We start from the raw sequence: 57671 nt of genomic DNA, 5'->3' as shown, positions 1-57671 counted from the left end.
GCGTCGTCGACCGTGGTCCGCTCGTCATCCACCACAGCTACAGGCGTCGAAACAGTTTCGAGGTCGATATCCTCCTTCGCAGCAGCCGACGAGGGTGCGAACTTCTCGTAGTAGAAGCCGGTGGGTTCGATGCCTATCTCGGCGAAATGCGTTCGGACGGCCTCGACCATGGGCGGCGGTCCGCACAGGTACACCGCCACGTCCCCGCCGTTGAGGTGCGCGTCGGTCATCAGTGCAGTGACGTACCCTTTGTTGACGGCGGTGGTCGCGGGGTCCGATACGCAGTGATCCCACGTGAACGAGCTGAGGGTTCCAGCTAATTTCTCGAGTTCGTCCAGCTGGACGACATCGTCGTCGGTACTTGCCCCGTATACGAGATGCACTGGACGAGTGCTCGATTCGGACGCCATGGTGCGCAAGATCGACAGGATGGGCGCCAATCCGGTGCCGCCGGCCAACAGCAGCGCAGGTCGCTGAGCCTCGCGCAGAAAGAAACTGCCGTGTGGGCCGGTGAAGGAGATCTTGTCGCCCACGGCCGCGGTGTCGCTCAGGTAGGTCGACATCAGGCCGCCCGGGGTGAGCTTGACCAGGAATTCCAGTTCGTCCGAGCCGGAGAGGCAGCTGAAGGAGTAGGACCGCGTTTCCTCGGAGCCGGGGACGGTGATGTTGACATATTGGCCGGGGAGGAAGGCGAGCGTGCCACCTGCAGGTGCCTCGACAGCGAGCCTGACCGTCGTGGGAGAAAGTTTCTCCACGGCGGCCACGACCGTCTCATGCGTCGCCGCTTGGGTTTTCGCTACAGCAGAGGTACTGGCGATCTGCAACACCAGATCCGAGGTGGGCTTCATGCTGCAAGGCAGACAGTAGCCCTCGTCCGATTCCGACTGCGAGAGCGCGTCGTCGAGGTAGGTACCGCCGTCGTACTCACCCGATTCGCACAGCGCCTTGCACGTTCCACATGCACCGTCCCTGCAGTCGAGGGGAATGTTGATCCGCGACCGGTAGGCGGCGTCGGCGACGGTCTGGTCGTCCTCGCAGGTGATGAAGCGGGTGACGCCGTCCTCGAAGGACAGTGCGACGGAATGGCTCACGATGGAACTCCTCGGGATTACGGCAGGTCGGTCAGAAGTGATAGATGTCGACGACGTGGTGGATGTAATCGTTCTTGAGCACCACGGTCTTTCGCCTGATGAGCGGCGAGTCGCCGGAGAAGTCGATCGTGTAGAACGAGGTTCCGTAATATGGATCGATAGTTTTGTAGCGGAAATACATGGTGTGCCAATTGAATCGGACGTCGACGATATCTCCGCGACGCTCGATGACCTCGACGTTGCTGATGTTGTGACTGGTTCGCGGCTCGGGTATGGACGTCGCACTCGAACGTTCGGTCCTGATACGGAACACCCGATCTTCCAGCCCGCCCTTGTTCTCGTAATAGATCAACGAGATGTCGGTTTGCGGGTTTTCCGTGAGCAAGTCGTTGTCGTCCCAGCAGGGCATCCAGTACTCGACGTCGTCCGCGTAGCACGTGAGCCATTTCTCGAACTCACGATCGTCGAGGTACCGCGCTTCGCGGTAGAGGAACTGCTCGATGGATGACTGGGTGATCAGGCGCGGCGGGGCGGTCTGCTGGCTAACGGTGTTGTCGACGGTGGCAGTCATGTCAGACCTCCTGTGCTGCGGCGGGTGCGGAGTCGGCTGCGCGCTGCTTGTCGAGGGCAGCGAGCAGTGTCTTGCGCCAGTAGCCGTGTTGGACTGGAAACAGGCCCTCGTCTTCGTTCTTGACACCCGCCGAAATGACACCGGGCATATCGAGCGCCTCGGCCACCGGATCCGGTCCGGTGAGCCAGTGCTCCGCGCCGCGGCTCATGTCGTTCCACGGCGCATTGGTCGCCTGGAACGTCAGCTGGCACGAGCGGAACTCTTCCAGGTCGTCGGGTGTCGCCATGCCGGAGGCGTTGAAGAAGTCCTCGTACTGCCGGATCCGATGTGCGCGAGCCTCTTTGCTCTCGCCCTTGGGCGCGATGCAGTAGATGGTGACCTCGGTCTTGTTCGGCGCGATCGGCCGGAAGTGTCGGATCTGTGTGCTGAACTGATCCATCAGGTAGACGTTCGGGTACAGGCACAGGTTGCGTGAGCCCTTCACCATGAATTCACCCTTGGCGTCGCCGAACTTCTCCTTCAGCGCGTCCATCTGGTCCCAGAGCGGGCGGTCCTGGGGGTTGGCCGCCCAGGTCCACAGGCAGAGATGGCCGTTGGGGTAGGACCAGTAGCCGCCGCCGGACCTGCCCCAGCCGCCGGCGTCGAGCGCCTTGGTCGTGTTCTTGGATTCGCCGTTGTTGCGGCGCGAGGTGGTCGCGGCGTAGTTCCAGTGCACAGCGCTGACGTGATATCCGTCGGCCCCGTTCTCGGCCTGCACCTTCCAGTTTCCGTCGAAGGTGTACGACGAGGATCCTCGCAGAACTTCCAGGCCCTCGGGAGACTGGTCGACGAGCATGTCGATGACCTTCGTCGTGTCACCGAGATGCTCGGCGAGGGTCGAGACGTCGTCGTTCAGACTCGCGAAGAGGAACCCGCGATAGCTCTCGAAGCGGGGAACCTTGGTGAGGTTGTGCGATCCGTCGACGTCGAACGTGTCCGGATAGCCGGCACCGTCGGGATCCTTGACCTTGAGCAGCGTGCCGTCGTTTCGAAACGTCCAGCCGTGGAAGGGGCAGGTGAGCGTGGTGCGGTTGTCGGTCTTGCGGCGGCACAGCATCGCACCGCGGTGCGCGCAGGCATTGATGAGGCAGTGCAGCTCGCCGTCCTTGTCCCGGGTGATGACAACGGGCTGTCGACCCATGTGCACCGTGAAGTAGTCCCCGTTGTTCGGGAGCTGACTTTCATGGGCGAGGTATATCCAGTTGCCTTCGAAGATGTGCTTCATCTCGAGCTCGAAGACATCCTCGTCGGTGAAGATGCTCCGATTGGCGCGGTAGATGCCGGCCGCGACGTCGTCGATCACCGCTTTGTCGATCGTGTTCTGCACGTGGTCCAGCAGTTCGGTCATATCGGTTCCTCCAGGCAGGTCGACTTCGATAACAGCGACAGTGTCAGGAAGTGGTCACGGTCACACCAGGGCTTTGCCTAGGCTCGACCTGGGCTAAGATTCATGCCTGCGACTTATCAATTGCCTGGCAATAGGTCTTTGTCATCGATGGATTCGGCACCTAGTGTGGTCGTCATCACCTTCGATGCGCGGAAAGGATCGGCAATGGAACTGCGACATTTGCACCAGTTCGTGGCCGTCGCCGAGACGTGCCACTTCGGGCAGGCGGCCAAGCGCCTTCATCTTGCGCAGCCGGCGCTGTCGCAGTCGGTGCGGCAGCTGGAGGCCGAACTGGGAGTCACCCTGCTCACCCGAACCACGCGGCAGGTCAGCCTCACGCCGGCCGGCGAATTCTTCTATCGGGAGACCGTCCGCAATCTCGAGAATCTCGAACGCAGCACCCGTGGTGTTCGACGCATCGCCGACGGTCGCTACGGGCTGGTACGCATCGGCTTCACCGGCACGGCGGCCTTCGATCAGCTTCCGCCGATCGCACGCGCGATCAAGCAGAGACTGCCCGGAATTGCCTTGGAGATCCACGGGGACTTACTCACCCCTGCGCAGGTGGAGGGATTGCGTTCCGAACAGCTCGACGTGGCTGTGTTGCGGCCGCCCGTGGCCGGCGACGATCTGGTTGTTCGCACCATCACCACCGAGTCGCTGTTGCTGGCCGTGCCGGTCGATCATCGTTACGCAACCGAACCGGCGTTGGACATGAACGATCTCATGTACGAGGACTTCGTGATGTATGCGGACACGCATTCCGTGATGAACGATGCGGTGATGCGCAGTTGTCGCGCAGCGGGCTTCAGTCCTCGTCGCGAGCACGAGGCACCGGACACTTCGGTGCTGCTGGCGCTCGTTGCGGCCGGCCTGGGCGTGGCGCTGGTGCCCGAATCGGTTCGTGCCCTGCAGTTGACCGGTGTCGTCTTTCGTGAAATTTCCGGTGCCAGCACGATCGACCTTGCGTTGGCGTGGCACCGCGACCGGCCGTCTGCCCTGGTCGATGCTCTCGTGGCGGCGCTCGAGGACGCCGGTGTGCTGCCGCGGCTCGAGGCACCGTCTTCATTCTCCGATCCGAAAGCAGTTCTATGAAAATCGTGTCGGTCGAGGCGATTCCGTACTCGATTCCGTATCTCAAGCCGTTGAAATTCGCGAGCGGCGAAGTCGATGCAGCCGAGCATGTGCTCGTGCGAGTGCACACCGACGACGGGGTCGTCGGTGTCGCCGACGCTCCGCCGCGTCCGTTCACCTACGGGGAGACGCAGCGTGGGGTGGTCGCGGCGATCGAGACGCTGTTCGCGCCGGCCGTCATCGGCCTTCCACTCACGTCCCGTGAGATGGCCAATGCGAAACTTGCTCGTACAGTTGGCAATCCGGTCGCCAAGTCCGCGGTGGACATGGCGATCTGGGATGCCCTCGGGCAGAGTCTGGACTTACCTGTCACCGAACTTCTCGGCGGCTACACCGACCGTATGCGGGTGAGCCACATGCTCGGATTCGATTCGCCCGCGGCAATGGTCGACGAAGCGACCAGAATGCGCGAGACGTACGGGATTGAGGTATTCAAGGTCAAGGTCGGGCGACGACCCGTCGATCTGGATACCGCCGTCGTCCGTGCTCTCAGAGAAGGACTCGGCGACACCGTCGAACTTTACGTCGACGGCAATCGTGGATGGACCGCCGCCGAATCCGCGCGTGCCATGAAAGAGATGTCCGATCTGGGGCTCACTCTCGCCGAGGAACTGTGCCCGGCCGACGACGTGCTCGGTCGACGATGGCTGGTACAGCAACTCGATGTCCCTTTCGTCGCCGACGAATCTGCGACCACCCCCGCGGAGGTAACTCGCGAAATCCTCGGTGGGTCCGCAACGGCGGTGAGCATCAAGACCGCACGCACCGGGTTCACCCGCTCGCTCCGCACTCACCATCTGTGCGAGGGACTCGGAGTCGATGTGGTGATGGGAAACCAGATCGACGGCCAGCTCGGCACGGCCTGCACCGTCGCCTTCGGTGCTGCCTTCGACCTCACCTCACGCCGCGCCGGGGAACTCTCGAACTTCCTCGACATGAGCGACGACCTTCTGACTGAGAGCCTTGTCATCCGCGACGGCGAACTGCATGTGCTTCCCGGCTCCGGCCTCGGCGTCCGTATCGACCCCGACAAACTCGCGAAATACCGAACCGACCACTGATCTTCAGCCCCGAAGAACACAACTTTCACCCAAGGAGTTCTCCATGAGCATCGACCACGCCCACTCGACAGACTCGGCTACCGAAGTGGCCACCGCCGCCGCGTCGGGTGCGAACGCCACCGAGCGTTTCACTTCCGACAAGCAGGCAGCCGCGAACACCCCGCCCGAGCGCGTCAGTCTGCTTGCCCGTCAGGTCATTTCGGCAGTCCACGACACCATCCGTGAGCACAAGGTCACCTACGACGAATACAACGCACTCAAAGCCTGGCTGATCAACGTCGGTCAGACCGGCGAGTGGCCGCTGTTTCTCGACGTCTGGGTAGAGCACGTCGTCGAAGAGGTTGCCGGCGAAACCCGCGAAGGCAGCAAGGGCACCATCGAGGGCCCGTACTACGTCCCGAATGCACCCGAGCTCGGATCTGCAGCAATTCTGCCCACCCGCGACGGAGAACAAGGCACTCCGCTGCTGTTCCAGGGTCAGGTCACCGGCATCGACGGCACCCCGTTGCCGCACGCGGTCATCGAGATCTGGCATGCCGATTCGGACGGTTTCTATTCGCAGTTCGCCCCCGGCATTCCCGAGTGGAACCTGCGCGGCACGGTCACCGCGGACGATCTGGGCCAGTTCTGGATTCACACGATGAAGCCCGCGCCGTACCAGATCCCGACCGACGGTGCGTGCGGCAATCTGATCTCCGCGGCCGGCTGGCACCCGTGGCGCCCGGCGCACCTGCACCTCAAGGTTGCGGCTGCCGGACATCAGCAGATCACCACGCAGCTCTACTTTCCCGGCGACGCGCACAACGACGACGACGTGGCCAACGCCGTCAAACCCGAACTGATCCTCGATCCTCGTGAGGTCGACGGCGGCCAAGAAGTGACGTACAACTTCGTACTCGACAAGGGCTGAGCCACATGCTTTTTGCAGTGAAGATGGACGTCGCGCTGCCGCAGGACCTCGATGCGGACGTGCGAACCGACACTCTCGCCCGGGAGAAGGCGTACTCGCAGCAGCTGCAGCGCGACGGGGAGTGGGTCAGTATCTGGCGCATCGTCGGCCAGTACTCCAACCTCAGCATCTTCGACGTACGCGACAACGAACGGCTGCATGAAATCCTGTGGAATCTGCCGCTGTTTCCGTACATGAGCATCGACGTGAGTCCGCTGGCCCAGCACCCGTCGGACATTTCTACGGTGTGAAACGACCCCGTAAGACCTAGTTTTGGCGAGGCGTTCGCCGGGCTGGTGCCCGAATGCACCGATGATCCGTCCGTCCGTCGAACGGACGGACGGACGGACGGATCGAGGGCACCAACCTGGTCGAGCCAGGCGCATTTCAGGTCGCGGGCTCACGGACGGTGCGACGGAGCCGCTCGGCCGTGCGCAGGAAACCTACCGATTCGGTGAAAGTCCGTGTGCGAATGCAAGGCCGGGCTGTGGTGCGTCGAGGCGATGGATGTTCGGCGGCGAAGTGGCCACTGCGACAGCAACTATTCGGTCAACGAAACTCGACGGCACCCTGCGGAGTCTTCTCTCTACCCGAGCCTCGACGTCAACGGTCGGTGCTGTCGCCGGACGTCGGTGCGTCTCCGACGCAGCGCATTTCAGACGACTGTCCGAGCTCGGACTCGGAACGAGTCCGAGCTACACGATGCAGTTGATATTCATCGACGTGCCGTTCCATCAGCCGGCACTGCTCGCGCCGTGAAACAGCGTTCAGTTGGTCGCGGCAGGCTTGGTTGGTGTCGGGGCTTCGGGCGATGCGCAGGCGCCGACAGATCCGATCAGAACACATGCCATTGCCACCGAGGAAAATTGTTTGGGCCACGCTGTGAACACAACGCACTCCTTACTTCGATCACCAAGCAATCCGGTGTAACTGGTCCTGACCGGACGGTACCCGTCTCGGGGGCAGCCTGTGGTCAGATTCAGCAACTGAGGCCTGATTCGATGGTCTGCGGTTTACCGGTTACCTCGCAGGCCCGCCGGACCACGCTGTGTTGCTTAATACGACAATGGTGCCGTAGCGGGGCCGACCTGTAATGCTGGATCGAGTTCCGACCGCTCACCGTTGACCCCTCTTACCGCACACGCGTCGACGGCTTCTTGAAAGCCTCAAGCAGTGAACGGTGTTGAGCAAAGGGTGGACGGCGAGGATGTCAGCACGAAACGCAGGGCCCGGCACGTTTCCGTGCGCCATGCAAAGTCCCAGTACCCGAAGCGTTCGCTCGGCCTTTGCGAGCCCACCAAGAAACGTCAGGTCGTATGTTCATCGGGTAACCGATGTGAGATTCGAATCGACTAGTTCTGGATCGGCGATGCGGGTGCCCTGTTTCATGAGGGATATGCGCTGACCGTGATTACCGACGCGACGATCGAGGATGTCCTCGCCAGATTTACCGAGGCGACGTCGGTGACGGGCCGCTGAGAACGGCTCTGTCCATGGGCCAGACGATCGTGACCATCGACGCGAATATGGCGGCGTCGTATTTCTATCCGTCCCGTGACGGCGCGCTGGTGACATCGTTTGAGCGGATGTTTCGCTTACGACCGCTGTGGTGACGAACCCGACGCCGTCCTGGATCTGATGCCCCGTATTCGATCTGGGCCCTAGCCTCGAAGACAATCTCGCTAGCGAGTCGAAGCATGTCCCGGCGTCGTACGCGCTGCGCGAGGCACCTACGGAAGTGACGCTGACCCGATCAGTGCTTGCGCATTTGCGATACCTGATCTGCCAGCTCGGACGTCACGCTTCATTATTGACCTGAGACGGAGAAAATGTGACCGACTATCGCGAGTACCTCTGGGTCGAAGACTTCGGGTTCTTCACCTCCGACGGCTACTGTTTGGCGCTCATCGCAGAGAGCACGCCCGAAGAAATTCTGTCTAGCCTCCAGTCATCCGCCGACCAACTTACGATCGTCGGCGCCCAGGAAGCGATATACGAAAGCTGCAGGCTAACAGCGCGACACGACGTCGATGGCGTGAACACCCAACTGCTGACAGTCGCCGAGATGCCGGGCGGGTGGACGATGCTGCTCCAGGCTCCAGGTTTCTTCGGCGTCTCGGCGGCTATGTCCGAGATCGTCACGACCCACGACGTGGTGTGCCACGGGGCGGACAGATTCGAGTGGTGGTCGCGGGGTGTCAAGAGAATCACGTTCGAGCCACTGTTGCCGCAGTCGGACCTCGTCGGAGTACTCGCCGACCGCCAGGCACCTGATGCACGCGCCCAGATCATCGCCCTCATAGGTGAGGTGGGCGGAATCGATCTCGACGAGACGCAAGGAAGAGAATTCCACCACGTAGCGGGATCGTTCGCACTCGCGGAACGACTCACCGGTATCCGAATCACACGCGAGAAACTCGAGACAACGCAGTTCACCGTCGCAGTCGCTACGCCAGCCCGACTGCATTGGTGAACATTCGATGACGCGCTTCAGACGAAGCGCTGGTCGAGCGTCATCGATGCGACCCGTCGTGGCCTGCGAAGCATGCGATTTGCAGGGTTGACATCAGCCATCGCCCTGCCGACTGAATTACTCGACTTTAGCGTCTGGATCGCTGGTGCGGACGCGCCTGGCTGACCGCTGCCAGGGCTCGATCGATACTTACGAGTGATTGATCCGGCATGCCAGACTCGCGCTATAGAACTGTCCGCATCTTCGACTCAGCTACGGCGGTCGAGGCGGACGTCTGTGGCCTCCGAAGTCACCAGGGAACGAGTAGTGACACTGAGCGACACGGAGCCCTGTTTTCGAACGGAAAAAGACGGCTCCGGATTGCTCCGGAACCGTCTTTGAACTGCTCTGTGTCGGGCTGACAGGATTTGAACCTGCGACCACTTGACCCCCAGATAGATCGGCCATACTTCGATGGTCCCACCCGGACGCACCGCACAGACCTTGACCAGGCGTTTCTGTCCGAACCGGTTCATGCTGGTCCACCCCCAGTTGCACCGAGTAGTGACACGCTCGAACACCGACTGATCCTTGCAAATCCACCTACGTGCTCCGATCACCACGAACGTCCATCGCCGCGACAAAGCGACTGAACAAATCGCCCCGCGACGGCCTGACACCCAGACAGCAGGGACACCCTCGCGGAAGAGTAACCCTCTTACAAGGAGGTATTCGGCTTGAAGCCCGGACAAAAAACCTGGCGGACCCGTCTGACTCGTCAAGTAACGGATTTTCAGTCCCTGAAAGCGGTTTCACCTGAACGTATCTGGACGCGGCATTCGTTTATTAGCAACGCTTTTCGTGCATCAGGGTCCAGGTCGGTCCATCACCGATCGTCCGACTTGTGACACTCTCGTGACACCAAACTGCCGCCGATTCTCCGACACCGGATTGTCCTGATCGGCGTCGGACAGCCACGGTGTCAGGGGACGGATAGTGTCCTGGCGATCGACGCTCTGTGCGGACTCGTGACAACGAGCCTTATTAGTCGCGAACCCATATCGCCCTTGATTTAGTCGAAAGGTGAAACGGCGAACCCCACCGCATTGGTCCAACGGCTTGCTGGACAAATGCCCTTCCGGGCGAGGCGTTAGCCATCCGGCGATGATGCTGACCGAAGCGAACAGTTGCCGAGTTGCCAACGACAGACACGATCCCGCCGACGACATCGCACGGAAAACGGCAGTTACCGCACCGTCAAGAAAAGTTGACAAGTAAAGAAATGCGGGACTGAGGCCACCGCAACTTCCACACCTCGATGGGCCTGAAGGGTCCGTCTTACCGATCGCGGCATCGACGTCACTGAAAATGACACCCGTGCATTCGATCGTGCACGGCGAAGACGCGACAGTCTCCCAGCGATCGCATTTACACGCGCGGTGTCGTCCTTGATGCATATCTGGCGATGTCGTGCCTACACCAGAAGCATTACTTCATGACTGGACATACCGATGGCTCTCCGATCTCCGGGCGCGCTTTACGCGATCTATGCGCCACCGTGCGAGTACGGCACACCCCCAGGTAGCGGTCAGGGCATTCCGCCCCGCGTCGAGGGACTTCCGACCCTGTACGCGCTCGAACAAACCGGCCATGCTCGAGGTGAACCTGAACACGACAGTCAACGGACGGGAATACATCATGAATGCATCGAGCCGGGTCGTCGTCGGAGTCGACGGATCTGCCACATCGCTCGACGCGGTGCGTTGGGCAACACGCGAGGCTGTTCGACGCCACGCCCCGCTCGAGTTGGTCACGTCGTCACTGTTCGCGCCGGGAACCTACGGCGACGCGATCAGCCTCCGGATCGGCGCGTTCGCAGATCCGGACGTCGAGGCCAAGCGGGTACTGACCGCCGCGGTCGACGTTGCGCACAAGACTGCGGCAGGCAATTCGCTGATCCTCGATACTCGTCTCGAACATGGCTCGGCTGCACGCAATCTGACGCACTTCGACGTCGCGCCTGCCTTGATCGTCGTCGGCTCACGGGGCCTCGGTGAGTTCACCGGCGGATTGGTCGGGTCGGTCAGTACCGCCGTCGTGTCGCACGCCAAATGTCCTGTTGCAGTGATCAAGTCGAACACCGTCAGCGACGGGCCGGTGGTCGTGGGTGTGGATTGCACGTCCAACAGCCAGCCCGCCATCGGATTCGCGTTGCACGAGGCGTCGATGCGAGGTGTCGACCTCGTTGCCGTACACGCGTGGAGCGACCTCGAGCTCGGGAGCGTGTTGACCCGCGACGAAGAAGGTCCGTGGGCCGATTCCGAACTGGCAGAGAAGACATCGCTGGCCGAGAGCCTGGCCGGATGGACGGAGGACTACCCGGACGTGACCGTTCGCCGAGTAGTGGTTCAGGACAGACCCGTTCGCGAACTGGTCCGCGCCTCCGAGAGCGCGCAGCTGATCGTGGTCGGTAGCCGCGGCCGGGGCGGCTTCGCGTCGATGCTTCTCGGGTCCACCTCACGGGCAGTGCTGCATTCGGTCGATGTTCCCGTCGTCGTCGTACCTACGAACCGATGACCGCGTCCGCCACCGAGACAACCTACAGCCCTGATGATCTCGACGCAGATCTGCGGTATTGGGCAGCGGCGAACTATCTGACGGTCGCCCAGATCTACCTGCAGGACAACGTCTTGCTACGGCAACCGCTGACGGTGGAACACATCAAGCCACGGCTGCTCGGGCACTGGGGCACCAGCCCCGGACTGTCGATGATCTACACGCTGCTCAATCGCCTGATCTGCCGAACCGGTTCGGATTGGCTGTACGTCACCGGTCCGGGCCACGGCGGTCCGGCGTTGGTCGCGAACACCTATCTCGAAGGCACCTACAGCGAGATCTATCCGGATATCTCGCTCGACAGCGACGGTGCGCGACGTCTGTGTCGCCAATTCTCCACTCCCGGTGGCATTCCGAGCCATGTGAGCGTCCAGACGCCCGGCAGCATCCACGAGGGTGGCGAGCTGGGCTATGCCCTGATCCACGCCGCCGGTGCAGCGTTCGACAACCCCGATCTGATCGTCGCCTGTGTCGTCGGCGACGGTGAGGCCGAAACCGGTCCGCTGTCGGGTTCGTGGAAGATCCCGGCGTTCCTGAATCCGGTCCGTGACGGCGCAGTGCTGCCCATTGTGCATCTCAACGACGGAAAGATCTCCGGACCGACGGTTCTCGGACGCAGCACCGATCAATCGATCGCGGACTACCTGGGCGGTCAAGGGTGGGCACCGCTGTTTGTCGAAGGTGACGATCCACGAGAGGTGTTCCCGGCTCTCGAAAGTGCCCTGACCCGAGCCCACGAGACGATCGAGAGAATCCAGCACGCCGCCCGCAACGGCGAGCCACAGCACGACATCGAATGGCCCGCCATCGTTCTCCGGACTCCCAAGGGCTGGACCGGACCGCACGAGGTGGACGGCAAGCTCATCGAGGGCACCCACTGGGCGCACCAGGTGCCGCTGTCGGGAGTCCGCGAGAACCCAGCACATCTGGATCTGCTCGAGAAGTGGCTGCTCTCCTACGATCCCCGATCGCTGTTCGACGACAACGGCACCCCGGTGGCTGCCGTTCGCGAGCTCGCACCGTCGGGCACCGAACGTCTCGGTGCCACTCCGTACGCAAACGGCGGAAAGCTGTTGCAGCCTTTGGTCATTCGAGACCTCGAGAACTACGCGATCACCGTCGAGTCCCCGGGGCACACGTCGCACGAGACGACCACCGTGCTCGGGGAGATGATGCGCGATATCTACATCGACAACGCACGGCCCAACGGCGGCGGAAACTTTCGCCTGTTCTGCCCCGACGAGACCGCGAGCAACCGTCTGCAGGCCGTGTTCGAGGCCACCGACAGATGCTGGCAGCTGCCGACAACCGAGTTTGACGACAACCTCGGTCCCGACGGCCGCGTGATGGAGGTGCTCAGCGAGCATCTGTGCGAGGGCTGGCTCGAGGCGTACCTGCTGTCGGGCCGACACGGCCTGTTCGCCAGCTACGAGGCTTTCGCGATGGTGAGCGTGTCGATGCTGATCCAGCACACCAAGTGGCTGCAGCATGCGGCCACTCTGGCCTGGCGAGCACCCGTCGCGTCACTCAACGTGTTGCTCACCAGTACGTGCTGGCGCAACGACCACAACGGGTTCAGCCATCAGGGGCCCGGGCTGATCGACGCGGTGATTCCACTGGCACCCGATGTGGTGCGTGTGTGGCTGCCGCCGGACTCCAATACTCTTCTCGCCGTTGCCGACCACTGCTTTCGCAGCCGCGGACACGTCAACGTGCTGGTGGTCGACAAGCAAAGCCATCCCCAGTATCTGACGCTTCCCGAGGCACGCGTGCATGCAGCAGCGGGTGCCTCCCGCTGGGACTGGGCCGGCACCGAAGTGGCCGACACAGAGGAGGATCCCGAGATAGTTCTGGCGTGCGCCGGCGACGTACCGACCGAGGAAACCCTCGCTGCCGCAGAATTGTTGCGTACGTGGACTCCCGAACTCAGGTTTCGCGTGGTCAACGTCATCGATCTGATGGCGCTGCTCCCCATCGTCGATCATCCGCACGGATTCACCGACGAGCAGTTCGTGGATCTGTTCACCGCCTCGGTGGACGTAGTCTTCGCGTTTCACGGCTATCCCCGTGCGGTGCACCAGCTGGTGCACGGCCGACCCGACGCCCAACGGTTCCACGTTCGCGGATTCATCGAACAAGGCACCACAACAACACCGTTCGACATGGTGGTGCTCAACAAGATCAGTCGCTACCACCTCACCCTCGCAGCACTCGACCGAGCGCACACTGCGCCGGCCGGTGCCGAACAACTGCGGCAGCACTGCCAAGACCAACTGACCCGGCACGACGCATACATCCGAGAACATTTCGAGGATCTACCCGAGATTCGGCAGTGGCGGTGGTCGTGACGCTTGTGAGCGCAGACACTGCGGAACGCCACGCCATGTCCGTCGACGAGGTGCTGGTCTCTGTCTCTTCCGACCTCGATCGCGGTCTGAGCACCGACGAGGTGGCCCTACGCACCACCCGGTTCGGGCTCAACGTGCTCCCGACCCGAGCAGGCCCCGGATGGCCCCGCCGTTTGCTCGGTCAGTTCCACAATCCGTTGATCTACGTTCTGATCATCGCCGGCACGATCACAGCAATACTGGCCGAATACGTCGACTCCGCAGTCATTTTCGCTGTTGTGGTACTTAATGCAGCCATCGGGTTCATTCAGGAGTCCAAGGCTGGGTCAGCGCTGGAATCCCTCCGGTCTATGGCGCAGACTCCGGCGCGGGTGGTCCGCGACGGAAATGTGCACTCCATGTCCTCCGAGAACGTGGTGCCGGGCGACCTGGTGCGTTTGGAAGCCGGAGACAAGGTCCCTGCCGATCTCAGGTTGATACATACGATCGGCTTGGAGATCGACGAGTCCACCCTGACCGGAGAATCCGAACCGTCCACCAAAGGTACCGCCGCAGTGCCGCTGTCGACCCTCCTCGCCGATCGGTGCAACATGGGCTATTCCGGCACGTTGGTAACGGCAGGAACGGGGACCGGCATCACCGTCGCCACCGGGTCCGACACCGAACTCGGGGGTATTCACCGTCTTGTCGGAGCAGCTCAGCCACTGACCACACCGCTGACTGCCGAACTCGCGGAGTTCGGCAGGATCTTGACGTTCGCTATTCTCGGGCTGGCCGCTGTCACCTTCGGAGTCGGGCTGCTCCGAGGCCAGGACACCGGCGAAACGTTCGTCGCCGCAGTCGCACTCGCCGTCGGCGCAATTCCAGAGGGACTGCCTGCAGCGGTGACGATCACTCTGGCCATCGGGGTCTCCAGGATGGCACGGCGTGGTGCTGTCATCCGGCAGCTGCCCGCTGTCGAGACCCTGGGCAGCACCACGGTCATCTGTTCCGACAAGACCGGCACGCTGACCCAGAATCAGATGACGGTGCGCGCTGTGTGGACAATAGACGGCGAATTCGCGCTCACCGGTTCGGGTTACGAGCCGGTCGGTGACCTGGCAGATAACGATGGCAATGTCGTCTCTGCAGGCCCCGATGGCGCCCTCCGATGGTCGCTGCTCGCGGGTGCCGTGTGCAACGACGCGTCACTGCGACAGATAGAAAGTAAGTGGACGATTGTCGGAGATCCAACGGAAGCCGCGATGGTCGTGGCTGCGATCAAAGCCGATATCGACACCCAGGGTTTCCTCGATGGGCATCCGCGGTCGGGGAGCATTCCGTTCAGCTCTGACCGGCAATTTATGGCCACGCTTCATCGTTCCTGCAACGACGAGCAAGAATTTGCACTCGTCAAGGGTGCCGTGGAACGCGTTCTCGCTATGAGTAAGTCGATGATGGATTCCGAAGGCACGCTGCGTCCGATCGATCGTCGTTGGATATCCGAAGCAGCCGACGAACTCGCAGGACGCGGACTTCGCGTGTTGGCCACTGCGCGCACCACTGCCGGAACCGCAGTGGATTTCACGGTGGACGGCCTGCCGGGGACGCTCGTGTTCACGGGCCTCGAAGCCATGATGGACCCGCCACGTGAGGCCGCGACGTCCGCTGTAAAGGCCTGTCGCTCCGCCGGGATCTCCGTCAAGATGATCACCGGTGACCACGCCGTGACTGCGACCGTGATTGCCCAGCAGGTCGGTTTGCTGGATCGAGGTGACGGCGACGGATCTGTGCTGACAGGATCCGATCTGTCGTCATTGAGCGCGGGCGATTATCCGGCCGCAGTCGATCGTGCGGTCGTCTTTGCCAGGGCCAGCCCCGAACAGAAGCTTCACCTCGTCGAGTCACTGCAATCGCGCGGCCATGTTGTAGCAATGACGGGTGACGGCGTCAACGATGCGCCTGCTCTTCGCCAGGCGAACATCGGGGTCGCGATGGGCCGCAGCGGGACCGAGGTGGCCAAGGATGCGGCCGATGTCGTGCTCACCGAGGACGACTTCTCGACCATCGAAGCAGCGGTGGAAGAAGGCCGTGGTGTGTTCGACAACCTGACCAAGTTCATCGCGTGGACGCTGCCCACCAATCTTGCCGAGGGCCTCATCATCTTGGTCGCGATAGTTTTCGGCACCGCTCTGCCGATCCTGCCTACTCAAATTCTGTGGATCAACATGACCACGGCCGTCGCATTGGGCCTGATGTTGGCGTTCGAGCCCAAGGAGCCCGGGACCATGTCCAGGTTGCCGCGCCGATCCGACGAGCCGATGCTGACGAGGGCTCTGATGGTGCGGATTGGGTTGGTGTCGACCGTCCTCGTGGTCGGTGCCTGGGCGATGTTCGAGTGGGAGCAGGGACGCGGGGCAACCCTTGAGCAGGCACGCACTGTCGCGATCAACATGTTCGTCGCTGCCGAGATCGCCTACCTGTTCAGCTGTCGATCACTGACTCGATCTGCCTGGCATATCGGGCTGTTCACCAACCGGTGGATTGTCGTTGGGGTGCTCACCCAAATCGCCGGCCAGATCGCACTCACGTATGTACCGGCGATGAACGACTTGTTCGATACCGCCCCGATCGGGGTCGACTCCTGGATACGTATCGCAGCGGTGTCGGTCGTACTGTCACTGGTCGTCGCGATCGACAAACGCTTTCGGAGCCGAACCAGCCGCACAACAACGACGACAGAGGACGGACAATCATGAAGAAGCAATCGTTGGAAGCCCACGCCAGAGAACAACTCGAGGCCGCAGGACGGGCCTCGAGCGGACGTTCGGCGATCACCGTCTACGGTGGCCACGAGCACGCACTGCGGCAGACCGTCATCGCACTTCTCGCTGGGCGTTCTCTGGCCGAGCACAACAACCCGGGTGAGGCCACCGTCCAGGTACTCCGGGGGCGCGTGACGCTTACTGCCGATGGCAACGCCTGGGAAGGTCGCGACGGTGATCTGCTCGTCGTGCCACGGTCAGCACACGGTCTCGATGCGATCGAAGACTCCGTCGTGGTGCTGACCGTGGTCAAAACACTGAAATGACAATGGTCACCCGCGAGCGATGATCAACGGACAGTCGACGCGATGAGCCAGCGATCGGACGGTGGATCCGAGCAGTCTGTCGCTGAAACCGTTGCGGCCGGTCGAACCGACGACGACGGCTTGGGCGCGCGGTGACACCTCGAGAATCTTCTCGACCACATTGCCGCGCAAAACTTTTCGCTGAACCACTAAGTCCGGATACTGTTCGGTCCAGCCGGACAGGCTCTCTGCCAACACGGTTCGGCCGTTCGACACGATCGCGTCGGATCTGTCGGTCTCGGACGCGTCGGGCGACAAGACCATTTCGTCCGTCGACACGTGGACTGCAACCAATTCTGTTCCCCGGAGCGAGGCTTCGTCGAATGCCAACCGAACGGCCTTCTGATTGTGCGGCGACCCGTCGATTCCGAGGACAACAGGGCCTCGTGGCGAATACAACTCGACGCTTCCCGGCACGATGACCACAGGGCAGTGTGCTTGAACGGCCACGGCGGTGCTCACCGAGCCGAGCAGTTCGGCGAAATATTCGCCGTTGCCGCGCGAGCCGACCACCATCATCGAGGCATTCGAGCTCTGATCGAGCATGGCCTGAATCGTCGGTCCCACAATCGATTCGCTCATGATGGCGAGCGCGTCCGGGTTCTTCACCGAACGTCGAGCAACCAGCGAAGCCCAGGCCAGGATCGACTCTGCGGCTGCATGCTCCTCGGAGCCGATGTGAGACGGCAGCGCGACGAAGCTGGTGTACAGGACTTTGACTTGGTATGCGGACACCAGCTTCACCGGTACCCCACGCAGCTCGGCCGCACGCGCGGCCCAACCGACTGCGTCGAGCGACGAGCCGGAGCCGTCGACACCGACGACGATCGGGGACTGCCTCGAGGTACTCATGCGTGCGGGACGACGAGGACGGGGCAATGGGCATGCCGCAGTAAGGCGGTCAGCGTTCGTCCCGGCACTCGGTCTCGTTCGTGACCGACCACCATCAGCTGGGCTGTCTCGGACATAGCGACCAGTTCCGATTCCGAGTCGGCCTCGGCGTACACCGACGCCACGCGAATGTCCGGGTAGTCGTCCCCGAAGGGTTCGAGCCGAACGTCCATTGCCGATTCGGGATGAAGCCCGTCGGCAGGGCCACTGAGAGCAGCCGTGAGAATGGATGCGACAGATTGGATATGCACCGCCAGCACGCTGGCCTCTCGCATCGATGCCTCGCGGAATGCCTGATTCACAACGACATCGGTCGCCGATACCTCGATATCACCCAGCGCCGCGACTACCGGGCCGTGCCCTCGAGCGTCGAAGTGACGGACGATCGCCACGGGATGGGGCGATGCTTCCACCACGGCACCGACCATCGATCCGAGTACCCAGGCAGCCACCGCATTGCCGGTGGTGGTCCCCAGTACCAGCAATGACGCAGATCCGGCTTCGGTCGACATCACCGATTCGGGCCGGCCCTGCAGAACGACCGATTCCACTGCAACCGTCGAATCGGCCGCCGCGGCCACATCCACTGCGCGACTCAACGCCGATTGGGCGTAGTCAGCGTCGATATCCGGCGCTCCGTATACGGTTTCGGGCATTGCGTGTCTGTCGATCACGTGGACCAAGCGAAGTGACGTGCCCCGCCCGCGTGCCTCCTGTACGGCGAACCGGACCGCATCGAGTGCGGTCTCCGATCCGTCGATACCGACCGTGACCGGTCCGGTGGAATGTGAAGTGTTCATCAGGTGCCTCTCGATGGTGCGCGTCTACAACGAGAACGCTACGAGCGCAGGCACATCTGGCACAGCAGTCCGAGGTCATCGGAACTAGTGACCAAGGTCGTCCGCCGTCAGGGCAGCGGCACCGACCAGATCAGCTCCGTGCCAACTGCGTCGGCTGCGGACGGCCTGAGAATCACCGCGCCACCGCAATCGACCGCCCGGGCCTCGAGGTTGGCCAATCCACTACGAGTGACGTCCTCTGCCAGCCCGATTCCGTCGTCGGAGACCTCGATGCGGAGATCATCGCCAACAGCCAGGGTCACATTGACTGTGTCGGCCCGGGCGTGATGGACGACGTTGCTCACCGCTTCACGAATGACGGCGACGGCGTGGTCGGCGAGGGAACTGTCGATGACCGACAGCGGCCCGAACATGCGAACCACGGCGCGAATGGGAACGTTTTCGGTGAGTTCGAGTACGGCACCGTTGACGCGCTGCCGTAGACGCGTGGTCGAATGAGTTGCGCTCTGCAGATCGAAAATTGTCGTGCGGATGTCTTGGACGGTGTCCTGCAGGTCGTCGATGGTGCGAGCCAGACGCTGACGAATATCGTGGAGCTCGGTCTTCTGCAACGTGCTCTGCAGCGACAACCCGGCCGCGAAGATCCGTTGGATGACGTGATCGTGGAGGTCCCGGGCAATCCGGTCGCGATCCGCGAGGACGTCCAGCTCATGCATTCGCCGTGTGGTGTCGGCCATCTGCATGACGAGCGCGGCCTGGTCGGCGAAGCTGGAAATGAGATCTAGTTGAGAGTCGTTGAACACCGGTGCGCCCTTGCGGCGCAACGTCACCAAGACGCCTCGCACGCCGTCCGCTACCCGTAGTGGCGAGATCAGCGCCGGGCCGAACGTGTCCGCAACGTGCTCGTTGGGCCCGTAGTCCAAGTTTTCCTTACGGGTAGCGGTCCGAAGACGATATGCCGCACCGGAACTCGATCCCTCGATCGGGATAAGCGAACCCACCAGAGCGTCTGAGTCGTGCCCCTCGGCGACCGAGATGTTCAACCGGGAAACGACATCGGCGTGCTGGTCCGCATCGGCGGGAACAGCGATGAACGCAGTGTCGGCCCTGGTGAGATGCAGGGCTCGTCTCGACACCATGTGCAGGACTTCGTCGATGTCGCTGCCGGCCAGCAGTTCGGTGCCGATGTCCCGCATCGCTTCCATCCACGATTGACGGATCCGCGACTCCTCGTACAGGTGTGCGTTCTCGATCGCGATTCCGGCCGCCGAGGCGAGAGCTCGCGTCACCACCTCGTCGTCCTCGGTGAACTGGGCTCCGTCCTTCTTCTCGGTGAGGTACAGGTTCCCGAACACCTCGTCGCGCACCCGAATAGGAACGCCGAGAAACGATTTCATCGGCGGGTGGTTGGGCGGAAAGCCCACCGCTTCCGGATGTGCCGAGAGGTCGTCGAGTCTCAGAACATGGGGTTGATCGATCAGCAGACCCAGCACACCTCGGCCGGTAGGTAGGTGGCCGATGGCTTCGCGAACGTCCTCGTCCATACCGTGATGGATGAACGCTTTCAGATCGTGTCCGTCGCCTCGGACACCGAGTGCACCGTACCGGGCACCGACTAGGTTGACTGCCGACTCGACGATCGACCGCAACGTCACTTCCAGGTCGAGGCCGGAGGTGATGACGAACATCGCGTCGAGCAGACCGTCCGCCTGCACGCGCGCATCCGCGATACGTCCGATTCGGTCCTGCACCTCGGCCAGCAGTTCGCCGAGTCGGAGCTGAGGCAGTCCGGAGGCGTGGTCGCCGTTCCGATCATCCATCCGACGCCGTTTTCTGTTGCGTATCGGCCAACCTCGACGCATACACCGCGGCCTGCGTGCGGCGCTCCATCCCGAGCTTGGCGAGCAGCCGGGAGACGTAGTTCTTCACTGTCTTCTCCGCCAGAAACATTCGAGAGGCGATCTGTCGATTCGTCAGCCCCTCCCCCAGGAGGTCGAGCAGTGTCCGTTCCTGCCCGGTGAGATGATCGATCGGTCCGGGAGCGGCCGTACCCGCCCGCAGCTTGTCCATCAGCGCTGCCGCCGCGCGATTGTCCAGCAGAGACCTACCCGAGCCGACGTCCTTGATCGCGCGGGTCAGCTCCATACCGGTGATGTCTTTGACGACGTATCCGCTCGCGCCGGCGAGGATCGCGTCGAGCATGGCTTGATCCTCGGTGAACGAGGTCAGCATCATGCATTTGAGATCGGGGAGTCGGTCGAGTAATTCACGGCAGAGCTCGATGCCGTTGCCGTCGGGCAGTCGAACATCGAGAACGGCGACGTCCGGCCGCAACGCGGGAATACGAGCAAGTGCCTGTGCGCAACTTCCGGCTTCACCGATCACAGAAAGATCGGGATCGGAATCGATGAGATCGATCAGACCTCGACGCACGATCTCGTGATCGTCGACCAAGAACACTGTGACCACGTCCAACCCCTCACCCGCGTCCTCTTGGGCGCAACTCCCCCAACACTACGGACCCGCGGGCGAGGGAGCTTCACCTTTGGTCATCGAAACTGGAGCCGAAAGTCCCTGACGTCGGTGTAGTTGTCCTGGCGCGCGGACACCGGGCCGAAGTGTTTGATGGATCTCTGACACCACCACGAAGGGAAACACCAAATGGGCATACCCCACACCGTCGTCGGAGTCGACGGTTCAGCCGCGTCTCTGGACGCTGTCCGGTGGGCCGTGCTCGATGCCGAACTGCACGGCTCCGACCTCACGATCGTCTCGGCCGTCCCGACAGTTCTCACGGGCCTCGATGCCCTGCCCGAACGGACATCCGCGCATCTGAGGTTCGAAACGAACCGCATTCTGGACGAGGCGATGTCGATAGCTCAGCCGAGGGGGTCGGCCGTGTCCACCATCGCCGTCGACGTACTTCTGTCGGACCGGCCCGCCGCTGCCACCTTGCTCGAGCTGTCCGAGACGTCTCGGATGGTTGTGATCGGGACGCGCGGACTCGGTGCAGCACAGCGCAGTTCGCTGGGTTCGGTCAGCGTTGCACTGAGTACGCATTCGCACTGTCCGGTCACGGTCGTACATGCGTGGCCGACGGGTGGCTACACACAGTCCGAAGCGGTCGTCGTCGGCGTCGATGGAACCTCGGCCGCCATGGCCGCGGTGGAGTGGGCATTCGAGGAGGCCGAAGTACGAAGCGCGCCGGTCACAGCAGTACACGCATGGGCCGATTCCGATCTGTCGATAGGGATGTCGGTTCCCGGCCTCGAATGGGCGGTGCACCGCCCCGAAGCCGACGACGTCTTGGCAAGGGCCGTCGATGATTGCGCGCGTCGGCATCCGACGGTGGCACTGCGTCATGTGGCGGTCAGAGACCGCCCGGTCCACGCACTGCTGGACCACGCGCAAAGCGCCCAGTTACTGGTGCTGGGAAGTCACGGTCGCGGAGGATTCACCGGAATGATGCTCGGCTCCACCAGCCGCTCGGTGATGGCACGCGCATCGTGTCCGGTCACCATCGTGCCAAGTGCCGCCCGCAACAGAACGTTGACTTAATCGGACAACAGCGTGAGGGCTTCTACAATTGCTGCGGACTGGAAGACATCGTCGGTTGCAACATCATGGCGGCAACGGGACTCGACCCTCGGTTTCAAACGCTCATGGTTGGCGACTCCTTGATTCAGCACCCACAATCACCACCTCTTACAGTGCCCATGGTCGACGACGGCACGGACTTCGTGCTGCTGGGCGGGGACCAGATACGAGAGACCGGGCACTATGGTCGTTCCACGTTCGCGCCCCTCCCGGTGGGAGAACTCGACTGATCGAGCGCGGAAAAGATTCGCATGCAGCAACACTGAAGGGTCGCCTGTTCTTCGGACGCTACTTGGGCGAGCCCATCGGATTCGTCATGGCCAGAATGATGCTGCGCAAGCATTGCTGCGAATGCTACTGCGGCGCAGAGCGTCTAGCTTTTCCGCAGCACTCCACCCAGGCTCCGTAGGTCCTCGAGGATCGCAGGTACCCGAGTCATCAGGGAGACGTGCCCCTCTCCCTCGATCAGATGGGCCTGCGCTCCCGCTACGTTCGCGGCGAGCCACCTAGCGTGCGCGAACGGAACCATCGTGTCCAGGCTGCCCTGCCAAATCGACACCGGGGTAGTGATGGCACGCAGGTCGAAACCCCAAGGGCGCGTGTGGGTCAGGTCGTCGTCGCGCCAGCCCACGATCCCTTGACGGCCGGCCGCATTCACCGACGCAGCGAGATACTCCGTCAATTCGTCGGTCAGCGCAGCGCGGTCGACCGGTGGAGCCAAGGCTCCCAATCCGGCCGCCACCTGATCCGGCGTGACACTGAAGAAACCTCTGCGGACATCGAGAAACGACTCCAGTGCCGACGCACCGGTGAAGACGGCCGTGTACTCATCGACGTTCTCTTCGGCCATTCCATCGCGTATGTCACCGTCGTACTCAGCGGTCGGCGCTATCCCGACGCAGCAGGCAGCGGCCAGGCATCGTCCTGGCAGCATCGCAGCGCATGCCAGTGCTCGCGGTCCCCCACCCGACCAGCCGATTGTCAGGAACTCATCGATCCCGAGGTGGTCGAGCACCGCCGCGGTGTCGGCGGCGTCGTCGGCAACCTGGGCAGTGGTTGCACCGTTCGGGCGCGGAGACGACGTTCCGTACCCGGGCCGTGAGTAGGACACGACCCGGAGTCCCTGCTCCACCGCAGCGCGTTCGAGGGTCGAGAACGGCACCGCACCCTGCGGTGTGCCGAGGTGGTAGACGAGCGGAAAGGCGTCCGCGGGGCCGGTGTCGAGCACTTCGAGGTTGCGGCCGTCTGATGTCTGGACGAGGACGGTCATCGGCGTTTTTCCCTGGCTCATACTGCACGCCGTCCGGCCGCGATGTCCTCGGTTCGACGGTCGAGAACCGTTGTGCCCGAGATCCCGTCGAGCACGTTCTGCGCATCGTCGAGCGCACCGATGGATGCCAAGTGCCCGGTCGCCCAGGCGAAGGTGCTGCAGGCCTGCACTTTCGGGCCCATCGACTCGGCCGCGAAGGCGGCGGGGTCCAGTTCGTCGACATAGACGTTGCCCAGCGGCTCCGCCTGCGCGGTGCCGAAGTGGTCGACGACAGCGGGCACGTCAGTGAGAATCAGCAGACGATCGGCACCGCAGTCGAGGGCGATCAGCGTCGCGGTCAGGTCCTTGTCGATGACCGCATCCACTCCACGCAACTGGCCACTCGCTGCCTCGACGACAGGGGCACCGCCACCGCCGCCACAGAGTACGACGGAGCCGGCCTGGACCAAGCGCGTGATCGATTCCTGCTCGATCACGCGAATCGGGCTGGGCGACGGTACTGTTCGACGCCACCCTGTGCCGTCGGGAGCGATGGACCAACCGTGCTCGTCCACGGCGGCGCGGGCTTCGGACTCCGTGTAGACGGCTCCGACGAACGTGGTCGGATCTGAAAAGGCCACGTCGTCCGGATCCACGAGTACCTGCGTGGTCAGGTTGACGATCGGTTTGACGATGCCCGCGTTGCGCAAGGCCTGCGACAGCCAGTAACCGATCATGCCCTGGCTCTGAGCTCCGACTGCATCCAACGGGTAAGGGCGTACCAATGCCGCGTGCAAGCTGCTCTCCCGGGCGAGTGGCCCCACCTGAGGTCCGTTGCCGAGGCAGATGACGACTTCGTGTTCGCGAACGATGGGTGCGAGAGCGATTGCCGCCGAACGAACATGCGCGAGTTGTTCGGCGGTGTCGGAGCGCTCGTCGGAACGAAGCAACGCGTTTCCGCCGACAGCAATGACGACGCGCATGTCAGCTACTCACTGCCGTGACGAGAACTACGCGAGTGATGTGCATCAGGTCCATGGTCAACAGGTCTCCTCGTAGCCGGGTGCGGCAGTCTGTCGAATCTGCGCACGCCACCAGCGTGCGTGTTGCGACTGCCCCAGAGCCACGGTCGGATGCCCCCGCACCGCTGCCGAAGGTCCTTTTCTACGAATTCGAGTGGAGGGCGTTCGGAGTCCATGCGGTGCCACCGTCCGAGTCCCACCGTTGGGCGGCGACGACCGGATCGGTGAACGGAGCGACGTCCGTCAGCGTCAGACCGAGTAGTTGCTGTACGGATTCCGTATTCCCGTACTCCCCCGCGCACCGCAGAACGACCTGTGCGGCAGGCTCACTCAGCTTCTTGGGTATCACCAGCAGCGCCAACCTGATTCCATCGAGGCTCCGCACACCGAGAGTGTGGGCCGGCTGCGAGCGGTACCCGTCCAACCGGACGCTTCTAGAACCGACCATGACGCGCCTGGGCGCGTGCTGCCACTCGTCCAACCTGTACAGCACCCGGTCGATCGGACCGAGGAGCCGAGTCAGAGCGGCAACGAGTTCCGGAAGTTCGTACTCGAGATCATCGCTGTACGAACGCCATCCACCGTCCACCTCGCCGGCCGAGGGTGTCCCGGGACCGGGCACGGTCAGGATCAGACGACGGTCGGGATCCGACGGCAACGCACGGTCCCCGTTCGCGAGTGGGCCGATCGTGGTGGTCGGGCTGTGCATCATGGTGATCCGATCGTGTCGATGGACAGGCAACATGCTCTGCCCATTCGAAGGTTATCGACGCTGCAGGTCGCAGGACAGGGTAGGAGGTACTCGAAAGAGAGGCCACGTGGCGCGTCGCGAATGTCGTTCCGGGAAAACAGGAAGTCGATCACCTTCGGCCGTGCCTGTGGGTCGTAAGTCCCTATTCGGCGGCGGTCCCGCAGCGCAGAGTGATCATCGAGCAGTCTCCCTCCACGACAAAGGACCACCCGGCATGATTCTCGTTCCTTCACTCGACAGTGCCGGACCCAACACGTTGGAGGAGCTGTTCGCCGCGCGATATGCGCGCGGCGACTTGGATCGAGTGCAGTACCTGACACAGATGGATGGCCTTGCACTGCGATTCAACCGAACCCGAACCAACATTGACAGGACGTCCACATGCGAATCCTGATCGCAACAGCAAGCCGCCACGGTGCCACCCGAGAAATCGGACAGTGGCTGGGCGCATCCATTCTGCGGGAAATGTCGAACGTCGACAGCACGACGACAGTCGACGTTCGTGACGCCGTCGATGTCGACAGCATTGCCGAGTACGACGCCGCGATCATCGGCAGCGGCGTCTACATGGGCCGATGGCTCCGAGACGCACGTTCGCTGATCGCCAGGGAACAAGCCGAACTGGAAGCGATTCCTGTGTGGCTCTTCTCGAGTGGCCCGGTGGACGGCAGCACGCCTACGAAGACTCAGCCTAAAGAGACAAAGGCCGACTGGGCAATCGAGCATCGTGTGTTCGGAGGCAAACTGGACCACTCGAGGTTGTCACGCTTCGAGCGTGCGGTCGTTCGGCTGATCAAGGCTGCGGACGGTGACAGCAGATCACCCGCAGATGTTGCCCGATGGGCCGAAGCCATCAGCGGCATCCTCACCGAACGACTGGTCTCCTCACCCGAGAAAGGCCGATCGTCATGACCGCTACCGAGCCGACCGGCCGCCCCATCGTGGTGGGGGTCGACGGATCACCCTCCTCGATCCTTGCCCTGCAACGCGCACAGCATCTGGCCACTGCCTTGTCGACCACGCTGGAAGCAATCCATGTCTGGCAGTACCAGCCGTACATGGACACCGGCTATGTCATCGAGGTCGAGCCCGCGGAAAATGCTGTGAGGGTACTCGCCGAGGCCACGGCTGCTGCATTCGGCACCGACGTGCCCGCAGGTCTGAAACAGGTAGCGAGGCAGGGTTCTGCTGCGAAGGTCCTGCTCGACGCCAGCCACGACGCCGAGATTCTCGTTGTCGGGAGCCGAGGCCACGGCGGCTTCGTCGGTCTGCTCCTGGGTTCTGTCAGCTCGCAGTGTGCCGAACATGCGCACTGCCCAGTGCTTGTGGTCCATTCGAGGGATCATCTCTAGCCCGGGCACCACCGGGGCGATCCCTTCACACATCGCCACGGTGGCAGTCGCATCCGCGTTGATCCGCGTGCGAGAACTGTCCCGATCGATCGACTTCTATTGTTCGGTGTTCGAGTTCACCGTTTCCATCAGGGAGGAAGACGCAGCTCTACTGTTGGCCCGGAACGGTTTTCAAATCTACCTGCACGCGGACCCGACGTCCGTGCAGCGACCGATAGGAGCTCTCGGAGTCAACGAGATCATGTGGGCCGCACAACGCATGGAGTCGCTCAACGAGATTGGTACTCGACTCCGAAAGTGGTATCCGTCGACGTACTCGCACAGTGAAGGCGGGGTCAGCTACGTCGACGGCTGTGACCCGGACGGAAACCGAGTACTGGTCGCGTATCCCAGTCCAGTGCAGTTGCCGCGCAGCGTCATTGCCCATCGTTTTCGCTGAGCGTTCGTCCGGCGCAGGCCCTACGGTAGCTGAGGCGGGAACCAGCCACGGGCATCGCTCAGGGTGCGCCCGGCTTCCTCGACCGTCGATCGGTTCCAGCGCTCGGCAAGTCTGCGCAATTCTGCACGCGCTTCGGCAACCGTGCGGCCGCTTGCAACGAGAACACCGATCGCCTGGTTCACCTTGCTCACGTCGGCGAGAAGACGCGGGTCGGCCGGTACGTAGTCGGTACCGCCGCTGCGGACCAGGTGTCGGTCCAGCACAGCCGAACCCTCCGAGAGCCCGAGCGCGAAGCCCACATCCGCTGCGAAGTCGACAAGCGCTCCGGCTGTACCGGAGAGGATCAGCAGTTGTCTGGCCGAAGGCGAATCCGGAAGACCGGCGAGGGTGAATTCGAGCGACGATGCAACGGCCCCCTGATGCGGGCGGCTCGTCGCTATCGAAACGTCGAACCGTTCACCGTCGACGATCAACGTCAGGGTGATCGAGACCACGGCCGAGACGGCGACATCGATGTCGGCTGCCAACTGCCCGGCCAAACGCGCGAGATCGACGGTCGAGTTGTCCAGTGATTCGGTCAGTGTCGCAAGATCGTCCAGCAATCGAGGCCGAAGTTTCATCGAGAATCCAGGTGCGGCCCAATCGCCTATTCGATTCTTCCGATACACCCGCAGCGTCGTGCCCGGGCAGATATGCCGGCGCGAGGAAAAGTCGGACTCGATTCCTGGGGTTGCGCCTGCAACGGCAACGCTACGCTCTTATTTGCGTGAACGTGAGCGAGCCGCCTTCATCGCCTCGCCCACCATGGCCTCAGCGATCACTGCGACCTTTTTGTGCTCGCTCTGGCTCAGCGATCGGAGCTTGTCGTATCCCTCGGCACCGGTGCAACCGCTTCGACTGATGAGAATCCCGATTGCCTGATCTATCACGGCCCGGCTGTTGAGAGCCCTTTCGAGTTGCTCGGTGAGCCGGGCAGCGCTGGCCAACGCACGTGCGTTCTGCACCGAGATCGCAGCCGGAACCGAAAAGAGTTCGCCCAACTCGGCGGCGCGGGCATCGAAAGCGTGGGGCCGGTGTGCGTAGACATTCATTGCGCCGAGCACGCCGCCTGCGGTGATCAGCGGTAGAGACAATACGCTGTGCACTCCCAAACGACCGACTTTCGGACCGAATTCCGGCCACTGCGGGTCGGTTTCGAGCGAACCGGATCGAACGGTGATGCCCTCGGCGGCCGCCGTGATGCACGGGCCCTGGCCGAGTCCGTACTGGATGTCGTCGACGACACGGACGAAATCTGCGCTCGCGACGATCGTGTCGGGGCGGTCAGGATGCAGGAGCGTCAATCCGGCACCGTCCGCGCCGGGAATGGCCCGCACCGCGAATTCCGCCACGTGAGAGAGGGTGTCCGACAAAGACAGATTGGCCATCGATAATTCGCTCAGGTCGGCCAGGCTCGACCGGAGGTCGTCTTCGTGTTCTTCTGCGTTCATCACCGCTCACTCCGTCGTGGGCACACATACCTTTCGGGTATGCGCCTGCCCACCTCGAACCCTACGGCCTGTGCCGCACTGGCGTACCCCGTCCACCGGTCGAATGGGGTACGCCACCGTATGTGCAGAGGTCAGGCCGGCGAAGCGATGGGACGGTGTTGATCAGCTTCTTGTCGACGAACTCTTCGATGCCGGCGGAGGACAGCTCTGACCGTATCCGGACTTCTTGATGCCCCCGAACGGCAGTTCGGCTCGCGTCCAGGTCGGGTGGTTGACGAAGACCATTCCGGTGTCGACCTTCTCGGCGAGTGCCTGTCCTTGTTGGACGTCAGCGGTGAAGATGGACCCACCGAGCCCATAGCTGGAGTCGTTGGAGATGCGGACAGCGTCATCGGCGTCGACAGGTCTGCAGATCAACGCGACAGGGCCGAAGAATTCCATGTCGTATGCCGGATTGTCCGAGTCCACCTACCCGCGTGAGAAGGCAAGGGGTTGATTGCGTGAAGAAGTCGAGCAAGTAATGCTGTGACGTTCCCGAACAGCCTCGCGGCTCGACATCAGAACTCGAAGACCTGGCGAGCGGTGACGCGGCCACCCATGAGGTCGTCGAAGCATTCGTTCACTTCGTCCAACTTACGCGACACGGCAGACACCGTGGTCCGTCCGGCCTCGTGTAGTGCGAACACCTCACGCAGGTCCTTTCGGGTACCGACGATCGACCCGAGGACGGAGATTCCGCCGACGACCGTCTCGAAGATCGGGACCGGGAACACACCGTGAGCAGGCATCGAGACGCACACCAGTCGACCGCCGCGGCGAAGCGAACGGAAGGCCTGATCGAACACGCTCGGGATGACGGCCAACACGATGGCCACGTCGGCTCCGCCGAGTGCCTTGATCTCCTCGACGGGATCGACCTGCGACGAGTTGACGGTGTGATCGGCACCGAGTTCACGAGCAAGTTCGAGCTTGTCGTCCTCGATGTCCACTGCAGTGACGAATCCGCCGGCGATCTTGGCGTACTGCACGGCCATGTGTCCCAGTCCACCGACACCGAATATCGCAACGCGTTGAGCCGGTGCTACCCCGCCGACTTTCACGGCCTTGTAGGTGGTGACGCCGGCACACGTCAACGGGGCTGCATCGAACGAGGAAATGCCTTCGGGAACGCGGACGACGTATCGCGCATGTGCCACAGCATATTCGGCGTACGCGCCATCTATGGAGTAGCCGCTGTTCTGCTGTGTCTCGCACAGCGTCTCCCATCCGGACACGCAGTGGTCGCATTCCCCGCATGCAGACCCGAGCCACGCGATCGCAACGCGTTCGCCGATTCGGCTCTCGTCGACCTGCGATCCCACTGCCTCGATCACGCCGATGCCCTCGTGTCCCGGAACGAACGGCAGTGTCGGCTTCGCAGGCCAATCACCCTGCGCTGCATGGATATCGGTGTGGCAGACCCCGCATGTCTCCATCTTCACGAGCACCTGCTCGGGTGCGGGTGTCGGGATCGGGATGTCCTTGACGACCAGAGGTCCGCCGAACTCGGTGACGACTGCAGCTTTCATGGTGAGTTCCTCCAACTGTGCAAACCGTGCCGTTCTCGACGCTCGAGCGATGCACTGATGCCGATCATGGCGACTACTGCCACCTCGGATGTAGGGCCGGAAGTCACCGACGAGCGAGGACAGATCCCGGTCTGTCGGTTGACGGGTGAAGTGCCCGCCCATCGTGGTCTTTCGGCCCTGGTGCGCACCATTCACGCGCAACACACTGATGCTCATGACCGCTGCTACCCATCACGAACCGAACACCTGCGGCCCATGAGTCTGTGGCGCAAACACCCGGGCGTCCGTACCGGCGACGCACTGACCACCGGTGAACGAGCCGCGGACTTCGTCAGAAACGGAATGGGCTCCTGGCCGTTCGTATTTCTGTTTCTCGCCGTGATGGCGCTGTGGGCCGCGTACAACACGAGCGACGGCTTCGATCCGTATCCCTTCATTCTGCTCAACCTGTTTCTGTCGATGATCGCAGGACTTCAGGGTGCGATTCTGCTGATCTCGGCGAAGCGTGCCGACTCGGTGAGCAGCGAGGTTGCAGTGCACACTCTGTCGAATACGGCACTGCTGCAGGAGATGATCGAGGCGAACACCGTCCTCACCGAATCCGTGGCTCGGTTGGCATCGGAGATCCACGAGCATGTCTGCCCGTCCGCGGTGCGGTCACGATGACAGAGGCCGAACACATGCAGCATCGATTCTGGTCACGGACCGGCTTGGGTGACATTGCCGTCGGCATCGACGGATCTGACGCATCCCGAGGTGCGAGCAGGTGGGCGGCCGATCTTGCCCATGTCACGAACGCCAGAATTCGGCTCGTACATGCACTGCCACAACACCTCTCGCATGCCGATACCGATCGCGAGAGGTCCGATTCGGAGAATCGCATAGCGGGCCGTCGACTCCTGCGCTCGGCCCGGTCTGAGATTCACGACATCGATCCCGATGTCGTGGTCGACTCGATTCTGTCCGGCTCGCCCATCGCTACATTCCTCGGCTCGGTCTCGCATACCGCCGATCTGGCGGTCATCGGCGGGCATCGATCGGGCCCGCTCAGCGATATCGTGTTCGGGTACAAAGCAACCCGCATCGTCGCGGAATCGGACTGCCCCGTTGTCGTCTGGCGACCCCACTCCGCCGCCGCGAGCAGAAAGCCTGCCGTGGTGGTGGGCGTCGACCACTCGGACTCCTGCACCAGGGCGATCGACGGAGCGTTCTGGTTCGCCCACACTCTCGGCCTTCCACTGACAGCACTCCAACTCGACTCGCACCGCCATGGCCCGAAGGCCGGTCGTAACCGTGCACCGCTCGACCGGCTGCAGAAAAAGATCGCGCCCGCCGCTTCCAGGTTTGCCGATGTCACAGTGCACCTGCACTGCATCGAGTCCTCCGCGGAGCACGCGCTCGTGCGTGCTTCGGCGTCGGCGCAGCTGGTCGTCGTCGGAAGCCGCGGCCTGGGTCCGATTACCGGGCCGCTCCGTGGGTCGCTCGTGCACTCATCGCACTGCCCTGTTCTCGTTGTACATTGAGGCGAGGCTCGCCAGTATGTCTCGTGCCCAGTTGCATACTCGAATCCAGTCGCGGAAGTCCCCTTCGGCGGCACCGGACGAGGCGAACACCAGTTGCTCACCGTGCGACAGCTCTGCCACATCCAGCTTTCCGGGAAAGGTGCAGTGTGAGAACGCATGCAACGCGGTAGTCGCTCGCGCCGCATCGGGCGTGTCGTTGACGGGCCGGTCCAGTGAATGCAAGGGTCCGCACGAGAACAGCCACACGGGCGGATGCGGCTTGTCCGCCAACTGTGCGACCAGGTTGTTGACCATCGGAATCCACCGGTTCGACTAGACAGCGCTCCCGATCACCAGCGCGTCGTAGCCGTCGACGCAGTCCACGGATTCCGGTGCACGTACGTCGACATCGACGCCGCTGTGCTCGAAGACACGTGCCAATTCCCGACCCAGCGTGTCCGTCGCTCCGTGGCGGTCGGCGGTGGAGACGAGTATCTTCATGTCGCCTCCGAAATGAGGTACGCGGACTTGCCCGCAGCCACCGTCATCCGCCATCCGCGGATCGCAATGACGAATCCCAGTACCCCGAACGATCCCTGCAGCCAACTCGTCTCACCGGTCACCGCCGGTTGCACGACGATCCAGGCAACCAACAACACACCGGCGATGTGAGCCATCGGCCCCGACCTTCCGCCGCCGGCGAACGCAGACACCGCAGCAAGCCCCATCGGAATACCGACGACGAGCACCAGCACGAGTGCCGCGAGCGCGGTGCTGGACATGGGCAGACCGTCCTGTGCATTGGGGCTCAAATCGATTGCGCCCGAAACTAATCCGATCGCTGCGCCGAAGGCGTTGATCGACACGCCTCCGCAGACTGCGCCGAGCCACGGCCATCGTCGGTTGCGTTCGGTGGCCATCTGCGTTGTCGATATCATGGTTCCAGCTTGACCGATGATCGTCCAATACCGCTAGGGCACAAAGCCCTTGATCGAATGCAGGCTGTACGAGGGGACCCGAGCGCCGAGGCCCCTCGTCCAGCGACCGGATCAGACGAGCGGGGGCTCGTCGCGGCCGGCTGCCTCGGCCGCATCGGCATCGACCTTGGTTGCATAGGACGCGCCTGCTGCGTGTTCCGGCGGGCCGTACACGGTGTAGAGGACGAGCGGCTCGTCACCGGTGTTCCTGAAGTTGTGTTGGGCACCCGCAGCGACGGCACACAGATCACCGGCTTCGACGCGATGTGACTGGCCGTTCAGTACGGCTTCTCCGGTACCGGCTACAAAATTCAGTATCTGGTCGGTGGTTTCGTGTACCTCGTCCCCGATTTCGCCGCCGACCGGAATCGTCATCAACACGATCTGCGCGTACTTACCGGTCCACAACACCTTGCGGAAGTCCGGGTTGGCCCGGGCGATGTCCTCGATCGTGTAGTGGGCCACATTGCCTTCGATGGTGAATTGATCTGTGCTCATTGAAGAATCCTGTTCTCTTGTGTTTCCGTTGATGTGGTGGTCAGATCGTCTTCGGCGGCCGTAGGTAGCGTCGACGACCTCTGTAGCAACCGCATGGCGTTGGCGATCACGACCAGAACCGAACCCTCGTGGACCAGCATGCCGATCGACATCGTCACGCCGCCGAAGAAGACGCCTGCCAGCAGCACTGCGACTGTGAACAGTGCAATTGCTATGTTCTGGCGCATGACGGCAACGGTGCGTTTGGCCAGCAGGATGGATTCCGGGAGTTTGAGCAGATCGTCGCCCATGAGGGCTATGTCCGCTGTTTCGACTGCCACCGCCGAACCGGCGGCACCCATGGCCACGCCGATGTCGGCTGTTGCCAGAGCTGGAGCGTCGTTGACGCCGTCGCCCACCATCGCAACCGTGTGACCTCGGCGTTGTAGCTCCGACACCGCGTTGAGCTTGTCTTCCGGGAGAAGTCCCGCGTGGATCTCGTCGATGCCCGTCGCCGTGCCCACTGCCGCGGCAACCAGACGGGTGTCACCGGTCAGCATGACGACCTTCTCGACGCCGGCAGAGTGCAGTTGCCGAACCATCTCGGCAGCCTTGGGTCGGATTCGATCCGCCACTGCGACAACACCGACGACGGACCCGTCCACCACCACGATCATCGGCGTCTTACCCTGACCGGCGAATTCGGCCGCCGCTGCTGCAGCGCCGCGATCATCGGCAATGCGGTACTGCGCCAGCAGCGCGTCGTTTCCGACCAGGATGCGCGTGCCGCCGAACCGGGTCGCGATTCCCTTGCCCGGCACCGGGGTCACTTCGCCAGGGGTACCGACAGGCGATACCCCCTCGTATCGAGCGGCATCGAGAATTGTCTGCGCCAGAGGATGTTCGGAGCCCAGCTCCGCGGACGCTGCCAACCGGAGTACATCGCCACGCCCGAGGCCGTCCGCCAGGACGGCGATATCGGTCAGCTGTGGGTGGCCTTCGGTCAGCGTTCCGGTCTTGTCCACCGCGACGGCCGAGATCTTGGCCGACGTTTCGAGGAACTCGCCGCCCTTGATGAGGATGCCGTTGCGAGCGGCCCTTCCGATTCCGGACACGATTGCGACCGGAATCGAAATGACCAGCGCACCAGGGCAACCGATGACCAGCAGAGTCAATCCCAGCACTATGTCGCCGGAGACAATTCCAGACGTGATTGCCAGAACCATGACGGCCGGGGTGTACCAGGTGGAGAACCGGTCGATGAACGCTTGTGTCTTGGCCTTCGCATCCTGTGCTTCTTCGACGCGATGGACGATGCGCGCCAGTGTCGTGTCGGTACCGACACCGGTGGCCTCGACCTGCAGGAAGCCGCCACGGGACACCGTGCCGGAGAACACTCGGTCCGATTCGGTCTTCTCGACCGGGATGGACTCACCGGTGATCGACGCCTCGTCGATCACTCCCGTACCGGCGACGACGAGTCCGTCCACCGGCACTTTGGAGCCGTTCTTCACCAGAACCCGCTCGCCCATCCGAACCTCGGATGCCGAAATCTGCTGCTGCTCACCGTCACGAACGACGATGGCGAAGTCCGGTGCAACGGCAACCAATTCGCTCAGCGCAGAACGCGTCTTGTCGAGCGTGGCGGCTTCGAGAGCGTGACCGATGGCGAACAGGAAGGTGACTGCTGCGGCCTCCCAGAAATTTCCGATGACGATCGCGCCTACTGCCGCGATCGACACCAGGAGGTCGATAGCCACATGTTTGACCATCAGAGCCCGATAGGCTGCGATCGCGATCCGGTAGCCCGCGAGGACAGCCGCGGCCAGCATGAAGACGCTGGCCAGCGTGATCGGCGATTCCCCGCTCGGGTCATCGCCGGTATCGATCCACCAGTGGTCGAAAAGAATCGGATCGAGTGTCGCGTCGAAGACGTGATCGAGCAGCAACGACAGGGCGATGAGCATACCGGCGGCCGTGGGAATTGCCCACTGGCTCAGTGCCCATCGCTTGAACGCGGTCACAACGCCGACAGGCGCGCGGTGAAACCGGCCTTCGCTACAGCGGCGACGATGTCACCGACGCTGGTGATGTCCGCGTTGTGGTCGACCTCGATGCGGGCCGAGGCGAAGTGCACCTGGACCTTCTCGACACCCGCGAGTCGGCCGACCTGCTTTTCGACCTTCGCCACGCACGAGGGACAGCTGAAGCCGTCGGCGCGAAAGACGGTGTGGGTCAGTGTTGCAGTGGATGCTGGGTTTTCTTGCTTTTCGTTCGTCACAGGTTCTCGTTTCGGTTGCAGAGCCCTCGAAACTCGGGGCTCGAATCGAGCATGCGCTCCGGCGAACCGGTCGGCACACGGCCGGACTGCCTCGAATCGGGGGTACAAGGTCCCGGTACATCGCTGCCGTGCGTCTGCTCGGAGCGGCGCGCCGTCCAGGTCGTGACTTCGTCCCGGTTTCCGGTGACTTCGGCCCCTGTCCACGCGACCCGACGGTGGCCAACATGGAGGTGAACGCGCAGTTTCGAGAAATCAGAGAGCAGGAAATCACATGGTCGAATCGGCCAGAATAGTTGTGGGCGTGGACGGATCCGAGGCATCGCTCGACGCAGTGCGGTGGGCCGCGTCCGAGGCAGCGCGCCGCCAGGCATCGATCGAATTGGTGACGGCGACCTCGATCGTGCCGCACACGCCCCTCGAGGCGCTCGATGTGCTGACCGACACTCTCGGCGACCGAGACGCGGCCGCCGACCGAATTCTGGCCGACGCGGTGGGCGTCGTGCACGAGGGTGCCGGGCCGACTCGAACGCACGTCGATACTCGACGCGAACACGGTTCGGCTGCAGCCGTTCTGACCGATACCGCGCGGCGTCCGTACATGATCGTTGTCGGAGCGAGAGACCGCAGTGAGGTGGCAGACACCCTGCTCGGATCGGTCAGCACCGCAGTGGTGGCTCACTCCCGGTACCCGGTGGTCGTGGTGAAGTCCGACTCGGACCGGGAAGGCCCGGTCGTGGTCGGTGTCGACTGCACACCGAACAGCCAACCCGCCGTAGCCCTCGCGCTTGAGGAAGCATCGTTGCGCGGCGTCGATCTCGTCGCGGTTCACGCATGGAAGGACGTCGAACGGGGCAGCACCCTGACGCGCGATCTCATCGTGGATTGGTGGGAAGACGAAGTGGCCGCCAATGTTTCGCTCGCCGAGGCCCTTGCAGGCCTCGCGGACGACTACCCCGATGTGACGATCCGACGCGTAGTGGCGCGCGATCGGCCGATACGCGAAATCGTGCGAGAGTGCGAGCGTGCGCAACTGGTGGTGATGGGTAGCCGCGGACGAGGCGGTCTGGCGTCGGTGCTTCTCGGATCGACCTCCATGGCCGTTCTCCACGCCGTCGACATTCCGGCGATCATCGTCCCGACCGACCGATGAGTTGTTCGGCCGGCATCGGCGACGCAGGGTCGATCGAACGAACACTGGTGGAATCGGCGACTGCGGTCATGAAGCGTCCTCGGATCGGCATTCGGTGAACAAGCCGGCGTGGCCCGAAATCACGACGCTACGGTGGTCGGCGGTCTGTGATTGGGGACCTCGTGCACCAGTCGCAGTGACCGAAGGTTCGTATTCGGGCGCGAAGGGACTTTCGGCGGCAAGCAGGCTACCGATGGCACCTGCGGCGTCGACTGTCACGCAATAGCGTCGTTCTCATGCTCGAGCCGACTGCACGACAATGGATCTCCTACAACCTGGGTGGAACTCTGCCCGCGGACTTGAATCCGTGGGTGCACCGGGACCTTTTGGGGCGGGGATCTGCTGTCCGGCATGTCCTGCGATTCACGATCCCGCTCGTTCCCGTACTGCTGCTGTTCCTTTTCTTTCCCGGACCGGTGTGGTTGCCGCTGCTGATGATGTCGCTGATTCTGCTTCCGGTGCTCTACTTCGCAATGGGTTTGATGAATGTGTACCGAGGATTTCGCCTACGGCAACATGGCATGGCGGACGATCCCGCGGAACGTAAGCGCGAAGGCACCGAGGAGAAGCGCCGCGAATACGAGGCACGCTTCGGGCGCGACCGATGAACGACTCGACGCCTGATGCTCGACGCTGACCGGCCGAATCGACCGAAGGAGTCGATTTACCGATCTGCCCATTCCAACGTACTCATGCGTTCTCCGAGGGAGCTCTGAGTAGGTGTGGGTGGTGAAGCTGCGTGTGTAGAGCCCGCTTCGGATATCGGCAGGACGGCGGTCGTGGGGTCCAGGCCGGCGAGTTCCTTACGAACGATGTCGCTCGACAGCACCAGTGGGACGGTCTGCTTCGACAGTGCTGCCATTGTGCCTTTCTGGTCCCAGGCAATCCGCCGATCAATGTGACGGTGACCGACGAGGACCGCAGACGCGTGAGAGCGAGACGCAGGTGTGCACGAGCGTCGTCCTTCGACGAGGTGTGGCCCTGGCCGAACCGAATGCACGCCGCTCTGGCGCGAACGAGTGCCCGGTAGGCGATGTAATGGTCGATCAGCGACCGTTGGGGGGCCTGTAGGCTGCGGCCTCCACGAACGAGTCGAGGAAGAACCGAGCGGCGTCCGGTCTGCCCGGGTACTCGAGACCCATTGCAAGACAGGCAACGTCGTCGATTCCGTCGATGAAGCGCAAGTGATCGTCAAAGTCCCGTTCGGCCCGGATTGACTGCGATCGCTTTCTGATGTGTAGTCCGCTGGCCGAGCAGTTGCACTTGTTAGCTTCCAATTTCGAATGGTCGGGGTGAAGGGCCCCCGATGAGGCGAGACCGTTGAAAAGGCTGATCTTCTCAGCATGGTGGAGGGGATTTGTCCTTTATGTCCGGCCCACTTCATGAAGAGCTCGAGATCATCACTGTTTGACTCGTACGACGGCTGCGTTGGGCAAGCAGCGCATTGCGGTACTCCGAGGACGGCACACCGCAATCGGCGAATTCAATCGTAGCGCTAAATGATTAGCCATTGAGATCGGTTTCTACGGACGATGACGTGCTCGCATGGCTGAAGTGCACTGGTCGCGATGACACTTTCGATGAGATTTCGGCGCGTTACCGCCCAACGAGCGAAGGACGGGCATCTTTAAGGCTGACCTCATCCCAAACCTTACCCATTCGACGGCCGCACCGGAAGGATGGTGCCGTTGAGGCTGAGCGCGCAGGGTTCTCGACTGCACAGCTGACCGGGTTCGTGGTTGATCGGATCCTCCTGTAGTGAGGTCCCGCCGACAGAACGGGTCTAGTAGGGCAGTGCTCACAGAACAGTTTAGAGTGCGGGGCCGACACCGAGTGATCACACTAGAGACCGATGTCCGTGACGGCATTGCCTACAAGAGGCGCATGCTCGCGGCGGTACATTTCGACTGAGTCGAGGCTGGCGTGGCCGGTCTGGCGGGCGATCGCGGATCCGTCGGCACCATTGCGGGTGCCTTGGGTGACGAAGCCAGCGCGGAGCGAGTGTCCGCCGAGTTTGGCGAGAGCTGTGGGGTCGTAACCTGCGTGTTCGGCTCGGCGGCGGACGGTCTGGTGGATCGCGGCCCCGGACAGTGCTGTTGAGCCAAGGTTGCCGTTCTTTGCAATCGATCGAAGCAGTGGTGCGCGGGCGGCGGTGCGGGGCACTCCTCCACGACACACGTGCCTGTCGAACGGGTCGCGCTTCCGGAGCAGGCGGATGACCGACGGGCGGCCCCCGACATCGAAAGCGGCTACGACTTGCACCCACCGGACGTAGGCGCAGGGCGGGCAGGTCTCGTGAAACTCGCTGTACGGAAGCGCTTTCACCGCTCCCCTCCCCTCCTGGTCGGTCTTCGACTTACGTAACCGGACGTGGATTCCATCGTGCCGATGCACAGTGACGTCCCCGCACACCAGCTCCGACAACTCGCTGCGGCGGTAGGCGCCGGCGAACCCGAGGAGCAGAATCGCGGAGTCGCGGCGCTCCAGAACTTCGTCCGCCCAGCCCCGGCATCGTTCCCGCGCGGTCGAGACGAGGAGTTTGATGTCGTCGACCAGCAACGGGTCTCGCGGGGTGCGGGGTCGGTCCCCCGCGGCGGCGCACTCCCGCCGGATGCCGGACAGTGTCGCGGTGACGAGTTCGTGGGCTGACGGCGACAGATGCCCGGTGGTGCGGTGTTGGTGGTTGATTGCGGCGATCCAGGTGCCGAACGTAGCGACGGCATAAGCCCGCTCCCCTGTTTCGGCTCGTGTTTCGGCCCCGTCGACGAGGTAGGCGGCGACGGTGATCGGATGTGCGGGAAGCGTCACGTGACCATTCGTCTCGCACCAGTTGGTGAAGCGTCTCCACGCGGCGGCGTAGGTCTTGCGCGTTCCTTCGGAACGGGAGGACTGTACGGCGGCCGCAATCCGTTTCGCGACGGCTGCCGGGATCTCCGGCTCGACCGCCAACGATCTGCCGCCCACGGTGCCCGCGACAGTGCCCACAGCAGATGCACGGCCCGGTCGGAAGTCCATATGTGGAGCCTAGTACAGGTGACCGACACGTCTGCAGTGCAAAACTGTGTTGAGCTGCATTGTTGGCTTAGATGGTGCGGAAAATGCAATTTGCAAGGTTGCCATCGGCCATTACTAGGTCGACTGAACCACCCGGCACAAGCGTCCAGATCGCTCGGTGCGGGCGCGCGTGGCTGACCGACTCAAAGCTCGAACGGTTCACCTAAGAATTGATCCGGGATCCGAGATTCACGCGGTCGAAGCGCCCAGAACCTCGTCTCAGTGGTGTCGGTCGAGACGGACGTCTGTGGACTCCAAAAATCAACTAAGGAACGAGTTGTGACACTGAGCGGCACGGAGCCCTACTTTCAGCCGAAAAAGGCGGCTCCGGACTTCTCCGAAACCGCCTCTGACCTGCATCTATCCATGTCGGGCTGACAGGATTTGAACCTGCGACCACTTGACCCCCAGTCAAGTGCGCTACCAAGCTGCGCCACAGCCCGCCGCACCTCGAAAGGCGCTTGCTGAGATTACCCCAGCCCTACCCCTGAGAGGAAATCGCCTGCTCAGGGGCGGGGTCGGACTAGGTCAGCGGTTGTTGCCCTTGCCCGGCCGTTCTCGCTTCTCGCGGATACGTACCGAGACGCGGACGGGGCTGCCGTCGAAGTTGAACTCCTCACGCAGACGCCGCTCGATGAATCGGCGGTAGCCGGCCTCGAGGAAGCCGGTGGTGAAGAGCACGAACGTCGGCGGCCGCGTGCTGGCCTGCGTCGCGAACATGATGCGTGGCAGGCGTCCGCCTCGCATCGGCGGCGGAGTGGCCGCCACGACCTCTTTGAGCCACGTGTTGAGGCGTCCGGTGGGGACGCGCTTGTCCCACGACTCCAGAGCCGTTTCCAGTGCGGGAACCAGCTTCTGCACAGCACGGCCGGTGTGCGCCGAGATGTTCACCCGCTGGGCCCACGGCACGCGCGCGAGATCGCGGTCGATCTCTTTCTCGAGCTGCTGACGACGGTCGTCGTCCACCAGATCCCACTTGTTGAACGCCAACACCAATGCGCGGCCGGCATCGGAGACCATGCTGAGCACGCGCAGATCCTGCTCCGAGATCACCTGTGAGGCATCGAGAAGCAGAACCGCAACCTCCGCTGCCTCGATCGCGGACTTGGTGCGCAGCGACGCATAGAACTCGGCGCCGCTGGCATGGCTCACGCGCTTGCGCAGTCCAGCGGTATCGACGAATCGCCATGTCTTGCCGCCCAATTCGACCAACGAGTCGACCGGGTCGACGGTGGTGCCGGCAACATCGTGCACCACCGAACGCTCGTCACCCGAGAGCTTGTTGATCAGGGACGACTTGCCGACATTCGGCTTACCGACCAGAGCGACACGTCTCGGTCCCCCACCGGGGATACCTTCGCGCGGAGTCTCCGGCAGGGCCTCGAGCACACGGTCGAGCAGATCACCGGTACCGCGGCCGTGGGTGGCGGACACCGACAACGGTTCCCCCAGACCCAGAGACCACAGTGCGGCGACCTCGGACTCGGTGCGACCGTCGTCGACCTTGTTGGCCACCAACAGAACCGGAGTCTTCGACCGACGCAGCACTCGTGCCACTGCCTCGTCCGTCGTCGTCGAACCAACGCGGGCATCGACGACCAACAGGATCGCGTCGGCGGTGTTCATTGCCAACTCGGCCTGGCGCGCAACGGACTGTTGCAGACCCTTGGCGTCGGGCTCCCAACCGCCGGTGTCCTGCACCAGGAAGCGACGACCACTCCAGTTCGCCTCGTACGACACGCGATCGCGAGTGACGCCCGGGACGTCCTCGACCACGGCCTCACGTCGTCCGATGATGCGGTTGACGAGCGTCGATTTACCGACGTTCGGGCGGCCCACCACGGCGAGAGTCGGTACGGCAACGGCATCTTCGCCGTCCTCACCCTCGTTGAGGTCGACGTACTCCCACTCGCCCTCATCGCTCCACGTTCCGTCGCCCGCGGTTTCCGCTGCGCCGGAGAAGAATTCTTCACTCACTGGACTGCTCCACTTCTGTCGTTCACCACGAGCAGCAAACGCTCGATCACGCCGTCGAGATCCAGCTCGCTGGTATCGACGATCACCGAATCCTCGGCGGGACGAAGCGGTGACACTGCCCTCGTCGAATCTGCGTGATCACGGCGTTGCACGTCCGCGAGCACGGATTCGTAGTCGTCGCCGCGACCTTGTTCGATGTTCTGTTTGTTCCGCCGTTCCGCGCGCGCCTCCGGTGAGGCCGTCAGGAACACCTTCACGTCGGCGTCGGGAAGTACGACGGTGCCGATGTCGCGACCCTCCACCACAATTCGCGTCGACGAGCTGGCGAGGTCGCGCTGCATCTGCACCAAGAGCTCACGCACCGCAGGCACCGCGGACACAGCCGAGACGGCTTTGGTCACTGCGTCGCCGCGGATTTCGCCGCTGACGTCCTCTCCGTCGAGCAAGACGGTCTCCGACAGCGGATCCTTCCCGATCTCGAGGGGAAGGGCTGCAACAGCTTTCGCGACTGCGTCTGCATCGGTGGGCTCGACGCCCGAACGCAGCACCCATACCGTTGCGACGCGGTACATCGCACCGGTGTCGAGGTAGCTTGCTTCGAGTGCCGATGCGAGCCGGCGCGATACCGACGACTTACCGGTGCCCGACGGCCCGTCCATCGCCACGACGAGCGCACTCATCACAGGCCTACGGATTCGTAGAGCTTGCCGATCTCGCCGCGGCCGAGAACACGCAGTGTTCCGGGGCGCTGATCGCCGAGCACGATGTTGCCGACGTCGGTACGCACGAGGCGTCCCACCGGAAATCCGACCTTGTCGAACAACCGGCGCACGATGTGCTTGCGGCCCTCGTGCAACGTCACCTTGACGAGCGACTTACCGTCCGAGATATCGAGCAGCTGGAAGCCGTCGACCTTCACCGGGCCGTCGTCGAGGGTGACGCCTTCGCGCAGCTGCTTGCCGAGCGTGCGGGGAATGGTGCCGAACAGAGTCGCGAGATAGGTCTTGGACACCTCGTACGACGGGTGCATCAGCCGGTGAGCAAGGTCACCGTCGTTGGTGAACAACAACAGTCCCTCGGTGTCGGCATCGAGTCGCCCGACGTGGAACAGTCGCTGGCCCGCCTGCACGCGCTCGGCGACGATATCGCCGACGCACGGACGACCCAGATCGTCCGACATGGTGCACTGCCATCCGCGCGGCTTGTTCATCGCCAGATGAACCAGTTCTTCCTTCACGACGACGCGGGTGCCGTCGACGCGAACGACGGCGATGTTCGGGTCGATGCGGATGCCCTGCTCGGTGACGATGCGTCCGTCCACCTCGACGCGGCCGTCGGCGATCAGCTCCTCCGCGGCCCGACGCGACGCGACCCCGGCCTGCGCGAGCACCTTCTGCAACCGAACACCCTCACCGGCAGGCACGTGCTTGCGCGGGGACGAATCGGTGTACTGATGCTTCGCCGGCTTGGCGTTGCTGATGGTGGTTGCCGGAGCCTGCTTCTTCTGCGGCTTCGGCGGCTTGGGGCGCGACGGCTTCTTGCGGGGCACCGCGTCGTTGCTGCGGTCGTTGATGCCCGTCTCGACGGGCTTGTTCTCGAACGATTCCCCCTGCTCGACGCCTCTGCGCGGGGCCGGTCGGCCACCGGTGCGGGGAGCGCCTGCGCGTGGTCCCCCGGTGCGAGGGGCGCCGGTTCGGGGTGCACCGGCGCGTGGAGCGCCGTCCCGGGGTGCGGCGTCGCGGGTGCGATCTCCGCGGCGTGCGTCACGCGGGGTGTCCGACCGACCTGCGGTGGGCTTCCTGCGTGGGTCTTGTCTCTTGTTACGGTCCGGTGTGCCATCACGGCGAGCGGGCTTGTTCACTTGTCTTACCTATCAGTCGTCCGAGTCGAGCTCGGCTGCCGGATCGGGTTTCGATCCGCGGTTCTTGGTGGAGCGGGTCGTTCTGGGGTCGGTGTCCATGCTGTCACTGTCTCGTCGATCAGGTCCACTCCCGGCAACAGCGGTGCCAGTTCGGGTAGATCACCGAGCGATGCGAGCCCGAGCCGTTCGAGGAACAGCTCGGTGGTGCAGTACATCGTGCCGTTCGTCTCCGGGTCCGTTCCTGCTTCGGAGATCAGTCCACGGGCGAGCAACGTACGCATCACTCCATCGACATTGACTCCACGTACGGCGCTGACTCGTGCGCGGGTCAACGGTTGACGATAGGCGATCACGGCCAGGGTTTCCAATGCTGCACGTGTGAGCTTGGACCGAGCGCCGTCGAGAAGCAGCCGTTCGACGTACGGCGCATAGGCGGTTCGGGTGTAGAAACGCCACCCGTCGCCGGCGTAGCGGAGGTCGATTCCGCTGCGGCGTTCTGTCAGTTCCGCGGCCATCCGCTTCAGCTCGGCACGTACGCGGGCCACCGACGAGCCAACAGCCGATGCCAGTTGTTCGTCGGAGGCGGGAGTATCGACGATGAGCAGAACCGCCTCGAGTGCCGACGCGAGCGTGTTGTCGTCGAGTTCGCCTGACTCGTCGACATCCTCGAGCTCGAGTTCCGGGTCGGCATTCATGCGTAGTCCTCTTCCGTGACCACGATGGGTCCTTCGTCCTTGCCGGTCCAGCTCACTCGAAGATCGCCGAGTGGTTCGGGTTGCTCGAAGGCGATCACTTGTTGCCGGAACAGTTCCAGCAACGCGAGGAAGCGCGCGATTATTTCGACCTGCACTTCGCAGTCCTGGACCAGCTCCGAGAACGATGCCCACTCGTTGAGTCCCCGGCCCTGCAGGTTCTCGAGCAACCACTCTGCCTGCTCGGGGATCGAGACCGCATGCTGATGAATGTGGTCGAGGCCCACTTGCGGGATCGGCTTGGGCCGAAACGCTGCTGCCGCGATGTCTGCGAACCTGGCCGGATCGACCCCCAGCAACACCTCGGGAATCAGATCGGCAAATCGATCTTCCACCGACACCGAGCGCGGATAACGCCGCAGCGCAGCGGCTTCCAGCTCACCGAACAGCAGCGCGACTTGCTTGTAGGCGCGGTACTGCAGCAACCGGGCGAACAGGAGATCGCGCACCTCGAGCAACGCGAGATCCTCGGCGTCCTCCACATCACCCGACGGCAGCAGACGAGCCGCCTTCAGATCGAGCAACGTCGCCGCGACGACGAGGAACTCCGTTGTCTGATCGAGTCCGACATCGGCACCGAGCGACTTGGTGAACGAGATGAAATCGTCGGTGACGGTGTGCAGCGCCACCTCGGTGACATCCATGCGGTGCTGACTGATCAGCGACAGCAGCAGATCGAACGGGCCCTCGAAGTTGAGCAACCGAACCCGAAATTTCGAGGGGTCCGCGTCGGCGGGAACCTCGATCGGGGCCTCGTCGGCAGCGTCGACCGTCACGGACCCGACCGGTAGATCACCTCGCGCGCAAGAGCGCGGTACGCCTGCGCGCCGCCGGATTTGGGAGCCCAGGTGGTGATCGGCTCACCGGCAACGCTGGTCTCGGGGAACCGGACCGTGCGAGTGATCACGGTGTCGTAGACGACGTCGCCGAACACCTCGACCACCCGCGTCATCACCTCGCGCGAGTGCAGCGTCCGGGCGTCGAACATCGTCACCACAATGCCGGCCAACTTCAGTCGCGGGTTCAGCCGATCGCGCACCTTCTCGACGGTGTCGTTGAGGAGAGCCAGACCGCGCAGACTGAAGTACTCGCACTCCATCGGAATGAGGACCTCGTCGGCACAGGTCAGCGCATTGACCGTCAGCAGGCCGAGCGAGGGCTGGCAGTCGATGAGCACGTAGTCGTAGCGGTCGAGAATGGGGTGCAGTACCCGTCCGAGCGTTTGCTCACGCCCCACCTCGGTGACCAGCTGGATCTCGGCGGCAGAAAGATCGATGTTGCTCGGCATCAGATCGAGATTGTCGACGCGAGTCCGCATGATGATGTCGTCGGCCGACACCTTCGCCTCCACGAGGAGGTTGTAGACCGTCAGATCGAGTTCGTGATGTGCGACGCCCAAGCCCGCGGACAGTGCGCCCTGCGGGTCGAGGTCGACGAGCAGCACGCGACGGCCGTAACCGGCCAGCGAGGCACCGAGATTGATGGTCGACGTCGTCTTGCCGACGCCGCCCTTCTGGTTGCACATCGCGATGATCTTGGCCGGGCCGTGACTGGCCAGCGGCTGCGGATCGGGAACCGGCCTCGTCTTGCGACCGGTGGGCCCGAGCTCGTTCGGAGCAGGAATGATGTCGCGTGTCTCCCGACTGGATTCCGGTTGACGTGTATGGAAAAGAGCGCCATCGCTGTGCGGATGAGACGGATGCGTTTCGCCGGTATCGGGGGTGACGGCGGGCTGCACGCCCCACGACGGTTCCGAGGCTGACTCCGCCGCTGGCGGCTGCGGTGTCGACACGTTCCAGCGCTCCCCTGTCCCGTTCGTCTTCGAGTAGTTCACGCAAACGCTACCGCTTGACGCGACGGCATTGTCATCGGACACGCTGACACACGATTGCCGACCGCGTGCTAGCGCGCTCGCGGGTGCGCACCCGCCCACACTTCACGCAACGTCGTGACGGTGACGAGGGTGTAGATCTGTGTCGTGGTCACCGACGCGTGGCCGAGCAATTCCTGCACGACACGGACGTCGGCACCGCCGTCGAGCAGGTGCGTCGCAAACGAGTGCCGGAGCACGTGCGGCGAGACCCCGGCCGTGATTCCGGCCCGCTGCGCGGAGTCCTGCAATACCTGCCAGGCGCTCTGCCGCGACAGTCGACCGCCCCGCACATTGAGAAACAGCGCCGGATTCGAGCGGGCGACGAGCCCCGGCCGCCCGCGCACGAGGTATGCGTCGACCGCCTCGATGGCCGGCCTCCCCACCGGGACGACTCGATGTTTCCCGCCCTTGCCACGCAGGAGCACCGAGCGAGCCTCGGTGTCGATGTCGTCCACATCCAGACCGACGGCCTCGGAGATGCGCGCACCGGTGGAGTACAGCAGTTCGAGCAGTGCGCGATCTCGCAGACCACGCGGTGCGTCGGGACCGGCAATGGACGCCGATTCGAGCAGCGCCACGACCTGGTCGACGGGCAGCGACTTCGGTAGTCGTTTGGCCGGCTGCGGCGGCTTCACCTCGCTCGCGACGTTGCGCTCCACCATGCCCTCGGCCAGGGCGAAGCGGTGCAGACCACGCACGGCGATCAGCGTCCGGGCCGCCGAACTGGCTGCGAGAGCCGGGAATTCGTCGTCGCCGCGCCGGAGGTACAGCACGAACTCGGTGATGTCGTTCTCGGTCACCTTGGCCAGATCGGAAATTCCGTACCCACTCAGAAACCGCTCGTACCGCACCAGATCGCGACGGTACGACGACACCGTGTTCGGTGCCGAACCGCGCTCGACCACCAGATGATCGAGATACGTCGCAATCTGATCGCCGATCACGGTGGCTACTTTCGTGAACTCTTCCGAGACTCGAATGCCGTGGGTCGATCCGCCCACGGGGCGTCGGCCGGACGCAACTCGCTGCCGGTGGCACGAGCTGCCGCCAACGCGAGCACTCCCGACACGGCCGAGGCGTTGACGATCTCCCCGGCCAACGCACGACGGACGGCCTCGTCCATCGGCACGAAGGACAGCTCGATGTCTGCCTCCTCGTCGTGTGCCTCCGGGCGATCGACCTCAATCAGATCCTCGGCGAGGAAAATGCGTACCGCTTCGTCGGTGAATCCGGGCGAGGCCAACACGTCCACCAACACCGACCACTTCCCGGCCGCGAGACCGGTCTCCTCGGCCAGTTCGCGCTGCGCCGCCAGCACGGGCTCCTCCCCCGGCTCGTCGAGCAGGCCCGCGGGCAGCTCCCAGAGACGACGCCCGATGGGGTGCCGGTACTGCTCGATCATCGCCACGCGGTCCTGATCGTCGACGGCAAGAATGCCGACTGCGCCGTGATGCTCGATCACTTCTCGCTCGGCGCGACGCCCGTTCGGCATCGCCACCTGATCGAGCCGCAGCGCGAGGATTGCGCCGGAGTACGGAACCTCCGAACCGAGCGTCGTGAATTCGTGTCTCGCGATTCCGCTCATCCGACGGTCTCGGCCTCGGCGTCCGACTTCTCCGCCGCAGCGGTGTCACCGTGAACGTCGACCGGCAACCGCTCGGCAGCCTTGTACTTCAGTGCCGCGTTGATCAGCGATGCGAACAGCGGATGCGGACGGGTCGGCCGGCTCTTGAGCTCCGGATGCGCCTGGGTAGCAACGAAGAACGGGTGCACCGATGCCGGCAACTCCACGAACTCGACCAGATGACCGTCCGGGGACGTGCCGCTGAAGACCAAGCCGCTCTTGGCAATTCGATCGCGGTAGACATTGTTGACCTCGTAACGGTGACGGTGCCGCTCCGAGACGTTCTCGGTCCCGTACGACGCAGCGACGACCGAACCCTTCTGCAGTGTCGCGGGATAGGCACCGAGGCGCATCGTGCCCCCGAGGTCGGCGTCACCGGCGACGGCGTCCTCCTGGTCGGCCATCGTGGAGATCACCGGATCCTTGGTATCCGGATCGAACTCGGCGGAATTGGCATCGGTCAGTCCGACCGAACGAGCCGCCTCGATGACGACGCACTGCAAACCGAGGCACAACCCCAACAGTGGAATCTTGCGGGTACGAGCGAACTCGATGGCACCGAGCTTGCCCTCGATACCGCGAATGCCGAATCCGCCGGGAATGAGCACGGCATCGACATCACCCAACGCAGCCTGAGCCCCCGCAGGCGTCGAGCACTCGTCGGACGGAACCCACTTGATCTCGACCTTGGCGCGATGAGCGAATCCCCCGGCACGCAGCGCCTCGGTGACCGAGAGGTAGGCGTCGGGCAGGTCGACGTACTTGCCGACGAGGCCGACGCGCACGGTTTCGCGGGGCTGGTGGACGCGCTCGAGCAGTCCGCCCCAGATGGTCCAGTCGACGTCACGGAACGGCAGACCGAGCTGCCGGACGACGTAGGCGTCGAGGCCTTCCTTGTGCAGCACCTTGGGGATGTCGTAGATCGACGGGGCGTCGGGTGTGGAGATGCAGCCGTCGACGTCGACGTCGCACATCAGCGCAATCTTGTTCTTGAGCCCAGGCGGCACGTCGCGATCGCACCGCAGGATCAACGCGTCGGGCTGAATGCCGATGCTGCGCAGTGCTGCGACGGAGTGCTGGGTGGGCTTGGTCTTGAGTTCACCGGACGGTGCCAGGAACGGGACCAGCGACACGTGCAGGAAGAACACGTTGTTGCGGCCGACGTCGTGACGGACCTGCCGCGCCGCTTCGAGGAACGGCTGCGATTCGATATCGCCGACGGTGCCGCCGATTTCGGTGATGACGACGTCCGGCTGATGGCCCTGGAGGTCGGGACCGTTCATTGCCAGGATGCGACGTTTGATCTCGTCGGTGATGTGCGGAATGACCTGAACGGTGTCGCCGAGGTACTCGCCGCGACGCTCCTTGGCGATGACCGTCGAATAGACCTGGCCGGTGGTCACATTGGCGAATCCGGACAGATCACGGTCGAGGAAGCGCTCGTAATGGCCGACGTCGAGGTCCGTCTCCGAGCCGTCCTCGGTGACGAAGACTTCACCGTGCTGGAACGGGTTCATCGTGCCGGGATCGACGTTGAGATACGGATCGAGCTTCTGCATGGTCACGCGCAAGCCGCGTGCGGTCAGTAGCTGGCCGAGGCTGGACGCCGTCAGACCTTTTCCGAGCGAAGACGCGACGCCTCCGCTGACGAAGATGTGCTTGGTGTCGGAACGCGACTGAAGGCGTGACAATGAGGCTCCCGTGACGAGTCTGCAGGGCTTGCTCCTATCAGGGGGCTGATAAGAGAGGTAAAGCGTGGAAATTGGGCCTGCTACCCACGGGACTTCACGGTAACACCAGTACGTACCTCACCGCCAACGACACGCGTATTCGACGCGAGAGCCGATCAACTCACCGGCGCTCCCACGGTGACGGCATTCGCGTTCGCTCCGGTGCCGTAGCGGCCCGAAGCACCGTCCAGTTGCTCCGCCAGGGCGAGAACTGTGGTGATTCGGCCTGCTTCACGGTCCACGTTGTCCACCGTGCTGAGCGCAGACGACAACGCCGAGTCGGCTCGGACTACCGCGATCGAGCCGTTGCCCTCGGCCGCACCGGAACGACCTGCCAGTACCGCACCTGCTCCGCGTGAATCGAGAGCTCCTGCGAAGCGAGCGACGATGGCACCGCGGTTGCCGTCCTCGACATCCGAGGCACCCGAACCGGTGACCACCACGGCCAGCTGCGCAGGTGCGACCGCACCGTTGTCGTAAGCGATGAATCCGCCGCTACGCAACGTCTCGAGCGCGAGAGACAGCTCCTCGGGGGTCGATTGCGGCTGCGCCGTCTGTGCATTGAGCAGCAACACCGAACCCAGCAGGTCGCCCGCCAGACTTCCTTGGTCGACCGCCCCGGTACGCAACTGCACACCGGCCGGAATGACGTTGGTCAGTCGGGTGCGCAGATCGTCGCCGTTCGCCGCGGACACGAACGAATCCGTCAGCGACACCCGGCCCGTGACCGTGGCACCGGACGCCCCGATCGAACGCGTGACTCCGTCGACATCGCCGGGATCTGCATCGGGCGTGGTGATGACCACGACACTGCGATCGACGAGGGTGTCTCGCAGTACTCGACCCGAGACCGCCGCATCGAAACCGTCGGCCGAGTTCAGCTGCTCGCCGAGCTGATTGTTGGTCGACTGCAGATCGTCGACCTGATTCTCGAGACCCGTCTTGTCGTCTCGCAGACCCGAGACCAGTCCGCTGGACAGCAGGCCCGAGCCGAGGACGATGCCGATGGCCAACGCAACGAACACGGCAGCCAGCGAAATGGCATGTTGGCGAAGCGAAATCACGAAAGCAACCCCTGGAACCACAGTGCGAATCGGTTCCACAGATCGATCGCCCAATCCAAGGACTCGCCGCCGATGTTGGAGACGGCCAACGCCACGATCACCGCAACGAGCGCAGCGAGAATGAGCAGGGCAATTGCACCGCCCGACACGCGGCTTCGGTACAGCGTGGCCACCGCCTTGGCGTCGACCAGCTTGGCACCGACCTTCAGACGCGTCATGAACGCGGCCGGGTTGGTGTTGCGTCGTCCGCGATCGAAGAATTCGTCGAGGCTGGCCGGGCTACCGACCGACACGATCAGCGACGCGCCGTGGTGGTCGGCCAACAGCAGTGCGAGGTCCGCAGCAGCACCGGTCGCCGGGAAGGTCATGGCACCGATACCGAGATCCTGGATGCGTTCGAGACCTTGCGCGTGTCCGTCCGAATCGGCCGGAAGTACCACTTCTGCACCACATTTGAGTGTCTGCGCCGTGACGTCCTCCGGATCGCCGACGATCAGATCCGGTCGGTGTCCCGCTTTCATCGCTGTGTCCGCGCCCGCACCGACGCCGATGATGACGGGCGAGTACTCCTTGATGAACGGCTTCAGATTCTTCAGATCCTCCGCGTGCCCCGGCCCGTCGGCAACGATCACGACGTGACGACCCTTGAGGTCGATGTCGATGTCCGGAACCCCGACGCCGTCGATCAGCAACGGACTCTCGGTCCGAATGAACTCGATCGTGTTGCCCGAGAACGCTTCCAGATGGTCGACCAGCCCGGTCTTGGCCTCGATCATCTTGTCCGAGATCTCGGCTTCGCTCTGTTCCTCACCCTTGGCGAGGCGGCGATCGCCGGTGTAGACGCCACCGTCGTTGAGCCGGATCTTGGTGCCGTCCTTGATCTTCTTGAAGATCTCGGTGCCGGCCGAGTCGATCAAGGTGATCCCGTTGGCGACGATGACCTCGGGGCCGAGGTTGGGATAGCGGCCGGAGATCGACGGCGACGCGTTGACGACCGCGAGCACCCCGGCCTCGACAAGCGCATCTGCGGTCAACCGGTCCAGATCGAGCTCGTCCAGAACGACGATGTCGCCGGGGCCGACCCGCTTGAGCAGCTTGGCCGTGTTGCGATCGACTCGCGCGATCCCGGTGATTCCGGGCAGCGAATCCTGACTACGTGACAGCAGTGCCGGCATCTTCATGCCCACCATGATGACCCGATCGACACGCCCGGCCATGGAGGCGCGCCGAAACAACTACCACACTGATCACATCAGCACCAAAAGTTACAGGGCAGCTCGATCCGCGTTTGCGGTGGCCAACAGCTCTTCGGCGTGTGCGCGACCGGTCTCGGTGTCGTCGAGCCCAGCGAGCATCCGGGCGAGTTCGACGACGCGTTCCGAGGACGACAGCGTCCGGACTCCGCTGTTCGCCGCCCCCTTCTTGGCGTCGGTCTTGTCCACCACCAGATGCGTGTCCGCAAACGCAGCCACCTGCGGCAGGTGGGTGACGACGATGACCTGATGGGTACGAGCCAACCGACCGAGCCGACGACCGACCTCGACCGCTGCCCGACCACCGACTCCGGCGTCGACCTCGTCGAACACCATCGTCGCGCCCTTGTCGGAACCCGCCAGCACCACCTCGAGCGCCAACATCACCCGCGAGAGCTCGCCGCCCGACGCGCTCTTGCTGATCGGCAACGCCTGGGCGCCGTCGTGCGCGGACAACCGGAACTCGACCTCGTCGACCCCGGTACTACCCGCATGCAACTCGGTACCGTCGACGACGATCGGTGCCGTGTCCGACGGTCCGGCCGGCAGCGATCGAACATCTATCTGCAGCTTGGCTTTTCCCATCGCCAGTCCGGCCAGCTCGACGCTGACGGCTTTGGACAGCTTCGTCGCCGCTTTCGACCGGGCAGCGCTGAGCTTGGACGCGGCCGCCGCTACATCGACCGCAGCCGACTCGACACGCGCACTCAGCTCCGCGAGCGCGTCGGCAGAGGTATCGATCCGAGACAAACGTTCGCGAGCGTCCTCGGCCCACGCGATGACACCGTCGACGTCGGCGGCGTACTTGCGCGTCAGAGACTTCAGCTCGGCCTGCCGGTTCAGGATCGTGTCGAGAGCTCCTGGATCCGACGGGAGATCCGACAGATACGTGGTCAGGTCGGCACCGATGTCGCCGACGACGGCCATCGCGTCGTTCAACCGGGGCAGCAGTTCTGTGAGAGCAGCGTCGTCGGCGTGTTCGAGACGCGATCGTGCCTCGCCCAACAGATACAGCGCAGACGTGGTGTCCGACGCCTCCTCGGTACTCCCGACGAGAGCCGCGGCGGCACCCTCGGCGGTTTCTCGCAGCGAATCGAGGTCGCCGAGCCTGCGCACATCCTCGGCCACGGAGCGATCCTCACCCGGCTCCGGTGCCAGGGAGTCGATCTCCTGCAGGCCGAACTGCAGCCGGTCCGCTTCCTGAGCCAATTCACGGCTGCGTTCGGTGCGGTCGATCAATTCGTTGCGTGCGTCGAGCCACGTCTTACGGGCGGCGCGATACTTCGCCACCAGAGAGGCAACCGAATCACCGGCGAATCTGTCGAGTGCACCGAGTTGCTGATCGGGGCGCAGCAGCCGCAACTGATCGTTCTGGCCGTGCACTGTCAGCAGCGAATCGGTGAAGTTCGAAAGCACCGATGCGGGGACGCTTCGTCCACCCAGATGTGCACGTGAGCGGCCGTCCGAATTGACCGTTCGCACGGCGATGATCGAATTGTCTTCGTCGCGTTGACCTCCCGAGGATTCGAGCACCTTCTCGACATCCTCGATCACCTGTTCCGAGGCGGTGTCGGTGCTGAATCGCCCCTCGACCACGGCCCTTTGGGCACCGAGCCGCACCCGACCTGCATCGGCGCGTGCACCCGACAGCAGATGCAAGCTGGTGACCACCATCGTCTTGCCGGCCCCGGTCTCGCCGGTGAGAACCGTCAACCCCTCGTGAAATTGTGCGCTCGCACCGGAGATGACTCCGAGGCTGTCGATCCGAATCTCTTCGAGCATCCCTACCTCGCTCTCCCCCGCCACCCGGTCACGGGCAGTTCGAATTTCTTGACCATGCGATCGGCGAACGGTGCCGAATCCAGGCGAACCCACTTGATGGGCGATGCTCCCCGCACGACCTCGACGCGTGCTCCCGCCGGCAACCCCAATGTGCGGCGGCCGTCGCAGAACACGAAACCATCGTGTCCGCCGGCATCGATCTCGACGGCGATGATCGACTCGGGGCTGGTGACGAGCGGACGCGCGAAGAGGGCATGGGCGTTGCTCGGAATGACCAGTATGGCTTCGAGTTCCGGCCACACCACCGGCCCGCCTGCAGAGAACGCATATGCCGTCGACCCCGTGGGTGTCGACACGAGCACTCCGTCACAGCCGAACGCAGAGACCGGACGGCCATCCACTTCGAGAACGACCTCGAGGACCCCGAGCCTGGAACCGTTCTCGATGCTTGCCTCGTTCAGGGCCCACCCACGCTCGACGACCTGGTCGCCTACACGGATGGCAATGTCCAACGTCATCCGCTGTTCGATGCGATAGTCGCCGGCCATGACCCGCGCCAGCGCGTCCTCGAGATGGTCGGCCTCCGCCTCCGCGAGAAACCCCACGTGGCCGAGGTTGATACCGAGAACCGGGATGTCGGCTGCCTGTGCGAGTTCGGCCGCGCGCAGGAACGTTCCGTCACCGCCGAGAACCAGAACCATCTCGCACCCGGCGGCCGCATCGGGACCGAACTCGACGACGTTGAGCCTCATGTCCGCCACGAACACATGGTCGTGTTCCTCGGTGTCCGATGCCTCGATCTTGGACGGCTCCACTTCGTCGACGAGAACCCGCAGGCAGATGCCTGCTTCGTCGAACACTTTGCCCACTCGGCGCGCGGTCTCGGCGATGTCGGGCCGGCCGGGGTGTGCGACGAGAAGAATCTCCCGAACGGACTCCTGTGTCGGTGCTGCATGGGACGGAGTCACTGTGGTCCTTCCTCGATCGCGTGACGGACCAACTCGGCGACGTCCACGTCGGTACGCGGCGAACCGTCACCTGCGCCCGCCTTCAACCACAAAAAGTACTCGACGTTGCCCGAAGGTCCCGGCAGTGGGCTTGCGGCGACCGCCTCGACTCGCAGGTTCAACGCAAGCGCGGCATTCGCGACGTCCTCGACGGCCTCCGCCCGCAGCGCCGGGTCTCGCACGACGCCGCCGGAACCGACGCGGTCCTTGCCGACCTCGAATTGAGGCTTGACCATCAACACCATGTCGGTACCCGACGTGGAGCACGCAACGAAAGCGGGAAGAACGAGCTTCAGAGAGATGAACGACAGGTCCGCCACGATGACGTCGACAGGGCCCCCGATCGTGTCGGCATCTATCGAGCGCACATTGGTGCGATCGATGACGTGCACGCGTTCGTCGGATTGCAGTCGCCACACGAGCTGGCCGTAACCCACGTCGACCGCAACGACCTCACGCACACCGCGACTGAGCAGAACGTCGGTGAAACCTCCCGTGGAGGCACCGGCGTCGAGACACCGCGCGTTCTCGACGGTCAGACCCAGTGGCTCGAACGCGTCGAGGGCACCGAGCAGTTTGTGCGCGCCGCGAGACGCCCAGCTGATTTCGTTGTCTTCCTCGGCCACCAACAGCGGAGTGCCCGGCTCGACGGCGGTAGCGGGCTTCGAAGCCACGGTTCCGGCAATCTTGACCCGGCCTGCCTCGATGAGTTCGGAGGCGTGTTCACGAGATCTGGCCAATCCACGACGGACCAGTTCTGCGTCGACACGTGCGCGACGGGCCACGTCAGGTCTTGTCGACGGTGGTCAAGGCCCGAACCAGCACTTCGTGGGCCCGGTCCAGCACACTCGCATCACGCGCCAGGGCGTCCGAATCGACGGCCTCCGAGTCGAGGCCTGCCTCCGACCCGATGGTGAGCTGCGCGAGCAGCGACGACACCTCGGCCCTGATGCTGTCCGGATCTGCGGACGACTGTTCGCCGGCCGCGTTCGGCCGGTGTTGTCCTGGGAGTGGAATCGACGCGCTCATCACCTCTCACGCTATCGGATGGGTCCGACGAACGCCCGCTCGCGGCCGACTGCACGAACCCGTGTCAACAACCCAACAACGAGCGCAGATCGGCGAGTCCATCCCCGTCGAAGCGAACGTCCGAGAATTCCGAACCCGACCACGCAACATCGAGGACGGCGAGCAGACCCTCGAAGGCATCCATCTCGGCAGCACCCTCGAACCGCACGGACAGGACCTCGTCGTCGATGCCGACCGTCCAGCCATCCTTACCGGCTACCTCGGACGCCGACTCGTCCTTGTTCAGAACCCCGAGATCACTACCGATGTGCGTGGGACGCAGGTGCTTCGGAGCACGAAGCAACTCCGGAGCCGTACTGACACCCGTCAGGACCAACAGCGACGGGAGGGCAGCTTCGTTCGCGCCTGCTATATCGGTATCGAGCCGGTCTCCGACCACGAGCGCCGACTTGGCACCACTTCGCTCGACGGCGTCACGCATGATGGGAGCCGCGGGCTTGCCTGCAACGATGGGCTCGACGTCGGTGGCATTGCGCACTGCTGCCACCATCGAACCGTTGCCGAGAACGAGGCCGCGCTCGGTCGGAAGAGTCGCATCGACGTTGGTCGCGACCCACAGCGCGCCCGCACGCACCGCCAGAACCGCCTCGGCCAACATGGGCCACCCTGTATCGACGGAATGTCCCTGAACCACCGCAACCGGCTGCTCGTCAGCAGAGCGCACCGGCGTCAATCCCACCTTCTCGATCTCGGTCGCCAAGGCGTCGGTACCGACGACGAGGACGCGTGAACCGGGATCGAGTCTGTCCGCGAGTACTCGGGCTGCTGCTTCGGAACTGGTGACAACAAATTCTGCTGTGGTGTCGAAACCGAGTTCGCGGAGGTGTTCGGCGACATCGCTCGGTGCGCGACTGGCATTGTTGGTGACGAAGAACTGCTTCTCGGAACCACCCGAAAGCGCCTCCACTGCACCCGGAATGGGTTCCTTGCCGGCGTAGACGGTGCCGTCGAGGTCGAGCAGCAGAACGTCGTGGGCGTCGCGCAGTAATGTCACCGACTGCCCCCGGACAACTCCTCGACCCGCTCTTCTGCGTCGGTTTCTCCATCGACATCCGCCGCGGCAGCGTTGAGGAACCACTTCACACCCTCGTCGACGCGACCGGCAGCAACGAGCGCATCGGCGTAGACGTAGAACAGACGAGCCGCAGCCGTACCCGACCGGGACGCGTCGAGATCGGGAGTCTGGAGGGTGACGACGGCCTGGTCGTACTGGTTGAGATCCATGCGAGCGCCGGCAACGACGATCCGAAGTTCCGACGCCTCTTCACCGGTCAGTTCCCGCGCTTCGTCGCTGCGACCGAGTTCGATGGCCCGCTCGGGGCGCCCGAGTCCGCGTTCGCAGTCGGCCATGACCGCGATGAGACCGGGGCCGCCGGCCATTCGACGTGCCGCCCGCAGTTCCGACAGAGCCTCCGCCCATTCACCCGCGTGATACGCCGCGATACCGGCCGTCTCGCGTACGACGGCAATGCGGCCGGCCCGCTGACGAGCAGCGCGCGCGTGTAGCAGCGCCAACTGCGGATCGTCGTCGAGCAGGCGGCTGGTCATCACGAGGTGACGGGCCACAGCAGTGGCATTGTTCTTGTCCAAGCTCAACAGATCCCGGCGCACTGCCGGCTCCAGCTGCCCGGCTTCGACCTCGTCGGGCAGATCCGGCTCGTCTGGCCGCGGGGGTCGACGGTCGGACGATGCGCTGTTACCGCGGCGATCGCCGGAGAACCCACCTTCCCCACCACGCCTGCGGGGAGGACCGTCCGAACGACGCGGGTCGGCGCGACGGTCCTGAGCGCGAGGGTTGCGATCTCGGGACTCGTTGGGGCGATTGCCACCGTCTGCTCGGGAGGGGCGACGATCGTTGTTGTCTTCCGACACGGGCGTCCTTTCGGATTTTCGGGTACAAACGCAAAAAGGGGACCCACCAAGTGGGTCCCCTTCCTACAACGGGTGTTCGGCGGTGTCCTACTCTCCCACACCCTGTCGAGTGCAGTACCATCGGCGCTGGAGGGCTTAGCTTCCGGGTTCGGAATGGGACCGGGCGTTTCCCCTCCGCTATGGCCGCCGTAACTCTGCGAAACAGTGTCACGAGCGGTCTCAGTCGGAGAACACATCCCCCACATAATGTCGGGGATGGTGTTTTCGTTCTTGGACCTGTATTCGATTGTGTTACTGAACAACTACTCGTGTGTTGTTTCAGATATTGCACAGTGGACGCGTAGCTTCTTTGTGGTAAGTCCTCGGCCTATTAGTACCAGTCACCTGCATA

Annotated in this window: 55 protein-coding genes, 1 tRNA gene, 1 rRNA gene and 1 pseudogene (1 of these 58 running past the window's edge); 17 read left to right on the top strand and 41 right to left on the bottom strand. The window is 63.5% G+C overall.

What is annotated here, in order from left to right; genetic code table 11:
- The 3 genes in view from benC to benA are tightly spaced (at most 31 nt apart) and all read right to left on the bottom strand, a layout consistent with a single transcriptional unit that may run on beyond the window.
- On the bottom strand, positions 1 to 1091 hold the 5' end (the start) of the coding sequence (gene benC, locus AB0O58_RS13810) for a benzoate 1,2-dioxygenase electron transfer component BenC (RefSeq protein WP_032400708.1). The gene continues 1645 nt to the left of window position 1, outside the view; 1091 of the gene's 2736 nt are visible here — the first part of the coding sequence; its start codon is at positions 1089 to 1091; the stop codon falls past the left edge of the window.
- A 31-nt stretch (positions 1092 to 1122) separates the two neighbouring features.
- Positions 1123 to 1662 carry a benzoate 1,2-dioxygenase small subunit gene (gene benB / locus AB0O58_RS13805; protein WP_032400707.1) on the bottom strand — a complete coding sequence of 180 codons (540 nt, stop codon included), beginning with the start codon at positions 1660 to 1662 and terminating at the stop codon, positions 1123 to 1125.
- Between the two features lies 1 nt (position 1663).
- Positions 1664 to 3049, bottom strand: a complete 1386-nt coding sequence (benA, locus tag AB0O58_RS13800; RefSeq protein ID WP_032400706.1) for a benzoate 1,2-dioxygenase large subunit — start codon at positions 3047 to 3049, stop codon at positions 1664 to 1666.
- Between the two features lie 204 nt (positions 3050 to 3253).
- Between benA and AB0O58_RS13795 the strand changes: the two genes are divergently transcribed.
- From AB0O58_RS13795 to AB0O58_RS13755, 9 genes are all read left to right on the top strand, one after another.
- A complete protein-coding gene (locus tag AB0O58_RS13795) occupies positions 3254 to 4183 on the top strand; it encodes a LysR family transcriptional regulator (protein WP_032400822.1) in 930 nt (309 codons plus the stop codon).
- Positions 4180 to 5283 carry an enolase C-terminal domain-like protein gene (locus AB0O58_RS13790; RefSeq protein ID WP_032400705.1) on the top strand — a complete coding sequence of 368 codons (1104 nt, stop codon included), beginning with the start codon at positions 4180 to 4182 and terminating at the stop codon, positions 5281 to 5283. The genes AB0O58_RS13795 and AB0O58_RS13790 overlap by 4 nt, the downstream gene beginning before the upstream one ends.
- 43 nt (positions 5284 to 5326) lie before the next feature.
- Positions 5327 to 6193: a catechol 1,2-dioxygenase gene (catA, locus tag AB0O58_RS13785; protein ID WP_032400704.1), complete on the top strand. Its 867-nt coding sequence runs from the start codon at positions 5327 to 5329 to the stop codon at positions 6191 to 6193.
- Between the two features lie 5 nt (positions 6194 to 6198).
- Positions 6199 to 6483 carry a muconolactone Delta-isomerase gene (gene catC, locus AB0O58_RS13780; protein ID WP_032400703.1) on the top strand — a complete coding sequence of 95 codons (285 nt, stop codon included), beginning with the start codon at positions 6199 to 6201 and terminating at the stop codon, positions 6481 to 6483.
- A gap of 1580 nt (positions 6484 to 8063) precedes the next feature.
- A complete protein-coding gene (locus tag AB0O58_RS13775) occupies positions 8064 to 8705 on the top strand; it encodes a DUF6461 domain-containing protein (RefSeq protein WP_032400701.1) in 642 nt (213 codons plus the stop codon).
- 1629 nt (positions 8706 to 10334) lie between these two features.
- On the top strand, positions 10335 to 11261 hold the full coding sequence (locus tag AB0O58_RS13770; protein ID WP_230593489.1) for a universal stress protein: 927 nt from the start codon (positions 10335 to 10337) through the stop codon (positions 11259 to 11261).
- Positions 11258 to 13648 (top strand): phosphoketolase family protein, encoded by a 2391-nt coding sequence (locus tag AB0O58_RS13765; protein ID WP_366238281.1) that lies wholly within the window; start codon positions 11258 to 11260, stop codon positions 13646 to 13648. The genes AB0O58_RS13770 and AB0O58_RS13765 overlap by 4 nt, the downstream gene beginning before the upstream one ends.
- 35 nt (positions 13649 to 13683) lie before the next feature.
- Positions 13684 to 16386: an HAD-IC family P-type ATPase gene (locus AB0O58_RS13760; RefSeq protein ID WP_155288726.1), complete on the top strand. Its 2703-nt coding sequence runs from the start codon at positions 13684 to 13686 to the stop codon at positions 16384 to 16386.
- Positions 16383 to 16718: a cupin domain-containing protein gene (locus tag AB0O58_RS13755; RefSeq protein WP_283550196.1), complete on the top strand. Its 336-nt coding sequence runs from the start codon at positions 16383 to 16385 to the stop codon at positions 16716 to 16718. The genes AB0O58_RS13760 and AB0O58_RS13755 overlap by 4 nt, the downstream gene beginning before the upstream one ends.
- Positions 16719 to 16724: 6 nt before the next feature.
- Here the strand turns inward: AB0O58_RS13755 and AB0O58_RS13750 are convergent, their stop codons facing one another.
- From AB0O58_RS13750 to AB0O58_RS13735, 4 genes are all read right to left on the bottom strand, one after another.
- Positions 16725 to 17609, bottom strand: coding sequence for a universal stress protein (locus AB0O58_RS13750; RefSeq protein WP_032400698.1), 885 nt, complete (start codon positions 17607 to 17609; stop codon positions 16725 to 16727).
- Positions 17606 to 18448, bottom strand: a complete 843-nt coding sequence (locus AB0O58_RS13745) for a universal stress protein (protein WP_032400697.1) — start codon at positions 18446 to 18448, stop codon at positions 17606 to 17608. The genes AB0O58_RS13750 and AB0O58_RS13745 overlap by 4 nt, the downstream gene beginning before the upstream one ends.
- Before the next feature lie 107 nt (positions 18449 to 18555).
- Complete coding sequence (locus tag AB0O58_RS13740; protein WP_032400696.1) at positions 18556 to 20268, bottom strand: GAF domain-containing protein; 1713 nt, start codon at positions 20266 to 20268, stop codon at positions 18556 to 18558.
- The gene (locus tag AB0O58_RS13735) at positions 20261 to 20917 is read right to left on the bottom strand and encodes a response regulator transcription factor (protein ID WP_032400695.1); all 657 of its coding nucleotides are present in this window, start codon (positions 20915 to 20917) and stop codon (positions 20261 to 20263) included. The genes AB0O58_RS13740 and AB0O58_RS13735 overlap by 8 nt, the downstream gene beginning before the upstream one ends.
- A 192-nt stretch (positions 20918 to 21109) precedes the next feature.
- Between AB0O58_RS13735 and AB0O58_RS13730 the strand changes: the two genes are divergently transcribed.
- A complete protein-coding gene (locus AB0O58_RS13730) occupies positions 21110 to 22006 on the top strand; it encodes a universal stress protein (RefSeq protein ID WP_032400694.1) in 897 nt (298 codons plus the stop codon).
- Between the two features lie 412 nt (positions 22007 to 22418).
- Here the strand turns inward: AB0O58_RS13730 and AB0O58_RS13725 are convergent, their stop codons facing one another.
- From AB0O58_RS13725 to AB0O58_RS13715, 3 genes are all read right to left on the bottom strand, one after another.
- Positions 22419 to 23315: an alpha/beta hydrolase gene (locus AB0O58_RS13725; RefSeq protein WP_366238280.1), complete on the bottom strand. Its 897-nt coding sequence runs from the start codon at positions 23313 to 23315 to the stop codon at positions 22419 to 22421.
- A gap of 17 nt (positions 23316 to 23332) precedes the next feature.
- Positions 23333 to 24277 carry a carbamate kinase gene (locus AB0O58_RS13720; protein WP_032400692.1) on the bottom strand — a complete coding sequence of 315 codons (945 nt, stop codon included), beginning with the start codon at positions 24275 to 24277 and terminating at the stop codon, positions 23333 to 23335.
- 181 nt (positions 24278 to 24458) lie between these two features.
- Complete coding sequence (locus tag AB0O58_RS13715) at positions 24459 to 25028, bottom strand: DUF5994 family protein (protein ID WP_366238279.1); 570 nt, start codon at positions 25026 to 25028, stop codon at positions 24459 to 24461.
- Positions 25029 to 25448: 420 nt separating this feature from the next.
- Here AB0O58_RS13715 and AB0O58_RS13710 point away from each other — a divergent pair, with 420 nt between their 5' ends.
- Genes AB0O58_RS13710 through AB0O58_RS13700 form a run of 3 tightly spaced genes read left to right on the top strand, consistent with a single transcriptional unit; the run spans position 25449 to position 26858 of the window.
- Positions 25449 to 25979: a flavodoxin domain-containing protein gene (locus AB0O58_RS13710; RefSeq protein ID WP_032400690.1), complete on the top strand. Its 531-nt coding sequence runs from the start codon at positions 25449 to 25451 to the stop codon at positions 25977 to 25979.
- Complete coding sequence (locus AB0O58_RS13705) at positions 25976 to 26419, top strand: universal stress protein (protein ID WP_032400689.1); 444 nt, start codon at positions 25976 to 25978, stop codon at positions 26417 to 26419. The genes AB0O58_RS13710 and AB0O58_RS13705 overlap by 4 nt, the downstream gene beginning before the upstream one ends.
- A gap of 40 nt (positions 26420 to 26459) precedes the next feature.
- On the top strand, positions 26460 to 26858 hold the full coding sequence (locus tag AB0O58_RS13700; RefSeq protein WP_230593487.1) for a VOC family protein: 399 nt from the start codon (positions 26460 to 26462) through the stop codon (positions 26856 to 26858).
- Between the two features lie 20 nt (positions 26859 to 26878).
- On the opposite strand, the gene AB0O58_RS13695 is transcribed toward AB0O58_RS13700, so the two are convergent.
- The 4 genes from AB0O58_RS13695 to adhP all read right to left on the bottom strand — a co-directional run bounded on the left by AB0O58_RS13695 (position 26879) and on the right by adhP (position 29916).
- Entirely contained in the window at positions 26879 to 27478 is a 600-nt protein-coding gene (locus AB0O58_RS13695) for a hypothetical protein (RefSeq protein WP_032400688.1), read from the bottom strand.
- Between the two features lie 138 nt (positions 27479 to 27616).
- Entirely contained in the window at positions 27617 to 28348 is a 732-nt protein-coding gene (locus tag AB0O58_RS13690) for a GAF and ANTAR domain-containing protein (RefSeq protein ID WP_052061577.1), read from the bottom strand.
- Between the two features lie 162 nt (positions 28349 to 28510).
- Complete coding sequence (locus AB0O58_RS13685; protein ID WP_230593486.1) at positions 28511 to 28816, bottom strand: aldehyde dehydrogenase family protein; 306 nt, start codon at positions 28814 to 28816, stop codon at positions 28511 to 28513.
- Positions 28817 to 28905: 89 nt separating this feature from the next.
- Positions 28906 to 29916, bottom strand: a complete 1011-nt coding sequence (adhP, locus tag AB0O58_RS13680; protein WP_032400816.1) for an alcohol dehydrogenase AdhP — start codon at positions 29914 to 29916, stop codon at positions 28906 to 28908.
- Between the two features lie 66 nt (positions 29917 to 29982).
- On the opposite strand from adhP, the gene AB0O58_RS13675 reads away from it, so the two are divergent.
- Entirely contained in the window at positions 29983 to 30582 is a 600-nt protein-coding gene (locus tag AB0O58_RS13675; protein ID WP_366238278.1) for a DUF1003 domain-containing protein, read from the top strand.
- Positions 30579 to 31439 (top strand): universal stress protein, encoded by an 861-nt coding sequence (locus tag AB0O58_RS13670; RefSeq protein WP_032400684.1) that lies wholly within the window; start codon positions 30579 to 30581, stop codon positions 31437 to 31439. The genes AB0O58_RS13675 and AB0O58_RS13670 overlap by 4 nt, the downstream gene beginning before the upstream one ends.
- Here the strand turns inward: AB0O58_RS13670 and AB0O58_RS13665 are convergent.
- The 6 genes from AB0O58_RS13665 to AB0O58_RS13640 form a co-directional block, all read right to left on the bottom strand.
- Positions 31407 to 31733: a hypothetical protein gene (locus tag AB0O58_RS13665; RefSeq protein WP_052061576.1), complete on the bottom strand. Its 327-nt coding sequence runs from the start codon at positions 31731 to 31733 to the stop codon at positions 31407 to 31409. The two genes, AB0O58_RS13670 and AB0O58_RS13665, sit on opposite strands and share 33 nt — an antisense overlap.
- Before the next feature lie 18 nt (positions 31734 to 31751).
- The gene (locus AB0O58_RS13660) at positions 31752 to 31919 is read right to left on the bottom strand and encodes a hypothetical protein (protein ID WP_155288719.1); all 168 of its coding nucleotides are present in this window, start codon (positions 31917 to 31919) and stop codon (positions 31752 to 31754) included.
- Positions 31916 to 32356 (bottom strand): hypothetical protein, encoded by a 441-nt coding sequence (locus AB0O58_RS13655; protein ID WP_155288718.1) that lies wholly within the window; start codon positions 32354 to 32356, stop codon positions 31916 to 31918. The genes AB0O58_RS13660 and AB0O58_RS13655 overlap by 4 nt, the downstream gene beginning before the upstream one ends.
- A gap of 111 nt (positions 32357 to 32467) precedes the next feature.
- A complete protein-coding gene (locus AB0O58_RS13650; protein WP_032400682.1) occupies positions 32468 to 32893 on the bottom strand; it encodes a cupin domain-containing protein in 426 nt (141 codons plus the stop codon).
- Positions 32890 to 34896, bottom strand: a complete 2007-nt coding sequence (locus AB0O58_RS13645) for a cation-translocating P-type ATPase (protein ID WP_032400681.1) — start codon at positions 34894 to 34896, stop codon at positions 32890 to 32892. The genes AB0O58_RS13650 and AB0O58_RS13645 overlap by 4 nt, the downstream gene beginning before the upstream one ends.
- The gene (locus AB0O58_RS13640) at positions 34893 to 35153 is read right to left on the bottom strand and encodes a heavy metal-associated domain-containing protein (RefSeq protein ID WP_052061575.1); all 261 of its coding nucleotides are present in this window, start codon (positions 35151 to 35153) and stop codon (positions 34893 to 34895) included. The genes AB0O58_RS13645 and AB0O58_RS13640 overlap by 4 nt, the downstream gene beginning before the upstream one ends.
- 271 nt (positions 35154 to 35424) lie before the next feature.
- Between AB0O58_RS13640 and AB0O58_RS13635 the strand changes: the two genes are divergently transcribed.
- Together AB0O58_RS13635 and AB0O58_RS13630 are read left to right on the top strand one after the other, a co-directional pair.
- Positions 35425 to 36303: a universal stress protein gene (locus tag AB0O58_RS13635; RefSeq protein ID WP_032400680.1), complete on the top strand. Its 879-nt coding sequence runs from the start codon at positions 35425 to 35427 to the stop codon at positions 36301 to 36303.
- A gap of 275 nt (positions 36304 to 36578) precedes the next feature.
- Positions 36579 to 36950, top strand: a complete 372-nt coding sequence (locus AB0O58_RS13630; RefSeq protein ID WP_032400678.1) for a DUF5313 family protein — start codon at positions 36579 to 36581, stop codon at positions 36948 to 36950.
- A gap of 56 nt (positions 36951 to 37006) precedes the next feature.
- Here AB0O58_RS13630 and AB0O58_RS13625 read toward each other — a convergent pair whose 3' ends face one another.
- The 21 genes and pseudogenes from AB0O58_RS13625 to rrf all read right to left on the bottom strand — a co-directional run bounded on the left by AB0O58_RS13625 (position 37007) and on the right by rrf (position 57471).
- A complete protein-coding gene (locus AB0O58_RS13625; protein WP_032400677.1) occupies positions 37007 to 37204 on the bottom strand; it encodes a hypothetical protein in 198 nt (65 codons plus the stop codon).
- Between the two features lie 980 nt (positions 37205 to 38184).
- On the bottom strand, positions 38185 to 39357 hold the full coding sequence (locus AB0O58_RS13620; protein WP_366238276.1) for an integrase: 1173 nt from the start codon (positions 39355 to 39357) through the stop codon (positions 38185 to 38187).
- 408 nt (positions 39358 to 39765) lie between these two features.
- Positions 39766 to 39839 (bottom strand) — tRNA-Pro (locus tag AB0O58_RS13615).
- 85 nt (positions 39840 to 39924) lie between these two features.
- Positions 39925 to 41373, bottom strand: coding sequence for a ribosome biogenesis GTPase Der (der, locus tag AB0O58_RS13610; RefSeq protein WP_032372373.1), 1449 nt, complete (start codon positions 41371 to 41373; stop codon positions 39925 to 39927).
- A complete protein-coding gene (gene cmk, locus AB0O58_RS13605; RefSeq protein ID WP_032372372.1) occupies positions 41370 to 42053 on the bottom strand; it encodes a (d)CMP kinase in 684 nt (227 codons plus the stop codon). The genes der and cmk overlap by 4 nt, the downstream gene beginning before the upstream one ends.
- A complete protein-coding gene (locus AB0O58_RS13600) occupies positions 42053 to 43234 on the bottom strand; it encodes a pseudouridine synthase (protein ID WP_080729250.1) in 1182 nt (393 codons plus the stop codon). The genes cmk and AB0O58_RS13600 overlap by 1 nt, the downstream gene beginning before the upstream one ends.
- A gap of 12 nt (positions 43235 to 43246) precedes the next feature.
- A pseudogene (scpB, locus tag AB0O58_RS13595) lies at positions 43247 to 43929 on the bottom strand (SMC-Scp complex subunit ScpB).
- Positions 43926 to 44762 carry a segregation/condensation protein A gene (locus AB0O58_RS13590; RefSeq protein ID WP_032384282.1) on the bottom strand — a complete coding sequence of 279 codons (837 nt, stop codon included), beginning with the start codon at positions 44760 to 44762 and terminating at the stop codon, positions 43926 to 43928. Before AB0O58_RS13590 ends, scpB begins: the two are co-directional and overlap by 4 nt.
- On the bottom strand, positions 44759 to 45778 hold the full coding sequence (locus AB0O58_RS13585; RefSeq protein WP_027497212.1) for a ParA family protein: 1020 nt from the start codon (positions 45776 to 45778) through the stop codon (positions 44759 to 44761). Before AB0O58_RS13585 ends, AB0O58_RS13590 begins: the two co-directional genes overlap by 4 nt.
- A 110-nt stretch (positions 45779 to 45888) precedes the next feature.
- Positions 45889 to 46803 carry a site-specific tyrosine recombinase XerD gene (gene xerD / locus AB0O58_RS13580; RefSeq protein ID WP_027497213.1) on the bottom strand — a complete coding sequence of 305 codons (915 nt, stop codon included), beginning with the start codon at positions 46801 to 46803 and terminating at the stop codon, positions 45889 to 45891.
- Positions 46804 to 46808: 5 nt separating this feature from the next.
- Positions 46809 to 47444, bottom strand: a complete 636-nt coding sequence (locus AB0O58_RS13575) for an NUDIX hydrolase (protein ID WP_283550388.1) — start codon at positions 47442 to 47444, stop codon at positions 46809 to 46811.
- Positions 47441 to 49174, bottom strand: coding sequence for a CTP synthase (locus AB0O58_RS13570; protein ID WP_094652687.1), 1734 nt, complete (start codon positions 49172 to 49174; stop codon positions 47441 to 47443). The genes AB0O58_RS13575 and AB0O58_RS13570 overlap by 4 nt, the downstream gene beginning before the upstream one ends.
- 155 nt (positions 49175 to 49329) lie before the next feature.
- The gene (locus tag AB0O58_RS13565; protein WP_032370606.1) at positions 49330 to 50277 is read right to left on the bottom strand and encodes a copper transporter; all 948 of its coding nucleotides are present in this window, start codon (positions 50275 to 50277) and stop codon (positions 49330 to 49332) included.
- Positions 50274 to 51458: a putative cytokinetic ring protein SteA gene (steA, locus tag AB0O58_RS13560; RefSeq protein WP_032366203.1), complete on the bottom strand. Its 1185-nt coding sequence runs from the start codon at positions 51456 to 51458 to the stop codon at positions 50274 to 50276. The genes AB0O58_RS13565 and steA overlap by 4 nt, the downstream gene beginning before the upstream one ends.
- Positions 51459 to 51542: 84 nt before the next feature.
- On the bottom strand, positions 51543 to 53312 hold the full coding sequence (gene recN / locus AB0O58_RS13555) for a DNA repair protein RecN (protein WP_032366202.1): 1770 nt from the start codon (positions 53310 to 53312) through the stop codon (positions 51543 to 51545).
- A gap of 2 nt (positions 53313 to 53314) precedes the next feature.
- Positions 53315 to 54280 (bottom strand): NAD kinase, encoded by a 966-nt coding sequence (locus tag AB0O58_RS13550; RefSeq protein ID WP_027497219.1) that lies wholly within the window; start codon positions 54278 to 54280, stop codon positions 53315 to 53317.
- The gene (locus AB0O58_RS13545; RefSeq protein ID WP_032370607.1) at positions 54277 to 55104 is read right to left on the bottom strand and encodes a TlyA family RNA methyltransferase; all 828 of its coding nucleotides are present in this window, start codon (positions 55102 to 55104) and stop codon (positions 54277 to 54279) included. Before AB0O58_RS13545 ends, AB0O58_RS13550 begins: the two co-directional genes overlap by 4 nt.
- Position 55105: 1 nt before the next feature.
- Positions 55106 to 55348: a hypothetical protein gene (locus tag AB0O58_RS13540; RefSeq protein ID WP_027497221.1), complete on the bottom strand. Its 243-nt coding sequence runs from the start codon at positions 55346 to 55348 to the stop codon at positions 55106 to 55108.
- A gap of 64 nt (positions 55349 to 55412) precedes the next feature.
- Positions 55413 to 56402: an HAD-IIA family hydrolase gene (locus AB0O58_RS13535; protein ID WP_032385009.1), complete on the bottom strand. Its 990-nt coding sequence runs from the start codon at positions 56400 to 56402 to the stop codon at positions 55413 to 55415.
- Positions 56399 to 57280, bottom strand: a complete 882-nt coding sequence (locus AB0O58_RS13530) for a M48 family metallopeptidase (protein WP_080729252.1) — start codon at positions 57278 to 57280, stop codon at positions 56399 to 56401. The genes AB0O58_RS13535 and AB0O58_RS13530 overlap by 4 nt, the downstream gene beginning before the upstream one ends.
- Before the next feature lie 74 nt (positions 57281 to 57354).
- Positions 57355 to 57471: ribosomal RNA gene (rrf, locus tag AB0O58_RS13525) — 5S ribosomal RNA — on the bottom strand.
- Positions 57472 to 57671 lie beyond the last annotated feature (200 nt).

It is taken from the genome of Rhodococcus sp. NPDC080181 (assembly GCF_040702225.1).
GTDB lineage: Bacteria > Actinomycetota > Actinomycetes > Mycobacteriales > Mycobacteriaceae > Rhodococcoides > Rhodococcoides fascians.
Note: the sequence above shows the minus strand (reverse complement) of the source record. Positions and strands in the feature narration are given on the sequence as shown.

Coding starts and splice junctions, on each gene's coding strand:
- benB (WP_032400707.1), bottom strand. CDS start 1,662: ATGACTGCCACCGTCGACAACACCGTTAGCCAGCAGACCGCCCCGCCG.
- benA (WP_032400706.1), bottom strand. CDS start 3,049: ATGACCGAACTGCTGGACCACGTGCAGAACACGATCGACAAAGCGGTG.
- AB0O58_RS13795 (WP_032400822.1), top strand. CDS start 3,254: ATGGAACTGCGACATTTGCACCAGTTCGTGGCCGTCGCCGAGACGTGC.
- AB0O58_RS13790 (WP_032400705.1), top strand. CDS start 4,180: ATGAAAATCGTGTCGGTCGAGGCGATTCCGTACTCGATTCCGTATCTC.
- catA (WP_032400704.1), top strand. CDS start 5,327: ATGAGCATCGACCACGCCCACTCGACAGACTCGGCTACCGAAGTGGCC.
- catC (WP_032400703.1), top strand. CDS start 6,199: ATGCTTTTTGCAGTGAAGATGGACGTCGCGCTGCCGCAGGACCTCGAT.
- AB0O58_RS13770 (WP_230593489.1), top strand. CDS start 10,335: ATGCTCGAGGTGAACCTGAACACGACAGTCAACGGACGGGAATACATC.
- AB0O58_RS13765 (WP_366238281.1), top strand. CDS start 11,258: ATGACCGCGTCCGCCACCGAGACAACCTACAGCCCTGATGATCTCGAC.
- AB0O58_RS13760 (WP_155288726.1), top strand. CDS start 13,684: ATGTCCGTCGACGAGGTGCTGGTCTCTGTCTCTTCCGACCTCGATCGC.
- AB0O58_RS13755 (WP_283550196.1), top strand. CDS start 16,383: ATGAAGAAGCAATCGTTGGAAGCCCACGCCAGAGAACAACTCGAGGCC.
- AB0O58_RS13750 (WP_032400698.1), bottom strand. CDS start 17,609: ATGAGTACCTCGAGGCAGTCCCCGATCGTCGTCGGTGTCGACGGCTCC.
- AB0O58_RS13745 (WP_032400697.1), bottom strand. CDS start 18,448: ATGAACACTTCACATTCCACCGGACCGGTCACGGTCGGTATCGACGGA.
- AB0O58_RS13740 (WP_032400696.1), bottom strand. CDS start 20,268: ATGGATGATCGGAACGGCGACCACGCCTCCGGACTGCCTCAGCTCCGA.
- AB0O58_RS13730 (WP_032400694.1), top strand. CDS start 21,110: ATGGGCATACCCCACACCGTCGTCGGAGTCGACGGTTCAGCCGCGTCT.
- AB0O58_RS13725 (WP_366238280.1), bottom strand. CDS start 23,315: ATGACCGTCCTCGTCCAGACATCAGACGGCCGCAACCTCGAAGTGCTC.
- AB0O58_RS13720 (WP_032400692.1), bottom strand. CDS start 24,277: ATGCGCGTCGTCATTGCTGTCGGCGGAAACGCGTTGCTTCGTTCCGAC.
- AB0O58_RS13715 (WP_366238279.1), bottom strand. CDS start 25,028: ATGATGCACAGCCCGACCACCACGATCGGCCCACTCGCGAACGGGGAC.
- AB0O58_RS13710 (WP_032400690.1), top strand. CDS start 25,449: ATGCGAATCCTGATCGCAACAGCAAGCCGCCACGGTGCCACCCGAGAA.
- AB0O58_RS13705 (WP_032400689.1), top strand. CDS start 25,976: ATGACCGCTACCGAGCCGACCGGCCGCCCCATCGTGGTGGGGGTCGAC.
- AB0O58_RS13695 (WP_032400688.1), bottom strand. CDS start 27,478: ATGAAACTTCGGCCTCGATTGCTGGACGATCTTGCGACACTGACCGAA.
- AB0O58_RS13690 (WP_052061577.1), bottom strand. CDS start 28,348: ATGAACGCAGAAGAACACGAAGACGACCTCCGGTCGAGCCTGGCCGAC.
- adhP (WP_032400816.1), bottom strand. CDS start 29,916: ATGAAAGCTGCAGTCGTCACCGAGTTCGGCGGACCTCTGGTCGTCAAG.
- AB0O58_RS13675 (WP_366238278.1), top strand. CDS start 29,983: ATGGCGACTACTGCCACCTCGGATGTAGGGCCGGAAGTCACCGACGAG.
- AB0O58_RS13670 (WP_032400684.1), top strand. CDS start 30,579: ATGACAGAGGCCGAACACATGCAGCATCGATTCTGGTCACGGACCGGC.
- AB0O58_RS13665 (WP_052061576.1), bottom strand. CDS start 31,733: ATGGTCAACAACCTGGTCGCACAGTTGGCGGACAAGCCGCATCCGCCC.
- AB0O58_RS13660 (WP_155288719.1), bottom strand. CDS start 31,919: ATGAAGATACTCGTCTCCACCGCCGACCGCCACGGAGCGACGGACACG.
- AB0O58_RS13655 (WP_155288718.1), bottom strand. CDS start 32,356: ATGATATCGACAACGCAGATGGCCACCGAACGCAACCGACGATGGCCG.
- AB0O58_RS13650 (WP_032400682.1), bottom strand. CDS start 32,893: ATGAGCACAGATCAATTCACCATCGAAGGCAATGTGGCCCACTACACG.
- AB0O58_RS13635 (WP_032400680.1), top strand. CDS start 35,425: ATGGTCGAATCGGCCAGAATAGTTGTGGGCGTGGACGGATCCGAGGCA.
- AB0O58_RS13630 (WP_032400678.1), top strand. CDS start 36,579: ATGCTCGAGCCGACTGCACGACAATGGATCTCCTACAACCTGGGTGGA.
- AB0O58_RS13625 (WP_032400677.1), bottom strand. CDS start 37,204: ATGGCAGCACTGTCGAAGCAGACCGTCCCACTGGTGCTGTCGAGCGAC.
- AB0O58_RS13620 (WP_366238276.1), bottom strand. CDS start 39,357: ATGGACTTCCGACCGGGCCGTGCATCTGCTGTGGGCACTGTCGCGGGC.
- cmk (WP_032372372.1), bottom strand. CDS start 42,053: ATGAGTGCGCTCGTCGTGGCGATGGACGGGCCGTCGGGCACCGGTAAG.
- AB0O58_RS13575 (WP_283550388.1), bottom strand. CDS start 47,444: ATGAGCGGAATCGCGAGACACGAATTCACGACGCTCGGTTCGGAGGTT.
- steA (WP_032366203.1), bottom strand. CDS start 51,458: ATGAAGATGCCGGCACTGCTGTCACGTAGTCAGGATTCGCTGCCCGGA.
- recN (WP_032366202.1), bottom strand. CDS start 53,312: ATGCTCGAAGAGATTCGGATCGACAGCCTCGGAGTCATCTCCGGTGCG.
- AB0O58_RS13540 (WP_027497221.1), bottom strand. CDS start 55,348: ATGAGCGCGTCGATTCCACTCCCAGGACAACACCGGCCGAACGCGGCC.